Raw genomic sequence first — 54,672 nt, 5'->3', positions numbered from 1 at the left:
GGCACCAGGGAGGCGGTGAGGTCGCCGCTGCCGACGTCCTCCTCGAGGGCGCGGCGCACGTCGGCTTCGACTTGGGCGGGGGAAAGCGTGTCTTGCATGAGGGAAGGAAAAGGTTGTGGATTCAGTCTGCGGCGCCCGGCACCCGCCGCGCGCCCAGGTCGCGACGGATCACCACCGGCTTGCCGCCCAGGCGCTGCTTGCACATCCAGTGTGCCAGCGCGGAGTCCAGGTAGTCGGCGTGGCCGGGGAACCAGTTCGCCAGCTCGCGGGCGAGGCGCCGGCACACCGCGGTGTTGCCCTGCGCCAGGAGGTCCTGCACCTCGCGCACCGACTTCATCACCGCCGCATGCTCGTTGATATGGCACTCGCGGGCGGGAAACTGCGTTTCCTCCATCCAGCGGTCCTCGTCGCCGAAGTGGCGCTCCAGGTGCCCGGCCAGCTGCCCCAGCAGGGCGGGCAGGCCGGCATCGGGCGCCGCCTGCAGCGCCTGCACGCAATGCACGAACTCCTCGTGCACCGCGTCCATGGGCGCATAGCCCAGGAGCAGGCCGTCGTGCCAGCGGATCGGGTCCTCGGGCGGCGAGGCGGGAATGGGAGCGAAATCGGTCGTCATGGTGTCGCGAAGGCGCTATTTGACCAGCAACAGGAGCGCCAGCAGCGTGAGGAAGGCGAACAGCGCCCGCCGGAACAGCGTTTCACTCAGGCGGCTGCGGATCGCCCCGCCCACGCGCAGGCCCAGGTACATCGGCACCAGCGCCAGGCAGGACCAGGCCACCGGTTCCCAGCCGAAGCGGCCCCAGGCCAGCATGGCGGCGTACATCGGGATCGCCCCGAGCAGGTAGATGATGCTGATGCTGCCGATGAACTCGTCGCGCGGCAGGCGCAGCGCCATCAGGTAGGTGATCAGGATCGGGCCGGTCAGCGAGGAGGCGCCCCCCAAGGCGCCGGCGATCGCTCCCACCAGCGGGCCGGCCCAGCGCTCCTGGCGCGGCGTGACCTCGCCCTTGGGCTGCAGCACCATGACCGCCACCGCGCTGATCACGGTGAAGGCGATCACCGCATTCATGCCCCGGGCCGAGAGCTGCGCGCTCCAGTGGTTCGCCAGCAGCGTGGCAACCAGCTGCGCCAGCATCAGCGGCGCGAAGCGGCGCAGGGCGTAGCGCAGGCGGCCGCCCTCGACGGCCTGCAGCAGGTTCGACAGCAGCACCGGCATGACCAGCAGGCCCATGGCCTGCGAGGCCGGGAACAGCAGGGTCAGCAGCGGGACGACCACCAGCGGCAGGCCCACGCCCAGCGTGCCCTTGACCACGCCGCCGGCGACGAACATGCACGCGGCGGCGGCCAGCAGCGCCGCCAGCGTGGCGGGCGCGTCAGCCGCGAAGCCGGCCGGCACTCACTCGGCCTTCAGGTCGGCCTGGCGGCCCGCCTTGGCCATGGCCTGGTTCTCGCGCTCGATCTCCTTGCGGTAGCCGTCGGGGCCCAGGCCCACCGGCTCGATGCCGGCGCCCTGGAGCTTCTCGACCACGTCGGGCTGCTTGACCGCCCAGGCGATGTCGTCGGCCAGGCGCTTGATCGCCTCCGCGGAGGTGCCGGCGCGGGCGATGGCACCGATGGTCACCGAGAAGTCGAAGCCGGGCACGACCTCCGCGATGGCGGGCACGTCGGGCGCCTGCGGCGAGCGCTTGCTGTCGTTGCTGCCGATCAGGGTGACCTGCTGGTTCTTCACGAAGCCCGCCATGGACGGCAGCGCGGAGAACAGGAAATCGACCTGGCCGCCCAGGAGGGCCGGCACGGACTGGCCGGATCCGCGGAACGGCACATGGCGCAGGTCCAGCTTCAGTTCGGCCTTCAGGGCCTCCATGGTCAGGTGGTGGGTGCTGCCGATGCCGGAGGAGCCGTAGGTGTAGACGCCGGGGTTCGCCCGCGTCTTGTCGATGAACTCGCGCAGCGACTTCACGCCGGTCTTGGGGTGGCCCACCAGGAACAGGGGCGAGCGCGCGATCAGCGACACGGCGGCCAGGTCCTTGCCCACCGCGTAGGTGGCCGTCTTGTTCAACTGGGGCGTGATCGACAGCATCGAGCCGTCGGAGACGATGAAGTTGTGGCTGTCGTTCGGGCCGGCCATCAGGGTCTGGTAGGCGACCACGCCGTTGCCGCCCGGCTTGTTGTCCACCACCACCGACTGGCCCATGCGCTCGGTCAGCTTCTGGGCGACGATGCGGGCCACCGTGTCGGGCAGGCCGCCGGCGGCATAAGGAACGATGAATTTGACGGGCTTGCTGGGAAAGGCCTGCGCCAGTGCGGCCAGGGGCGCGGCGGCGAGGGCCAGGCCCAGCAGGGCGATCGAGCGTCGCTTCATGGTGTGTCTCCGGGTAAGTGGGGATGAAGTTTTCTTAGCGATCTAAGATAATACATTCTTTCCAGACGGTTGACCCATGTCAATCGCGTAAACCCGCCAACCTGATATCCGCATGTCCGACACCCTTCCCCTGCGCCCCTTGCGCGTGAGCCGCAAGCAAGCGATCGCCCGCGACATCCACCTGTTCGAGCTGCGCGACCCGGGCGGCGCCCCCCTGCCCCCCTTCACCGCCGGCGCCCACCTGCCGATGCGCGTGCCCAGCGGGGCGATGCGCCAGTACTCCCTGTGCAGCGACCCGCAGGAGACGGCGTACTACCAGGTGGCCGTCAAGCGCGAGGCCAACGGCCGCGGCGGCTCGATGAGCCTGGTCGACGGCGTGGCCGAGGGCGACACGATCGAGGCCGGCGCGCCCGAAAACCTCTTCGCGCTCCATGACAAGGCCCGCAGCTTCATCCTGGTGGCCGGCGGCATCGGCATCACGCCGATGATGGCGATGGTCCGCCAGCTCCAGGCCGAGGGCCTGCGGCCGTTCAAGCTGTATTACTTCTCCCGCGACCCCGAGGGCACGGCCTTCCTGGAGGAATTGCAGTCGCCGGAGCTCGCCGGGCGGGTGGTGGTCCACCATGACCACGGCGACCCGTCGAAGTCGTTCGACCTGTGGAAGATCTTCGAGAAGGTGGCCAGCGGCACCCATGTCTACTGCTGCGGCCCCAAGGGGCTGATGGACAGCGTTCGGGACATGACCGGCCACTGGCCCGACAGCGCGATCCACTTCGAGAGCTTCGGCGGCGACACCAAGCCGCATGCCGACGACGCGCCCTTCGAGGTGGTGCTGCAGCGAAGCGGCCGGCGGGTGCCGGTGGGCGCGCGCCAGAGCATCCTCGAGGCGCTGCGCGTGGAAGGCGTGCACGTGCCCAGCTCCTGCGAGAGCGGCACCTGCGGCTCGTGCAAGGTGGGCCTGCTCGGGGGCGAGGCCGACCACCGCGACCTCGTGCTGATGCCCGAAGAAAAGGCCGACCACGTGATGGTGTGCGTCTCGCGCTGCAAGGGCGGCGGCTGCCTGGTGCTGGACCTGTGAACGCGCCCGCCAACCCCATCCGCCTGGGCGTCCTCGGCCTGGGCCGCGCCTTCACGCTGATGCTGCCCACGCTCTCGCGCGATCCGCGGGTGCGGATGGTGGCCGCCTTCGACCCGCGCGCCCAGGCCACCGCGGCCTTCGCCCGCGACTTCGGCGGCACGCCGCACGCCTCGCCCGAGGCGCTGTGCGCCGACCCGCAGGTGGAGTGGGTCTACGTGGCCACGCCCCACCAGCTGCACGCGCAGCACGTGGCGCTGGCCGCCGCGCACGGCAAGCACGTGCTGGTGGAAAAGCCCATGGCCCTGGGCCTGGACGACTGCACCCGGATGATCGACGCCTGCGCGCGCGCCGGCACCCGCCTGGTGATCGGCCACAGCCACAGCTTCAACGCGCCGGTGCTGCTGGCGCGGCGCCTGATCGACAGCGGACGCCATGGCGCGGTGCGCATGGTGCACGCGATGAACTTCACCGACTTCCTGTACCGCCCGCGCCGGCCCGAGGAGCTCGACACCGCCCAGGGCGGCGGCGTGGTGTTCAGCCAGGCGGCGCACCAGGTGGACATCGTGCGGCTGCTCGCCGGCGGCCTGGCCACCGCGGTGCATGCGCGCACCGGACGCTGGGACCCGCGGCGGCCCACCGAGGGCGCCTACACCGCGCTGGTGGACTTCGAGGGGGGCGCCGTGGCGAACCTGACCTACAACGGCTACGGCTACTACGACAGCGACGCGCTCATGGACGGAATCGGCGAGCTGGGCCGCCCGAAGGCGCGCGGCGCGCACCAGGCCACCCGGCAGAAGCTGGCCGCCGCCGCCGACGAGGCGGCCGAGGCGCGCCAGAAGGCCGAGCGCAACTACGGCGGCAGCGCCTACGTGCCCGACACCGGCGAGCCGCCTGCCGCCTTCCAGCACTTCGGGCCGGTGATCGTCAGCTGCGACGGCGCCGACCTGCGCCTGACACCGCATGGCGTCGAGGTGCATGACGCCCAGGGCGTCCGCCTGGAGCGCGTGCCGGTGCCCGCGGTGCCACGCAGCGAGGTGATCGACGAGCTGTGGTCGGTGGCGCGCGAAGGCGCCGCGCCGGTCCATGGAGGCGAGTGGTCCCGCGCGACGATGGAAATTTGCCTGGCCCTCCTCGCCTCGGCGCGGGATCGCCGCACAATCGAGCTGAGACAACAGGTCGCGATCGGCGCATGACACACGACTCCAAGGACACCCGGCAACTGCTGCAACACTGGCGCGAATCGGTCCCCGACGACCGCCTCGCCCACCTGATCCGCGACGTGGCGCGCGCCCAGATGCGCGCGCTGCAGCAGCGACTGACCCCGTTCGGCGTGTCCTTCGGCCACTGGACCTTCCTTCGCATCCTGTGGATCCGCGACGGGCTCACCCAGAAGGAGCTGAGCGACCTGGCCGGCGTGATGGAGCCCACCACCTTCAGCGCGGTCAAGGCGATGGAGCAGATGGGGCTGATCGAGCGGCGCCAGCTGGCGGGCAACCGCAAGAACATGCACGTGTTCCTCACCGCCGCCGGACGCGCGCTGGAAAAGCGGCTGGTGCCGCTGGCCGAGGAGGTCAACCACATCAGCGTGCGCGGGATCCCGGACAAGACCGTGGCCACGCTGCGCAAGTCGCTGCTGGCGATGATCGAGAACCTCGCCGCCGAGGAGACCGGCAACGAGGCCGGGGACGACCAGGCCGCGGCCTGAGCGCCCCGGCGCCTCAGATGCTGTAGGACTCGTAGGTCGACGGGTCGAACAGCTCGTCGACCTCCACCTTGCGCGCCGACAGGCCCTGCGCGAAGTGGTGGCGGGTGAAGGCCTCCAGCGTGCGCCGGCTCGGGCCCACGCCGTAGGCCCAGAAATCCTCGCCCAGCGTCTCGCGCGCCGCCTTGAGCTGCTCCTCGACGAAGGGCAGCGTGACCTTGGTGGCCGAGGTGTCCGCCAGCAGCTCCAGGGCCCGGGCCTTGGACTCGCTGAAGGCCTTGAACACCGCCCCGGGCAGCCAGCGATGCTGCTGCGCCAGCTCCTTGCGGATGCCCACGACATGCATGATGGGGAAGATACCGGTGCGGCGGTAGTAGTCCTTGGCCACCGCGGTCGGGTCGTCGAACAGCCAGCCCACGTCCGGGTTGCGGGCGGCTGCGCCGCTGGGCGGACGCGGCGCGATGAAGCCGTCGATCGCGCCTTCATTCAGCAGGTCGGAGATGGTCTTGTCCTCGGGCGCGCTCTCGATCTTCACGCCCGGGGGCAGCTCGAGCTTGATCTTCTCGGGGCGGCCGGGGGTGTCGATGCCGCCGCGCACCCAGGTCACGTCCTCCGGCGCGATGCCGTAGTCGTCCTGCAGGATGGAGCGGGCCCAGACGATGGCGGTGAGCTGGTACTCGGGGATGCCGATGCGCTTGCCCTTGAGGTCCTGCGGGGACTTGATGCGGTCCTTGCGCACGTAGATCGAGGTGTGGCGGAAGGCCCGCGACAGGAACACCGGCACCGCGATGTAGGGGCAGTCGCCGCGCGAGTGCTTCACCAGGTAGCTGGAGAACGACAGCTCGGTGATGTCGAAGTCCCGGCTGCGCATGGCGCGGAAGAACATCTCCTCCGGGTTCAGCAGCATGTAGGTCGGGTCGCAGCCGTCGATCTGCACGCGGCCGTCGAACAGGGCGCGGTTGCGGTCGTAGTCGCCCATGGCGACGGAGAGTTGGAGCTTGCCCACGGTGTCAGGCCTTCACGGCGTAGTTGTTGTCGGTGCCGGCCTGGGCCTCGGTGCCCTGCCAGACGTAGGAGACGCCGTGCTGGCGCCAGTCGGTGGTCTTGGGGATCACGCTCTGGAAGGCGCAGACCGACAGCGGGATCGACTGGTCGCCGGTGCCGATGGCGGGGGCGCCCTGGTCGAAGGCGCGCACGGCCTCCACCATCTGCTTGCGGAATTCCACCACCGCCAGGTCGCTGGCGCCCAGGCGGTCCTTGGTGCGGTCGGCGATCGGGCCCATGGTGACCCACATCGCCACATCCTGGTTCGGGAAGCCGGTGATGCCGGTGAAGTTGCCGGCCTTCATGGCCTGGCGGTTCTGCCAGAAGCGGTTCTCGTGGTTGCGGAGCGGGCGATAGCGCTCGTCCAGGTCCACGCCCACGGTCTGGCGCAGGTACTTGCGCCAGGTCTCGGTCTCGGGCGTCTGCGCGGCGTGGCCCCAGGCGATGAAGTAGAAGTTCGTCGTGGTGTCGTCGGCCGGCACGTTGACGTTGGCCACGTTGTACAGGTTGTTCGGCGGGATCAGCACGGTCCAGGGGGCGACGAAGACCGTGGTGCGCACGTACTCGTGGGTCTGGGCGTTGAAGATCGGGCGGCGGATCGCGGCGTAGCGGAAGCCGTAGCCGCCGCGCTCCACCTGCAGGCGCGGCGCCTTGTCGGTGGAGGGACGCAGCCAGGCGCTGCCGGTGGCCTCGGCGCCCTGCACCCGGGCCGGCACCATGTCGGAGCTGTGCAGGCTGGAGCTGTGGGCGGAGTCGATCGCGCCCTCCAGCACCTGGGCCCAGTTCACCGGCAGCACCACCTTCGCGATGGAGACGCGGGTGTCGGCCGTGGGCGCCCAGCGCGGCGGCACGAACTCGGGCATCGCCTCCTTGGCCCCCATCCAGGCCCAGACCAGGCCGCCCCATTCCTTGACCGGGTAGGCCTTGTGCTTGACCTTGTCCATGAAGCCGCTGGCGGCGGGCTCGGAGACCATCTCGGTGACGTTGCCGTGCACGTCCATCTTCCAGCCGTGGTACAGGCAGCGCAGGCCGCCTTCCTCGTTGCGGCCGTAGACCAGGGAGGGGCCGCGGTGGGGGCAGGCCTCGTCCATCACGCCGACGTTGCCGTCGGTGTCGCGGAACACGACCAGGTTTTCGCCCAGGATGCGGGCGGCCACCGGGTCGCAATCAGGCTCGGCCACCTCCTCACTCAGGCAGATGGGGACCCAGTGCTGGCGCATCAGCCGGCCCATGGGGGCGTCGTTCTCGACGCGGCACAGGAGTTCGTTTTCTTCGCGGGTGATCATGGGGAAACCTCGGGGATGACAGGGCAGCAGGCTGCCGACGGGCGAAATATACTTTGATGCCTAAGTATCTTCGATCCGGGATATCCCTGATGAACGCACGCCCTTCCTGGAAACTGCCCGCGCGCATGGCGCCCGTGGCCTTCGCCTTCTTCATGTCGGGGATGGTGTCCGCGATGATGAGCCTCGCCATCACCGCGATGAACACCGGCCTGCCGCCGGACTACCTGGCGCGCGTGGTGCGCGCCTACCTGGCCTCGTGGCCGGTCGCCTTCTTCGGTGTGCTGGCGGTGCGTCCGCTGGTGGTTCGCCTCGTCACCTGGACGGTGCAGCCGCCGCCCGGGCGGTGACGGCACAGGCGCTCCTCGGCCCGGCCCTTCACGCCTCTTCACCCCCGGCGAATCATTCGCGCGGCGGATGATGCGCATACGCTTCATCGATTGTGCTCACGCGCCCTGCGCACCTACAGTCCGCCACCAAAAGAAGGAGACGACATGAGCGACATCCGCTTCGTGGACACCACGGTCCGCGATGGATCCCAGAGCCTGTGGGCCATCGGCATGCGCACCGACATGATCCTGCCGATCGTGCAGCGGCTGGACGATGCCGGCTTCGACGCGGTCGAGATCATGGCCACGAGCTTCGAGAAGAAGATGATCCGGGACCTCCAGGAAGACCCCTGGGAGCGGCTCGTCGAGGTCCGCAAGCGCATGCGCCGGACGCCGCTTCGCATGATCCGCGGCCGCCAGCTCGCCGCGTTCCAGATCACGCCCGACGCCGTGGAAGACCTCTGGTACGAGCGCATGGCCGCCATGGGCATCGGGCAGATCCGGCTCTCGGACTCGTCCAACACGCCGGCGGGCTGGCGCAAGAACATGGTGCGCGCCCGCAAGGTCGGCATCGACGTGGTCATCAACCTGATCTTCTCCCTCTCCGAGAAGCACTCCGACAACTACTACGCCCTGCGTGCCCGGGAAGCGGCGAAGCTCAAGCCCCACCGCATCTGCCTCAAGGACCCGGGCGCGCTCCTCACCCCGGAGCGGGTGCGCACGCTGGCGCCCGTGGTGCTCGCCAACGCGGGCGGCATCCCCGTGGAGTTCCACACCCACTGCAACACCGGCCTGGGCCTGCTGTGCACGCTGGAGGCGATCCGCGCCGGCATCCACATCGTGAACACCGCGATCCCGCCGATGGCCGAGTCGTCGTCCAACCCGTCGCTGTTCGACGTGGCGCACAACGCGCGCGTGATGGGCCATGCGCCGCAGATCGACGAGGCGCTGCTGCGCCCGGTCGAGGCGCATTTCCGCGAGATCGCGCTGCGCGAGGGCTTCCCGGTCGGGGCGCCGGTCGCCTACGACGCCAGCCACTACACGCACCAGGTCCCGGGCGGGATGATCTCCAACCTGCGCTTCCAGCTCGGCGCCGCCGGCCTGGCCGACCGGCTGCCCGCCGTGCTCGAGGAGATCGCCCGCGTGCGCACCGACTTCGGCTTCCCCATCATGGTCACGCCCTACTCGCAATTCGTGGGCGCGCAGGCCGTCCTGAACGTGGTCGCGGGAGAGCGCTACAAGCAGGTGTCGGACGAGATCATCCAGTACGCCGCCGGCGGCTGGGGCGAGGAGGAGAGCGAATCCATCGACCCCAACGTCCGGGACAAGATCCTCAGCCGGCCGCGCGCCAAGGTGCTCGCGCAGCGCAAGTTCGAGCAACCCACCCTCCAGGAAGTGCGCGCGCAATACGGCGGCCCCGGGGTGTCCGACGACGACCTGCTGCTGAACTTCTTCACGGACGCCGAGCAGGTCGCCCAGATGCGGCGTGCCCGCCAGGCCCGCCTGGACGGCCAGGGCAGCCGGGGCCTGCAGGCGCTGGTCGAGAAACTCGGCCGCAGCCGCGGCGTCAAGTCCATCCAGATCCAGCGCGGCGACAAGACCGTGCGCATGCAGGCCTGAGGCCTGCTTCCAAGAACACCAGGAGACACCATGAGCCAGCCACTCGACTTCCTCACCGACAACGAGGTCCGCCAGATCAGCAGCCTCGTCGACACCCTCGACCGCTCGAACTTCGACTACCTGCAGGTCGATGTGGGCGCCCTGAAGGTGACCATCGGCAAGGGCAGCCTGCCCGCGCCTGGCGCGCCGGCCACCGCGCCGGTGGCGGCCCTCACCCCCGCCCCCGCCCCCGCTGCCGCTGCCGCGCCGCAGGCGCTCTCGACCGCCGCGCCTGCGCCGGTGCAGGCAGCCGCTGCGCCCGCCCCTGCGGCGGCCGCCGTGCCGGCGAGCTGGCAACCGGTGACGGCGACCACGATGGGCCGCTTCTACAGCCGCCCCGACCCCAGCGCAGCGCCGTTCGTGAAGGTGGGCGACCCGGTCGCGGCCGACGACACGGTCTGCCTGATCGAGGTGATGAAGCTGTTCAACGCCATCCCCGCCGGCGTCTCGGGCACGGTGACGCAGGTCTGCGTCGAGGATGCGGCGGTGGTCGAGTTCGGCCAGGTGTTGTTCTACGTGCAGCCCTGAGAAAGCATCGCCGATGCCCGTCACCCGCGTACTGGTCGCCAACCGCGGCGAGATCGCCGTCCGCATCATCCGCGCCTGCCAGGGCCTGGGCATCGACACGGTGCTCGCAGCCTCGCAGGCCGACCTCGACAGCCTGGGCGCGCGCCTGGCCGGCCGCACCGTCTGCATCGGGCCGCCCAGCGCCAGCCAGAGCTACCTCGACGCCCGCCTGCTGGTGAACGCCGCCCTGGCCACGGGCTGCGACGCCCTGCACCCCGGCTACGGCTTCCTCGCCGAGTCGGCGGAACTGTCCCGGCTGTGCGCCGACCACGGCGTCACCTTCATCGGCCCCAAGCCGGAGCAGATCGCGCAAATGGGCAACAAGATCCGCGCGCGGGTGCTCGCCGCCGAACTCGGCCTGCCGACCCTCTCGGGCTCGACCCAGGTCGCAACGCCCGAGGAGGCGGTGGCGATCGCCCGGCGCGTGGGGCTGCCGATGATGATCAAGGCGGCAGCCGGGGGCGGCGGCCGCGGCATGAAGATCGTGCAGCACGAGGCCGACCTGGCGCCGATGTTCACCGCCGCCGCGAACGAGGCCCGCGCCGCCTTCGGCGACGGCACCCTCTACCTGGAGCGCTACATCGCCAACGCCCGCCACATCGAGGTCCAGGTGCTGGGGGACCGGCACGGGAACGTGATCCACCTGGGCGAGCGCGATTGCTCGCTGCAGCGCCGCCACCAGAAGCTGGTCGAGGAGGCCCCGGCACCGAACATCACCGAGTCGCTGCGCCAGCGGATCCGCGAGGCCGGCGTGGCCCTGGCCCGCGGCTTCGGCTACGAGAACGCGGGCACGGTGGAATTCATCGTGGACCAGGACGCGCAGGCGTTCTACTTCCTCGAGATGAACACCCGCATCCAGGTGGAGCACCCGGTCACGGAGATGGTGACCGGCATCGACCTGGTGCAGGAGCAGCTGCGCGTGGCCCGCGGCGAGGTGCTGCGATTCAGCCAGGACGACGTCCAGTTCCGGGGCCATGCGATCGAGTGCCGCATCAACGCCGAGCAGGTCGACCAGGGCTTCCGGCCCAGCCCCGGACTGATCACCGAGTGGGACCCGCCCGCGGGCCCCAACATCCGCCTCGACAGCCACTGCCACGCCGGCTACAAGGTGCCGATCTTCTACGACTCGATGATCGGCAAGCTGATCGTCTACGGCACGGACCGCGAGGAGGCCCGCTCACGGATGTCCCGAGCGCTCGAGCTGTTCAAGGTCTCGGGAGTGGCCACCACGATCCGGCTGCAGCACTTCCTCGTCAACCAGCCGCGCTTCGCCAGCGGCGAGGTCAACACGAAGCTCGTCGAGGAGGTCCTGCCGCAGCTGGCCGCGTCCTGAACCCGGCGAGAAGCGGAAAGCCCGGGCGGTGCCCGGGCTTTCGTTCGTGCGCGAGCACGCGGATCACTGCATCGAGACGTTCACGTTCTTGATCTGCGTGAACTCGTACAGCTCCTCCTTCGACTCCTCGCGGCCCAGGCCCGACTGCTTGTAGCCGCCGAAGGGCGCGCCGATGAAGTGCGAGGAGCAGTCGTTCACCCACACATAGCCGGCCTCCACCCGCGCGGCGGCGCGGTGGGCGGTGACCAGGTCGCGCGTCCAGATCGACGCCGTGAGACCCAGCGCCAGGCCGTTGACGGCCTCCAGCATCGCCGCCTCGTCACCCCAGCGCAGGACGGACAGCACCGGCCCGAAGACCTCCTCGCACGCCACCTTCATCTGCGGCGTGACGCCCGTGAACACCGTGGGCTCGATGAAGAAGCCGTCCTTCAGCGCCGGGTCGGCCGGATGCCCGCCGCCGGCGACGAGCGTGGCCCCCTCGGCCTTCGCCGAGGCGATGTAGGCCAGGCTGCGCTCGTACTGGGCGCGGTTGATCAGGGCGCCCATGGTGGTGTCCATGTGCGTGGCCAGGCCCGGGCGGTGGCGCTCGCGCAGCAGCGCCACCAGCCGGTCGACGAAGCGGTCATGCACGCTCTCGTGGATGAACAGCCGGCTGGTGGAGCCGCAGGACTGGCCGCACCAGGTGAAGTTCATGCCTCGGACCGCGCCGTCGACCGCGCGGTCGAGGTCCGCGTCGGGGTAGATCACCATGGCGTTCTTGCCGCCCAGCTCGAGCAGGGTGCGCTTGAGGCTGTCGGCGGCGGCATGCAGCACCGCCTTGCCCGCCGGCACGCTGCCGATCAGGCCGACGGCGGCCACCGCCGGGTGGCTCACGAGGGCGGCGCCGATGTCCCGCCCGCCCACCACGCAATTGAGCACCCCGGGCGGGAACAGGTCCGCCAGCAGCTCCATCAGGCGCAGCGTGGACAGCGGCGCCTGCTCGGGCGGCTTGATCACGACGGTGTTGCCTGCCGCCAGCGGCGCGGCGATCTTGCCCGCCGCAAACATGAAGGGGTGGTTGAACGGGAAGATGCGCGCCACCACGCCCAGGGGCTCACGGCGCGTGTAGTTCAGGGAGCCGTTGCCGGTGGGGAGGGTCTCGCCCTTGATCTCCAGCACCAGGCCGGCGAAATACTCCAGCTGGGTGGCCGCGATCTCGGCGTCGAACAGCATGGCCTTGACCGGGTTGCCGCAGTCGGCCGCATCCAGCAGGGCGAGGTCGGCGGCGTTCGCGCGGATGCGGGAAGCGGCCTCGCGAAGACGGCGGGCGCGCTCCAGTGGCGGGGTCGCGGCCCAGGCGGGGAAGGCCTGGCGGGCGCTCGCCACGGCGGCGTCGACATCGGCGGGCGTGGCCAGCTGCACCCGCGCCAGCACCTGGCCGGTCGACGGGTTGATGCTCGCGAGGCGCTCGGCTGCGGGGTCGTCGTGCCAGGCGCCGCCCCAGAACTGGCCCTGGCGGGAAGGGAGGATGGCGGCGACCCGGGAGGACAGGTCGGCAGGGGAAGCGGAGGCGGCGGGATTCATGCGGGAGGAAGTTGTTCGAGGTAGCGGCAGGCCTCGTCGAGCCCCACCACGTCGGCGTACTTGGCGTGCAGGTCGAACAGGCTCTGTTCATGGGCGGCGCGGGAACGGTCGCCCACGCACTCGCGCACGACCATGGGCCGCAGGCCGGACTGCAGCGCGTCGACGGCGGAGGCGCGCACGCAGCCGCTGGTGGTGCAGCCCGCCAGCAGCAGGGTGTCGACGCCGCGAGACATCAGGCGCGAGGCCAGGTCGGTGCCGAAGAAGCAGGAGGCGTACTTCTTCACCAGCCAGCCCTCACCGGGCAGGCGCTGCAGCCGGGGATCGAGCTCCACGGCCGGCGTGCCGGCGCGCAGCGTCATCACGCCCCGCTGCTTCAGCGCCCAGATGCCGGCATCGGCGAAGTCCGCATCGTCGTAGCTGACGGTGGAAAAGAAGACCGGCACGCCCTGGACCCGGGCCGCCGCCAGCAGTGCCTGCGTGGCCTCGACCTGCGGCGACAGCTCCGCCCCCAGCATGGCCTGCGGGTCGGTGAAGGCCTGGATCATGTCGATCACCAGCACGGCGGGCCGCCGGCCGAACCCGATGGTGAGGCCGAAGCCCCGCTGCGCGAAGAAGGCCTGCTCGGTGGATGTCGTCATCACGGCGCCCTCAGCCCATGAGAGCCGGCAGCCAGGTGGCGATCGGACGGAAGAAGAACACCGCCACCAGCATCAACAGGCTGATCACCACGAACGGGTAGGCGGCGGAAAACACTTCGCGCATGACGATGTGGCCGGGGACCACGCTCTTCATCGTGAACAGCAGCAGGCCGAACGGCGGGGTCATCAGCCCCAGCTGCATGGCGATCAGGAACAGCACGCCGAACCAGATCGGGTCGATCCCGGCGGAGGTCACCAGGGGCATGAAGAAGGGCAGCGTCAGCAGCATCATGCTGACCTGGTCCACGAAGCAGCCCAGGACCAGCAGGATGGCGACCATCGCGACGATCAGCAGGTCGGGGCTCAGGTTCAGCTTGCCCACGGCGCCAAGGAAGCCGTTGGTGGCCCCGGAGAAGCCCAGGATCTGCGAGAACGCGGTGGCGCCGACGATGATGAACAGCACGATGCAGGAGACGTGCACGGTGCCCTTGAGGGACTGCACGAGGTTCTGCCAGGTCAGCGCCCGGTAGCAGGCCGCCAGCAGCAGGGTCGCCGCCGCGCCCAGCGCCGCGGCCTCGGTGGGGGTGGAGACCCCGGTGGACATCGCCCCGATCACCACGCCGAAGATCGACAGCAGCGGCACCACGTACAGCACCAGTGGCCGCCACTTCTGCCAGCCCCGGTAGATCGTTCCCTCGTCGTTGGCGGGCGCGCTCCCGGGCACCAGGACCGCCTTGCCGACGATGTAGGCCACGAAGGTCACGGCCAGGAGCACGCCCGGCACGATGCCGGCGAACAGGAGCTTCGTGATCGAGATGTTGGACAGGCTCCCGAACAGCACGATCAGCGCGGAAGGCGGAATCAGCATGTCCACGCCGCCGATGGCGATGATGGGCCCCATTGCCAGGGTCGGGTGGTACTTCTTCTCCAGCATCACCGGCGTCATCGACCGGCCCAGCATCGCGGTGGTGGCGATGGTGGAGCCGGAGATCGCCGAGAAGGCCGTGCCCGCCACCACCGAGACCACCGGCAGCCGCGCCGGCACCCGGTGGATCAGGCGGTCGAACCCGTCGATCACCTTGATCGCCAGCCCGGTCTGGAACAGGATCTCCCCCATCAGGATGAACAGCGGGATCGGGGTCAGCGAGAACGTGATCACCGAGGCGATCGAGTTGCGCGCGAGCTGGTCGACCCCGGCCAGGCCGCCCATGTAGAAAAAGGCGGCGACGACGTTGGTCACCAGGAAGGACAGGGCAACGGGCAGGCCGAGCATCATCAGCAGCACCACGCCCCCCAGCAGGAAAGTCAGGCTCAGGATCCAGTCCACAGTAGGTCTCCGTCGAACTTCTCTAGGCGGGATCAGGCCACCGAGGTGGCTTCTTCCCGGACGGTCTTCGGGCCGGTCCATTGGCGGCGCATCCGCCACAGGCACTCGATGGTCAGCACCCCGAACAACACGCTGGCCGGCGTGATCAGCCACCACTCGGGGTAGACGAAGATCTTGAACACCAGCGAACCCTGGGCCGCGCTAGCCAGCGCGGCGTTGGCGCTGGCCAGGGTCAGCGCGGCGCAGGTGGCCACCGCGATGGCGTCGGTCACCAGCTCCAGGGCCCAGGCGGTCGCCGGCGGCAGCGCCTTGAGGACCATGTCCATGCGGACATGGGCCCCCTGGCGCAGCAGCCACGGCGTGGCCAGGAAGGTCGACAGGTACAGCGTGTACTCGGCGACCTCGGTGGCCCAGGGCAGGTTGCCCAGGCGGGCATTGCGCACGAGCACGTCGGCGCAGATCACCGCCACCATCAGGGCCACAAGGGCGCAGGCGAGCAGGGCGAGGGCCGTGAGCAGGCGGGCCCAGGCCGCATCGGCACGATCGAGGAAGGTCATGCGCGGGGACTGCGACATGGGCGCTCCCGGTCAGCGAGTGACCAGCTGGCGCAGCTTGGGGCCGTGCTCCGGGCTGCGCTTGTTGATGCTCTCCCAGATGGTGTCGGTGGCCCGCTTGGCGTAGGCGGCGCTCTCGGCGGCCGGGAAGGTGATAGGCTGGATGCCGGCAGCAGCCTGGCGCTTCTTCTCCTCCTCCCACTTCTTGCCGTTCTCCAGGTTGAGGTTCTCCATCCAGATCGCGGCGTTCGTCAGCACGGCACGCTGGCGGTCATTGAGCTTCTTCCACGCGTTGAGGTTCACCAGCACCCCCACCTCGGTGTTGTAGAAGCCGGGCTCGACGCGGTACTTGGTGTGCTCCTGCAGGCTCAGGTCGAAGATGCCGGAGACGGGCCAGCCATAGCCGTCGATCACGCCGCGCTCCAGCGCGGTGTAGGTCTCGCCCGGGGCGATGGTCAGCACGTTGGCCCCCATGCTCTGGAAGAACTCCCGGTAGATCGGGATGCCGCGCAGGCGCATGCCGGCGAGGTCCGGCTTGGTGACCGGCTTCTTCAGGAACAGGTGGTAGGGCATGTTGTCGATCGCGCGGCCCAGGTAGTGGGCATTGAGCTTCTCGCCCCACAGCTTGTTGATGTAGTCGTAGGCGCCGTTCTTGCGCCATTCCTGCACGGGCACCGTGCTGACCGACAGCGCGTCGGATTCGGGCAGCAGGTTGGTGTAGAAGTTGCCCGTCACGTTGACCATGTCCACCACGCCGGTCTTGACCGCGTTGCCGACCTCGAAGGGGGGCATCACCTTGGCGCCGCCGCCGAGGTAGTTGATCTGGATGACGCCCTTGCCCTCGGCGTTGACCTTCTGGATGAACTTCTCGAAGTTGATGGAGAAGAAGTTGCCCTCCGGCCACGCGCTCACGGCCTTGATGGTGACCTCCTGGGCGCTCGCCTGGGCGAGGCCCAGGGCGAGGGCGCAGGCCGCGGTGGCACGTGCGATCTTGTTGAACAGTTTCATCGGTTGTCTCCTGAAATGGTGAGGGAACATGTCGCCGTCCCTTGCGCTTGCGGTGAAGTTCAGAGGAAGCTGTAGCCGCCGTCCACCACCAGCGACTGGCCGGTGACGAAGGCGCTGTCGTCCGAGGCGAGGAAGCTGACCACGCCCTCGAGGTCGCGCGGCCCCTCCTCACGGTGGATGCACCGCAGGGCGATCTGCTGGCGCTTCTGCTCGGGCGTCACGGTCTCGCGCGGCACCTCGGTGTCGGTGGCGCCGGGCAGCAGCGCGTTGACGGTGATGCCGTCGGGCCCGAGCTCGCGCGCCAGCGACCGCGTCATCCCCACCACGGCGGCCTTGGAGGTCGTGTAGTGCAGGTAGTTGGGGCGCCCCATCACGTAGGCGGCGGAGGACACGTTGACGATCCGGCCCCAGCGGTGGCGGCGCATCAGGGGCACCATCGCGCGCGCCATCAGGAAGCTGCCGGTGATGTTCACGTGGAGCACCCGCATCCACTCCTCCACCGGGATCTGCTCGAAGGGACGCATCTTGATCGTCGAGAAGATGGCCGCGTTGTTCACGAGCACGTCGCAGCGCCCGTAGCGCTCGTCGATGGCCGCGGCGACGAGGTCGACGCTGGCGACATCGCCGACGTCCGCCGTCAGCGGCAGGCACTCCCCACCCGCCGCCTCGATCTCGGCGGCCACGCGCGCCACCGCCTGCGCCTGTATGTCCAGCGCCACCACCCGGTGGCCTTCGCGCGCGAAGCGCATCGCATAGGCGCGGCCCAGGCCCTGCGCGGCCCCCGTGATGGCGACGACACGACGACTCGGTCCCTGGATGTCCTTTTCGCTCACTGCGGTGTCTCCTCGGTCTGGCATTCGCGGAGGGCTCCGCGTTTTCTTAGTTGACGAACCATATTTGCTGGGGCTAGTCTAAAAACCGGTCGACACCCGATCAATCTCGATTCGACAGTCGATCAAAGAAAACCCCTACCGATGCACACCATTCACACGGCGAATGCGGCGCCCTTGTGCGACCCCGGCGACTTGCTCACCGCGCAGGAGGCCAGCCACCTGCTGGGCATCAAGCTGGCCACTCTCTACACGTATGTCAGCCGCGGGCTGCTGCGGCCGGTGCGCCACCCGAACCGCAAGGAGAACCGCTACCAGCGCAGCGATATCGAGGGGCTGAAGATCCGCAGCAGCGCCCGCCAGGGGCACGGCGCGGTGGCGGCCACTGCGATGCGCTGGGGCCAGCCCGTGATGGACACCGGCATCAGCGAGATCGGCGACGAGGGCCCCCGTTACCGCGGGCACCTGGCCAGCGACCTGGTGCGGCACCCAGGCGTGTTCGAGAACGTCGCGGAGCTGCTGTGGTCCGGCGTGCTGACGGACAGCCCGCACGCCTGGCCCGTGGAGCCGCCGCACGTGGACCTTCAGCTGGCGCTGGATGGCATGCTGCAGCAGGGGCGAGAGCGGCCGCGGATGCTGCGCGTGTTCTCGATCGTCGCCACGGCGCTGGGGGGCGGCACGCTGGCCGAGGAGTTGCGCAGCGGCTCCATCGAGCGCTACTCCCGCCAGATGCTGTTCGGCTTTGCCGGCGCCTGCGGCGTGCTCGGCCCGCAGGGCCGCTTCGTGATGCCCGAGGGTGAGCGTCCCCTGGCGCAACACATCCTGCGGGCGCTGGGGGGGCCCGCAACACCTCAGGCGGAGCATGCGGTCAATGCGGCCCTGATCCTCGGCGCAGACCATGAGCTTTCTTCCGGGACCTTCTCGGCCCGCATCGCGGCTTCCACCGGCTCCACCCTGCACGCCAGCATCGTCGCGGCGCAGGCGACCCAGCAGGGCATCGTGCTGGCGGGCGGCGCCGACGCCGCGGAGGACTTCATCGGGCGCATCGGCTCGCTCGCTGCGCTGGACGTCCGCCTCGCGGAGGCCGAGCGGCGGCGCGAGCGGCTCGCCGGCTTCGGCCTGCCGATTTACCCGGACGGCGATCCCCGCGCGGCATTCCTCATCGACATCGCCCAGCGGACCGCCCCCGGCAGCGACCGGGCCGACCTGGCCTACCGCTTCGTCGAGCGGGTTCGCGAGCGGCTGGGGATGCACCCGAACATCGAGATGGGCCTGGTCGTCCTGGGCCTCGCCTGGGGACTGCCTGCGCGGACGCCATGCGCGCTGTGGGGCATCAGCCGCACCGCGGGCTGGATCGCGCACGTGATGGAGCAGCGCCTGGCCGGCTTCACCATCCGCCCGCGCGGCCTCTACCAGAGCCGGCGCTGATCGGCCGCCGGGCGCTCACGCGTCCGGCACCAGCCGGTTCAGCCCCGAGCGGCCGGCCAGCAGGTCGCTGGCGATGATGATGCGCTGCATCTCCGACGACCCCTCCGTGATCAGCCGGCTGCGCGCGTCGCGGAACATCAGCTCCAGCGGCAGCTCCCGCGACAGGCCCAGGCCGCCGTGGACCTGGATCGCGCGGTCCACGACGCGCATGTACATCTCGTCGGCATGCAGCTTCACCTGCGAGGCCTCGACATGGAAGTCCAGGCCCTGGTCGGCCTTCCAGGCCGCGTGGTAGGTCATGAGGCGGGCCGCATGCAGCTCCGTCGCCGAGTCCGCCAGCATCCACTGGATCGCCTGGCGCTTGGCCAGGGGCTGGCCGAAGGTGCTGCGCTGGTTGGCATGGTCCACCGCCATCTGGAGGGCGCGCTCGGCGCGGCCGATCGACTTGGGACCGTGGATCAGGCGGCCCACGTCCAGGAACTCGCGGGCCAGCGCCCAGCCCTGCCCCGGCTCGCCGACCCGCTGCGAGGCGGGGACCACGACATCCTCGAACACCAGCTCCCAGGGACGGTCGGGGCTCATGAGGTCGAAGGCCTGCCCCAGGCGCAGGCCGGGCGTTCCCTTGTCGACGAGGAAGCAGGAGACGCCCAGGTCCTGGCCGTCCTCGATCGTGCGGGCGAACAGCTGCACGAAGTCGGCCTTGTCGGCGCTGGTGATGTAGATCTTGGTGCCGTTGATGCGATAGGTGCCGCCCTCGCGCACGGCGCGCGTGCGCATGCCGGAGGGGTCGGAGCCGCCGTTCGGCTCGGTGAGCGCGAAGCAGGTGCGCTTCTCGCCGCGCACCACGGGGTACAGGTACTTCTCCTTCTGCTCGGGGCCGCAGTGGAAAAGCACGGGCCCCAGGTAGGGCGTGAGCACGGTCTGGGCGCGGAACGAGGGCACGTTGCACTTGCCCAGCTCCTCGAAGACCAGGCACATGCCGACGTAGCCGATGCCGCCGCCGCCGTGCGCCTCGGGCAGGTCGAAGGCCCAGAAGCCCAGCTCCCGCGCGCGGTCCTCGAGCCGGCGGCGGACGTCGTCCGGGATGTCCGGGTCATTGGCGTACCGGGCCTCCAGCGGCATCAGCTCCTCCTGCACGAAGCGGCGCACCGAGTCGCGCAGCATCAGCAGTTCCGGGGGAAAGGCGAAGTTCATGCGATCGCTCCTTCCCGCGCCAGCCTGTCGATCGAGGCCTCGGACAGGCCCGCCTCCCGCAGCACCTGCCGCGTGTGCTCGCCCAGGGTGGGCGGCGGCAGGAAGTCGCTGCGGTGGTCGCCGTCGAAGCGCACCGGACGGTGCGCGGCGCGCACGGCGCCCTGGGTCGGGTGGTCCAGGGTGTAGAACACCTCCTGGTGGCGGACCTGGGGGTCATCGGCGAGGTCCTGCAGCCGGTGCTCGGGCGCGAACGGCACGTCGTTCGCCTCCAGCAGGGGCAGCCAGTGCGAGCGGGGGTGCGCCGCGAAGACGGCCGCCAGGTCCTGCGCCAGCTCGTCGTAGCGCGCCACCCGCGCCCCGCGGTCGGCGTACTTCTGCAGCAGCTGCGGGGCCCCGATGGCGGCCACCAGGCCCTCCCAGAACTTGGGCGGCGAGGACAGGTGCAGGCCGATGCGCAGGCCGTCCGCGCAGGTGACGATGAAGGACTGCGAGGCGGCGGCGCGGGCGTAGAACCCCAGCGGCTGCCCCGTCGAGAACAGCTTGCCCAGGGGCTCGGTGGCGAAGGCGATCATCGACTCGAGCATGCTCACCTCCACCTTGCGCCCGCGCCCGGTGCGGCCACGTTCGGCCAGCGCGGCGAGGATGCCCATGGCGGCATACATGCCCGTGAGCGCATCGGACACCGCGGGGCCCGGCACGCGGGCGTCGGTCCCCTGGTGGAACATGGACAGCCAGCCCGAGAGGGACTGGCCGACGTTGTCATACGCCGCGCGCTCGGCATAGGGCCCGCTCGAGCCGTAGCCGGTGATGCTGCAGTACACGAGGCGCGGGTTGAGGGCCTGCAGCCGCTCGCAGCCCAGGCCGATCTTCTCCTCCACGCCGGGGCGCACATTGAGCAGCAGCACGTCGGCCTGCCGCACCAGCGCCTCCAGCGCCTCGCCGGCCCCGGGCGCGGTGTGCTCCAGGGCGACGCTGCGCTTGTTGCGGTTGTGGGCCTGGAAATGGGAGCTGTAGAGGCCGCCGTTGAAGGCACGGAACGGATCGCCCGAGCCGGGGCGCTCGACCTTGATCACGTCGGCCCCGAGCTCGCCCAGCAGCATGGCGGCATAGGGGGCGGTGATGAAGCTGCCGAAGTCCAGCACGCGGATGCCGGCAAGGACCTGGTTGTCTCTGGATGTCATGGGTCGTGTCGGCGGATCAATCGGGCTTCACGCCGGTCTGGCGCACCAGGCGGGCCAGCGAGGCCGCTTCCTTGCGCATGAAGGCGGCAAACTCCTCGGGCATCGAGGGAGCCCCCACCACGCCCAGCGCGGCCAGGCGCTCCTTCACGTCCGGCTGGCCCAGGGCGGCGGCGATCTCGCGCTGCAGGCGCAGCACGATGTCGCGTGGCGTGCCCGCCGGCGCGACGACGCCGTACCAGGTCATGAAGTCGAATTCGCCCAGCCCGGGCGTCTCGGCGACGGCGGGCGTGTCCGGGAACGCGGGCTGGCGCTTGGCGCTGGAGACGGCCAGCGGCACCAGCCGCCCCTGGCGGGCGTAGGGCGCGGCCGACGAGGTCCCGGTGAACATGACATCCACCTGCCCGGCGACCAGGTCGGCCAGCGCCGGCGCCACGCCCTTGTAGGGGATGTGGGTCATGAAGGTGCCGGAGAGCGACTTGAACCACTCCATCGACAGCTGGTGCGGCGTGCCGTTTCCGATCGAGGCGTAGTTGATCTTGCCGGGACGCTGCTTGGCCAGCGCGATCAGCTCGGGCACGGTCTTCACGCCCAGCGAGGGGTGGGCCACCATCACCAGGGGCACGAAGACGAGCTGCGAGACCGGGGCGAAGTCGTTCACCGAGTCGTACGGCAGCTTGGGGAAGAAGGTGGGGTTGATCGTGTGGGAGTCGGTGACCAGGCCGATGGTGTGGCCGTCGGGCGGCGCCTTGGCCATCAGGTCGGTGCCGATGACGGTGCTCGCGCCAGGCTTGTTGTCCACCACCACCTGCTGGCCCATCGAGGCGGCCATCTTCTGGGCCACCAGCCGGGCCACGATGTCGGTGCCGCCCCCGGGCGGGTACGGCACGATGAAGCGGATCGGCTTGCTCGGGTAGGCGGCCTGCGCGCCGGCCACGGCGGGCGCCAGGGCGGCGGCCAGCGCGAGGCCGAGTGCCTGGAAGAGACGGCGCCGGCACGGCGGCCGGGTCTGGGTGTCGTTCATGGATGTCTCCTTGGGTTTCTGTGTGTCTTCAACATGCCAGGGACTGCGCGGGCGCGACGGACAGCCGTCCCACCCGCTCCCAGTCGACCCGGCCGGCCACGCTGGCGGCGGCCGGCAGTTCGATGCATCCGTCCCGCACGGCCGGCACCTCGTGCAGGACCTGCTCGCGCATCGAGAGGAACCAGGTGACTTCGGCCGGCAGGGCCCGCGCGTCGAGGCTGGCCGCCTGCATCAGCGCCTGCCAGGTGCCCACCGCGCTCTCACCGAACATGCCCACCACGGTCGTGGCGCCGGCGGCTTCGGCGAGCGCCTGCATGGCGCGCGTCACGGTCAGGCCGAAGCGCCCGGGTTTCAGGCTGAACGCGCGCGCGCCGGCCTCGATGAACAGGGCCGTGTCCTGCGCCGACCAGCAGCCGAAGTCCACCAGCAGCGGCCCGGGCAGGCCCGCCTGCAGCGCGGTGAAGCCGCGCCCGGGCGCCAGCGGGCAGGGGTCTTCCACCACGCAGGCGCCGGCGTCGAACAGGGCCTGCGCGTAGTCGCGCGCCTCACCGGGCGCATAGGCGCCATTGGCGTCGACGTAGAAGCCGACGCCGTCGCCCACCGCGGACCGCAGCGCGCGCAGCGCCTCGGCGTCGACCGCGACGCCCTGGCCGCCCTTGACCTTCAGCATGCGCAGGCCCAGGCGCTCCACCAGGGCGGCGGCCTCGCGCGCCATGAGGCCGGGGGCCTGCCGGGTCACGGTGAACGAGACCGGCACGCGGGCGCGTCCCTGCCACTGCTGCCACAGGGGCGCGCCGGCCGCCGCGGCCCGCAGGTCCCACACCGCGTTGTCGACGAGCGCCTTGGGTGCATGCAGCCCGGGAATGCCCTCGAGGCAACGGGCGACCGCGCCGGCATCGGACAGGTCGACCTGCGCCAGCCGCGGCAGCAGCACCTCGGCCAGGCTGGCGCGAAGCCCCTCCAGGCCGAAGCCGGTCCACGTCGGCTTCACCGTCATCTCGGCGACGCCCTCGTGGCCCTCGTCCGACTGCAGGCGCAGCATCAGGAAGGTGCCGCCCTCCTCGACGATGTCGCTCCAGCGGACCGGCCGCTCATAGGGCAGCCGGTAGGCGTGGAGGGTGCTGTGGGCCAGTCGCATCGCGGGCGCGCTCAATTGGGCTGGATGCCGGCCTCGCGGATCACGCGGCCCCAGCGGGCGGAGTCGCGCACCATGAAGTCGACGAAGGCCGCGCCGGCCAGGAACGTGGGGTCGGCGCCCCAGCCCTGGAACCGCTCGGCCGAGGCCGGCTCCTTCATGATCCGCTCCAGCGCCTGCGCCAGGCGGGCCGCGGCCTCGGCAGGCACGCCCTTGGGGCCGGTCAGGCCGTACCAGGCCAGCACCTCGAAATCCGGGTAGCCCGATTCCGCCACGGTGGGAATGTCGGGCGCGAGCGGGCTGCGGCCCCGGCTGGTGATGGCGATGGCCTTGAGCCGCCCCGCCCTCACCTGCTGCAGCGTGCCCGCCACGGTGACGAAGGCGAAGCCCACGTCACCGCGGATCACGCCGGTGATGGCGTCGGCCTGGCCCTTGTACGGCACATGCTGGATGTCCACGCCGGCCTGCTTGCGGAACAACTCCCCCGCCAGGTGGCCGCTGGTGCCATTGCCCGCGGACGAGAAACTCAGCTTGCCCGGCTGGCTGCGCGCGAGCGCCACCAGGTCGGCCACCGAGTTCACCGGCAGGGCCGGGTTGACGACCAGCAGGTTCGGCGCCGTGCCCAGGAGGGCGATGGCGCTCATGTCCGCGATCGGGTCATAGGCCAGCTTCAGCAGGTGCGGGTTGACCGCGTGGGTGGGGCTGCCGCCGACCACGAAGGTGTAGCCGTCCGCGGGCGCGCGCAGCACCAGCTCGGTGGCGAGGTTGCCGCCCGCCCCGGGCCGGTTCTCCACCACCACGGGCTGGCCCAGGAGCGGGGTCAATCGGTCCGCGAGGAAGCGGGTCAGCAGGTCCACGGTGCCGCCGGGCGCGAAGGCCACGACGAGCCGCACCGGCCTGGAGGGCCAGCCCGCGGGCTGCGCGCGGGCGCCCGGGGCGCAGGCGGCGAGCACGGCGGCGAGGGCCGTGCGCCGGGTCGGGAGTCGGTCCATGGGGGCGGCCTCCTCAGTCGAGCTTCACGCCCAGGTCCCTGATGTAGTTCGCGTAGGTCGCCCGGTCCCGGTTCAGGAACTCGGCGAACTGGTCGGGCCCCTGGTTCAGGAGCTCGAGGCCGACGCCGGTGATGTAGCGGGCCTGGAAATCCGGCCGGACGATGATCCGCGAGACGTCACCCGCCACCTTGTCGATCACCGCGCGCGGCGTGCCGGCCGGCGCCACCAGGCCGAACCAGGCGCTGGACTGGAAGCCCGGCAGGCCGACCTCGGCGAAGGTGGGTACCTCCGGCAGGACGGCGGAGCGCTTGGGCGCAGCCACCGCGATCGCCCGCAGCTGCCCGCCCTTGACCACCTGCACCACCGGCGGCACACCGGTGAAGGCGATCTGCACCTGGCTGCCGATCAGCGCCGGCACGACATCCGCCACGCCCTTGTACGGCACGTGCATCAGCTTGACACCCGTCGCCTTGGCGAAGGCCTCGGCGTCGATGTGGGCCTTGCTGCCCAGGCCATAGGTGCCATAGCTCACCTCGCCCGGGCGGGCCTTGGCCTCGTTGACCAGGTCGGCCAGCGTGCGCCCCTTGAAGGCCGGCCCGACGACCAGGACCTCCAGCGTCTCGGCCACGTTGATCACCGGCACCAGGTCCTTGACCGGGTCGTAGGGCAGGCGCGTGTACAGGTACTGGTTGGAGGACATCGTGGGATCGTTCGCCATCATCAGCGTGTAGCCGTCGGCGGGCGATTTCGCCGTCGCCTGCGCCGCGATGATGGTGTTGGCACCCGGCCGGTTCTCGACCACGACCGGCTGGCCCCAGTCACGCGCCAGGTCCTGGGCGATGCCGCGCGCCAGGTTGTCGGCCAGGCCGCCGGCCGGAAACGGCACGATGATCTTCACCGCCCTGTTCGGCCAGCCGGCCGCCGCGCCCTGCGCCTGCGCCGGGCCCCAGCCCAGGGCCATCACGCCCGCCAGCGCCCCGGCCCATGCCGCCCTCAAGAGGGCCTTCCTGGAATGCTTCATGTCCTTGTCTCCTGGTTCTTTTGTGGGCCGGATCGGGCCGGCCCGGCCCTCTTGCCTCATGACACCTGGCGGTCCTGCCCCTGCCAGTACGGCGCGCGCAGCGCGCGCTTGTCGACCTTGTTGGTGCTCGCCACTCGCGGCAGCGCGGGCAGGAACCGGTAGGCGCGCGGGCGCTTGTAACCGGCGATGCGCTCGCGGCAATGCGCGTCCAGCGCCGCGTCGTCGGCCGAGGCCCCCGGCCGCAGCACCACGGCAGCCAGCACCGACTCGCCCCATTTCGCGTCGGGGATGCCGATCACCGCGGCCTCGGCGACCGCGGGGTGCATCAGCAGCGCCTCCTCCACCTCGCGCGAGTAGATGTTCTCGCCGCCGGAGATGATCATGTCCTTCTTGCGGTCGACGATGAACAGGAAGCCGTCCTCGTCGAGATAGCCCATGTCGCCGGTATGCAGCAGGCCGTCACGCAGGGCCTGGGCGGTGGCCTCGGGCTTGCGCCAGTACCCCTGCATCACGGAGACGGACCGCAGGCAGACCTCGCCCACGACGCCCTGCGGGCACTCGCGCCCCGCGTCGTCGAGGATGCGCAAGTCCGTCCCCAGGTAGGGCTGGCCCGCGGAGGCGAGCCGCGCGCGCTGGCGGTCGTCGCCCTCCAGCACATGCTGGTGCTTCAGCAGGGTCGTGCCCAGGCCCGCCTCGGTCATGCCGTAGATCTGCATGAAGATCGGGCCGAACACCCGCCGCGCCCGCAGCGACAGGGCCACCGACATCGGCGCCGAGGCGTAGCACACCGTGTGCAGGCTGGAGACGTCGTAGGGGTTCGCTTCCTGCACGTCCAGCATCATCGTGATCATGGTCGGCGCGAGGTGCGCCGAGGTCACGCGCTGCTGCGCGATGCTTCGCAGGAGGGCGTGGGCCTCGAACACCCGGTGCAGCACGATGGTGGCGCCCGCCACCAGGTACGTGAGCAGCTCGGTGGGACCGCCGATGTGATAGAACGGCATCACGATCAGCATCCGGTCGACCTGCGACGCGCCATGCGTCAGCGCCTGGGCCCGGGCCTGCTCCAGCTGGGCCTCGTTCCCGAGCATCACGCCCTTGGGCACGCCGGTGGTTCCGCTGGTGTAGATCAACAGGAAGGTGTCGTCCTGGCGGGCCCGCATCGCCAGCGGCTGCGGCGCGGCCTCTGCCAGCAGCGCCTCGTAGCCGATGAACCCGTCCCCGGCCCCGGGGGCGCGGTCGAAGCAGACGAACAGCGTGTCGCCGGGCAGGCTCGCGCGCAGCGCCTGCACCCGGTCCAGGTATTCCCCCTCGAAGACGACGACCGCCGGCTCGGCGTCCTTCAGGATCGCGGCCTGCTCGTCGACGGAGAGCCGGTAGTTCAGCCCCAGGCCGATGTAGCCGCCCAGGCCCGCGGCGCCGTACACCTCGAGGTACTCGGGGCAGTTGCGCGAGAGGACCGCGATGCGCTCCTGCCGCGGGTAGCCGCGCGCCACGAGGGCATTGACCAGGCGGGCGCAGCGCTCGGCGAAGGTTCGGTGCGTGAGCGTGCGGCCCTCGAACCAGACCGCGGGGTGGTCGCCGAAGCAGCGCGCGTTGTGCTCGATCAGGTCGCCGATGATCATGCGGACTCCTGGGGTGCGCGCACGCGCACCATCATCTGGGCCATGCCCTGCTGGACCAGCTCGCCGTCGTGGCGCAGCAGGCGGATCTGGCGCTCGATGACGCCGCGTCGCCCGTCGGAGGTCCGGCGCTTGCCGGTGATGCGCACCTCGACATGCACCGTGTCGCCCACGAACAGCGGCGCGAGGTAGCGCCAGTCGGAAAACCCGAGGGCGCCGACCACGTCGTCGCCGAAGGCGGGGAAGCGGGTGGCCATGCCAGTGGCGATGTGCAGGCCGTACGAGCCGTGGAAGATGCGCCGGCCCAGCGGCGTGCCGCGGGCATAGGCCTCGTCGGCATGGATCGGGTGCCAGTCCCCGCTGGACATGCAGGCCTGGAGCAGGTCGCCCTCGGTCAGGGTGCGTCCGGTGCTGGTCCAGGTGGCGCCCACCGCGAGCGCGTCGAAGGTGTCGTGCCGTTCCATGGCGGGCTCAGGCCTGCAGCGCGCGCTGCAGGAAGGCATTGGTGCGCTCGCGGGCCAGGGCGATGTCGGCCTCGGCGCCGCGGGTGTAGAAGCCGTGGTCGGCGCCGGGGTACAGGTGCATCTCGACCGCCCGCCCCCGCACCGCCTCGGCGATCTGCTGGCGGGCGGCCTCGGGCGCGTAGCGGTCCTGGTCGCCGAAATGCAGCATCAGGGGGCAGCGCAGCGCGCCCGCGGCGTCCAGGCGCTTCTCGATGCCCACGCCGTAGAAGCCGACCGCCGCGTCCACGGCCGGCAGGGTCGCCGCGAGGTAGGCCAGCTTGCCGCCCAGGCACAGGCCGGCGACGGCCACCCGGCCGCTGAAGCCGGGGCGCTGGCGGATGCGGGCGGCGGTGTCCGCGATGTCGGCCAGGCCGTCCTCGTCCTTGTAGCGCCCCAGGAAGCCGAAGGCCTTCTCCATGTCCTCCTTCGAGTGGGACAGCTCGACGCCGGGCTGCATCCGCCAGAACAGGTCCGGGGCGTAGGCCAGGTAGCCGTCCTCGGCGAAGCGGTCGGCGACGCGGCGCACATGGGCGGTCAGGCCGAAGATCTCCTGCAGCAGGATCACGGCATGGCCGTTCGGCCGGGCGGGCTCGCTGACATAGGCGGAAAAGCTGCCGCCGCCGGCGCTGGAAATCGTGTCTCGGTGGGAGTTCGTCATTCAGGGGCCCTCAGACCGTGTAGCGACCGGCCAGCACTTCGCGGGCGATCGAGCTCTTGTGGATTTCCACCGTGCCGTAGCCGATGGACATGCCGCGCACGTCGCGGAAATGGCGCTCGTACGGGTACTCCTGCGACAGGCCGTAGGCGCCCGCCAGCTGCATGGCCTCGTTGGTCACGCGCACCGCCATCTGGTTGACGTAGGCCTTGGTGATCGAGGTATCCGCGATGCTGGGCTGGCCCGCATCGACGCGGGCCGCCGCCCGGTACAGGAGGGCGCGGGCGGCCTCGATGTCCATCGCCATGTCGGCCAGCTTCCACTGCAGCCCCTGCTGGTCCGCCAGCGGCCGGCCGAACTGCACGCGCTCCTTCACGTGGGCCACGACGGCCTCGAAGGCGGCCTGGGCGACGCCCAGGCAGATGGTCGGGTTGCCGGAGATGCGGTCGGCGTCGAGCACCGCCAGCAGCTCGCGCATCCGGCCGGCCTCCAGGAGCACCTGGTCGGCCGGGATGCGGCAGTCCTGGAACACCAGTTCGGCCATGCCGGTGCCACGCAGGCCCAGCAGGTCCAGGTGGTTGCCGATGGAGAACCCCGGGGTCCCCCGCTCCACGAGGATGGCGCCGACGCCCTTCATGCCGGGCTCCGGGCTCATTCGCACCAGCACCAGGAACAGGTCGGCGACCTGGGCGCCCGTGCACCACAGCTTGCTGCCGTTGATCACGACCTGGTCGCCCTCGCGGGTGGCGCGGCACTGCACATTGCCGACGTCGGAGCCGGCATTGGGCTCGGACATGCTCCAGGCCGTCAGCACCTCGCCCTTGACGATGCGGGGCAGGTACTTGCGCTTGTGTTCCTCGCTGCCCAGGCCCAGGAGGGCGCGCGGCGTCGCGCCGTCGGTGCACGAGAACAGGATCGCGGTGTTGGCGCAGGCGCGCGCGATCGCCTCGGCGACCAGCACGTTCTCCATCAGCCCCAGGCCGGCGCCGCCGTAGGCCTCGGGGATGAACAGGCCGGTGTAGCCATGCTCGGCGAGCACCCGCACGTTCTCCACCGGCGGCCGGTACTCCCGGTCGGCGCGGGCGGCGCCGGGCGCGAAGCGCTCCCGCGCCAGGGCCCGCACGTTGTCGCGGATCAGGCGCTGTTCCTCGGTCAGACCCAGGTCTTGCATCGCGGCTCCTTCACCACTGCACGTGCGAGGACGACTCCGCCTCGGTGCGTTCCCAGACCTCGCGCGCGATCGGGTTGCGCAGCTCCTCGGCGATGTGGCCGACGATGCCGATCGAGCGGCCGATCACGGCCAGGCCGCGGCACAGGCGCCACGGGATCCCCATCTCCGACGACAGCGCGCCGAGCGCGCCGGTGGCGTTGACCGGCAGCTGCCCGGGCTTGCCCAGGGCCCGCTCGGCGGCCGCCGCGATCTCCTGCATGAGGCGGACGTAGCGGCCGCTGAGCCCGTGCTGGGCGGCCAGTTCGAACAGGCGCGTCGCCCGTGGGTCCACCGGCTTGTGGAGGTTGTGCCCGATCCCGGGAATCGGCTGGCGCGACTCGCGCAGCCGGCGCACGATCGATTCGGCCAGGCCGGGCAGCTCGGCGTCCGGGACCTCGGCGCCGTCGGCGGGCAGGGCCTCCTGCAGCAGGCGGGCCGAGCCCTCGGCCGTTCCCGCGAAGGTGGTTCCCATCCCGAGCAGGCCCGAGGCCACGGCCCCCTGCAGCGACTCCGGCGCGCCGAGGTAGGTCAGGCGGGCGGCGATCACCATCGGCGTCATCCCGTGCTCCACCAGCGTGGCCAGCATCGCGTTGAACACCACCGACTCCGACGGCGTCGGCAGGCGGCGCTGGATCTCGAGGAAGGCGAAATCGCCCAGGTTCAGCTTGCCCATGATGTCCTGCATCAGGTCCATCCCCTGCACGCGGATGCGTGTGGCGTCGCTGCAGCCCATGTCCGAACGCAGCGGCTTGCGCCCCTCTTTCATGCCTTGTCTCCTTGATCGTGGTCGCGGCTCAACGGGCCGCTCTGGCACGCCAATCTACGGGCGGGCGATGTTCCAACCAATCGATGCAGGTCATCTAGACTATTCGTCCCATGGATGAAGACAAATTCGACCTGAACCTGATGCGCGTGTTCGACGCGCTCATGGAGGACGGCAACCTGACGCGCGCCGGCTTCCGGCTCGGGCTGTCCCAGCCCGCCATGAGCCATGCGCTCGCGCGCCTGCGCAAGCTCGCCGGCGACACGCTGTTCGTGCGGGTGCCCACCGGGATGGAGCCCACCGAGATGGCCCTTCGCATGGCGCCGGCCGTGCGTGAGGGCCTGCGGCTGCTGGAGGGGGCGCTGGAGGGGGACATGCGGTTCGACCCGCTGACCTGCGAGCGCACCTTCCAGGTCCTCATGAGCGACATCGGGGAGCTGGTCTACCTGCCGCGCCTGATGCGGCGGCTCGAGGAGGTGGCCCCCCGCATGAACGTGCGGGCGCTGCAGCTGCCCCGGGAGGCCTACAACGATGCCTTCATCAGCGGCGAAGCGGACCTGGCCATCGGCTTCCTGCCGGGCCTGCGGGCCGGCTTCTACCAGCAGCGGTTGTTCTCGGACTCTTACGTGTGCGTGGTCCGCAAGGACCACCCCCGCATCAAGAGCCGGCTGACCCTGGCGCAGTTCGTCGCGGAATCCCACGTCCTGATCGAGCCCGGCGGGTCACGCTACCGCACGATGACGCACCAGACCTCGACCACCACCCTGATCGAGCAGTTCCTCGTCGAACAGGGTCTGACGCGCCGCGTCGCGCTGCGGGTGCCGCATTTCATGGTGGTCCCCGAGATCGTGCAGTCGACCGACCTGATCGCCACGATCCCGAGTTACGTGATCCACCACACTGCGCCCCGGCCCGGGTTGAAGATGCTGCAGCTGCCGTTCGAGGTGCCGCGCTTCGAGATCAAGCAGTTCTGGCACCAGCGGGGCCACGACGACCCGGGGAACCGCTGGCTTCGGGGCGTGATCGGCGAGCTGTTCACGCAAGCCTGACGCGGCCTCAGGCGTGCAGCCGCGAGGTCTTGGGCAGGTGCGCCATCAGGAACTCCATCTGGTCCGCCAGGATGCGGCGGTTGCGGAGGATGAAGTCCTCCCAGAGGCTGGGAACGTAGGGCGCGTACAGCAGGGGCATGCGTGCCTGCTCCGGGGTGCGGCTGCCCTTGCGGTGGTTGCAGGCGCGGCAGGCGGTGACCACGTTCATCCAGTGGTCCTTGCCGTTCTGGGCGAAGGGAATGATGTGTTCTCGGGTGAGTTCGCCCTCGAGGCAGTGCTCGCCGCAGTAGGCGCAGACATTGCGGTCACGGGCGAACAGCTTGCTGTTGGTCAGGCCCGGTTTGAGGTCGAAGGGATTGATGTTCGGCACGCCCTTGGTGCCGATGATGCTGCAGACCGCGATGGACGACTGCTCCCCGGTGAGGGCGTTGTGCCCGCCCCGGAACAGGGCCACCTGCGCGCCGACCTCCCAGCGCACCTGGTCGGCCGCGTAATGCAGCACCGCCTGTTCCAGCGAAATCCAGGACTGCGGAAGGCCCTGGGCCGACAGCTTCAACACCTTCAAGAAACGCCTCCATCCAAGATCGAGACCATCGAAAGCAATCGCGATGACAATATAACCCTTTTCAAAGGCATTTCACCGACCGGGGGCACAGAGGGCGGGCACCGGTTGCTATCAAAACCATATCAAGCGCGCGATGCAGATCTTCCGCGGATTCCACCATCCGGGCGTGGCCCGGGCCTGCGCACTGACCATCGGGAATTTCGATGGCGTCCACCGGGGCCACCAGGCCATGCTGGCGCTGTTGAACAGCGAAGCGCGCCATCGCGGGATTCCCAGCTGCGTGCTCACGTTCGAGCCGCATCCCCGAGACTACTTCGCCGGCGTGCAGCGCAGGCCCGAACTGGCACCCGCGCGCATCGCCACCCTGCGTGACAAGCTCGGCGAGCTGGCCGCCTGCGGCGTGGACCAGTGCGTGGTCCTGCCGTTCGACGCCACCCTGTCCAGCCTGCCGCCCGAGGCCTTCATCGACCAGGTGCTGGTCGACGGCCTCGGCGCGAAGTACGTGCTGGTGGGCGACGACTTCCGCTTCGGCGCCCGCCGCGCCGGCGACTACGCCATGCTCGACGCGGCCGGCGCCATCCGCGGCTTCGATGTCGCCCGCATGAACAGCTACCAGGTGCACGGCCTGCGGGTGTCCAGCTCCGAGGTGCGGCTGGCCCTGGGCCGCGGCGACATGGCGGGCGTGCAGGCCCTGCTGGGGCGCCCCTACAGCATCAGCGGCCACGTGGTGCACGGGCGCAAGCTGGGCCGCGAACTCGGGCGCAGCCACGTCAACCCGACGGGCTTCCGCACCCTGAACCTGCGCTTCTCGCACTGGAAGCCGGCCGCCAGCGGCATCTTCGCGGTCCATGTGCACGGGCTGGCGGGCGGGCCCCTGGAGGGCGTGGCCAACCTGGGCATCCGCCCCTCGCTGGACCCGGACGACGTCAACGGCGGCCGCGTCCTGCTGGAGACCCACTGCCTGGACTGGCCGGCCCACCTCGGCGGGGAGGGGGGGTACGGTAAAATCATCCAGGTGGACCTCCTGCACAAACTGCACGACGAGCTGAAGTACGACAGCCTCGACGCCCTCACCGCCGGCATCGCGCGGGATTGCGCCGACGCCCGCGCGTTCTTCGCGTCCACCCGCCGCCAGACCACGCGCGACCGAATTTAACGACGGGGCCCGCCCGGACCGCCGCCTTCGACAGGCTCAGGGCGGTCCGCATGTCCCCGCCAACCGCCGCCACCCGCCGCCTGCGGGCTGAGCTTGTCGACGCCTATCCCGCACTGCCATGTCCGACGACAACAAGACCGACTACCGCGCCACGCTGAACCTGCCCGACACGCCCTTCCCCATGCGGGGCGACCTGCCCAAACGCGAGCCGGGCTGGGTCAAGGAGTGGGAGGACCAGGGCCTGTACAAGCGCCTGCGCGAGGCCCGCTGCGGCCACGAGAAGTTCGTGCTGCACGACGGCCCGCCCTACGCCAACGGCCAGATCCACATGGGCCACGCGGTCAACAAGATCCTCAAGGACATGATCGTCAAGTCGCGCCAGCTCAAGGGCCTGGACGCGGCCTACATCCCCGGCTGGGACTGCCACGGCCTGCCGATCGAGAACGCCATCGAGAAGAAGCATGGCCGCAACCTGGCGCGTGACGAGATGCAGGCCAGGAGCCGCGCCTTCGCCACCGAGCAGATCGCCCTGCAGATGGCCGACTTCAAGCGCCTGGGCGTGCTGGGCGACTGGGACCACCCCTACAAGACCATGGAGCCGCGCAACGAGGCCGACGAGATCCGCGCCTTCAAGCGCGTGATGGAGCGCGGCTTCGTCTACCGCGGCCTGAAGCCGGTGTACTGGTGCTTCGACTGCGCCTCGTCGCTGGCCGAGTTCGAGATCGAGTACGCCGACAAGAAGTCGCAGACCCTGGACGTGGGCTTCGAGGCCGACGAGCCGGCGAAGCTGGCCGCCGCCTTCGGCCTGGCCGGCCTGGACAAGCCGGCCTACGCGGTGATCTGGACCACCACCGCCTGGACCATCCCCGCCAACCAGGCGCTGAACCTGAACCCCGAGATCGTCTACGCGCTGGTGGACACGCCGCGCGGCTACGTGATCGTGGCCGAGTCGCTGGTGGAGAAGTGCCTGGCGCGCTTCCATCTCGAAGGCCAGGTGGTCGCCACCACCCCCGGCGAGAAGCTGGGCGGCCTGAACTTCCGCCACCCCTTCCACCATGTGGACCCGGCCTACGCGCGCCTGTCGCCCATCTACCTGGCCGACTACGCCACCGCCGAGGACGGCACCGGCATCGTGCACTCCGCCCCGGCCTATGGCGTGGACGACTTCAACAGCTGCGTCTCGCACGGCATGAAGTACGACCAGATCCTCAACCCGGTGCAGGGCCACGGCAGCTACGCGCCGGAGCTGGCCCTGTTCGGCGGCCAGAACATCTGGAAGGCCGCGCCGGTGATCATCGAGGCGCTGCGCGACGCCGGCCGCCTGTTCGCCACCGAAAACATCGCCCACAGCTACCCGCACTGCTGGCGCCACAAGTCCCCGGTGATCTACCGCGCCGCGGCGCAGTGGTTCATCCGCATGGACGAGGGCGAGGGCGTGTTCACCACCGACAAGGCACCCGCCACCCTGCGCCAGCTCGCGCTGGCCGCGATCGAGGAGACCCAGTTCTATCCCGAGAACGGCAAGGCCCGCCTGCGCGACATGATCGCCGGCCGCCCGGACTGGTGCATCTCTCGCCAGCGCTCCTGGGGCGTGCCCCTGCCCTTCTTCCTGGACGTCGACTCGGGCGAGCTGCACCCCAAGACCCCCGAGATCCTGGACATCGCCGCGGCGATGGTCGAGGCCGGCGGCATCGAGGCCTGGTCCAAGGCCAGCACCGAGGAGATCCTGGCGAAGGTGGGCTGCGCCGCCGACGCGCCGCGCTACACCAAGAGCCAGGACATCCTGGAGGTGTGGTTCGACTCCGGCACCACCCACACCACGGTGCTCAAAGGCTCGCACGCCGGCGCCGGCCATGACAGCGGCCCCGAGGCCGACCTGTACCTGGAAGGCCACGACCAGCACCGCGGCTGGTTCCACAGCTCGCTGCTCACCGCCTGCGCCATGTACGGGCGCGCGCCTTACCGCGGCCTGCTGACGCACGGGTTCACCGTGGACAGCCAGGGCCGCAAGATGTCCAAGTCCCTGGGCAACGGCGTGGACCCGCAGAAGACCAGCGAGAAGCTGGGCGCGGAAATCATCCGCCTGTGGGTGGCGGCCTCCGACTACTCCGGCGACATCGCCGGCGACGACAAGATCCTGGCCCGCGTGGTCGACGCCTACCGCCGCATCCGCAACACCCTGCGCTTCCTGCTGGCGAACGTGAGTGACTTCGACCCGGCCAAGGACGCCGTGCCCCTGGCCGAGATGCTGGAGATCGACCGCTACGCCATGAGCCGCGCGGCGCAGTTCCAGGCCGAGATCCTGGCGCACTACGAGGTCTACGAATTCCACCCGGTGGTGGCCAAGCTGCAGGTGTACTGCTCCGAGGACCTGGGCGCGTTCTACCTGGACATCCTCAAGGACCGCCTCTACACCACCAGCCCGAAGTCCCATGCCCGCCGCAGCGCGCAGACCGCGCTGTGGAACATCACGCACGCGATGCTGCGCTGGATGGCCCCCTTCCTCAGCTTCACCGCCGAGGAGGCCTGGAAGGTCTTCGGCGGCACCGACTCGATCTTCTTCGAGACCTATGCGGAGATCGGCGGCCCCGACGAGGCCCTCCTGGCGAAGTGGAGCCGCATCCGCGCGATCCGCGACGTGGCGAACAAGGAAGTCGAAGCCCTGCGCGAAAAGGGCGGCGTGGGCTCCTCGCTGCAGGCCGACCTGGCGATCACCGCCCCGGCCGCCGACCACGCCCTGCTCGCCAGCCTGGGCGACGACCTGAAGTTCGTCTTCATGACGTCGTCCCTCGGCCTGGCCGAAGGCGCCGAGCTGGCGGTGAAGGCCTCGCCCTCCGCCGCGCAGAAGTGCGAGCGCTGCTGGCACTGGCGTGACGACGTCGGCCACGACGCCGCCCATCCCACGCTGTGCGGCCGCTGCACCAGCAACCTGTTCGGCGCCGGCGAGAGCCGCGCCTGCGCCTGATGGCCAAAGGCGCCAAGGCGGGCGGGATGATGCCCTGGCTGGGCCTGGCGCTGGTCGTCTTCATCGCCGACCAGTTCACCAAGACCCTGATCCTGGGCTACTACCGTCTGGGTGACGCGACCTACGTCACCTCGTTCCTGGAGATCGTGCGCGCGCACAACACCGGCGCGGCCTTCTCCTTCCTGGCCTCGGCCTCGGGCTGGCAGCGGTGGTTCTTCATCGCGCTGGGCACCGGCGCGGCGGTGTTCATCGTGTGGATGCTGCGCCAGCACGCCGGGCAGAAGCTGTTCGCGTTCTCGATGGCCTGCCTGCTCGGCGGCGCCGTGGGCAACGTGGTGGACCGCGCGCTGCACGGCTACGTGGTGGACTTCATCCACCTGCACTACGCCGGCTGGTCCTTCCCCGCCTTCAACATCGCCGACATGGGCATCACCGCGGGCGCGGTGGGCATGATCCTCGACGAGCTCCTGCGCGTGCGCCGCGGCCGCTGACGCGGCGCGCGGCCTGCCCGGCGCTCAGGGCAGCAGGATGGTGCAGCCCGTGGTCTTGCGAGCCTCCAGGTCGCGGTGCGCCTGGGCCACCTCGGACATCGGGTAGCGCTGGTCGATGCGGATCTTCACCTTGCCGCTGGCCACCACCTCGAACAGGTCGTCGGCCATCGCCTGGGTCGACTCGCGCGTGGCGATGTGCGTGAACAGCGTCTGGCGGGTGACGTACAGCGAGCCCTTGCCGGCCAGCACCGCGGGCGCGAACGCCGGCACCGGGCCGGAGGAGGCGCCGAAGCTGGCCATCAGGCCGAAGGGCGCCAGGCAGTCGAGCGACTTGTCCCAGGTGTCCTTGCCCACCGAGTCGTAGACCACCTTCACGCCCTTGCCGCCGGTGATCTCCTTGACGCGGGCCGCGAAGTCCTCGGTGGCGTAGTTGATGGCGTGGGCCGCGCCGTGCTCGCGGGCCAGGGCGCACTTGGCCTCGGAGCCGGCGGTGCCAATCAGCTGCAGGCCCAGCGCGCGGGCCCACTGGCAGGCGATCAGGCCGACGCCGCCGGCCGCCGCGTGGAACAGGACGAAGTCGCCCGCCTGCAGGCCGCCGACCGGCAGCGTCTTCTTCAGGAGGTACTGCGCGGTCAGGCCCTTGAGCATCATCGCGGCGCCGGTCTCGAAGCTGATCGCGTCGGGCAGCCTGCACACGCACTTGGCGGGCATGACGCGGACTTCGCAGTACGCGCCGGGCGGCTGGCTGGCGTAGGCGGCGCGGTCGCCCACCTTCAGGTGGGTGACGCCCTCGCCCACGGCCTCGACGATGCCCGCGCCCTCCATGCCCAGGGCGGCCGGGTACTGCAGGGGGTAGGCGCCGGTGCGGTAATAGACGTCGATGTAGTTCAGGCCGATGGCGTGGTGGCGGATGCGGATCTCGCCGGGGCCGGGCTGGCCGACCTCGACCTCCTCGAGGCGGAGCTGTTCGGGGCCGCCGGCGGCGTGGATGCGGATGGCTCGGGTCATGGTGCGGGGTCTCCTCTTGTCGTGGCGCGCATCGTGCCATGAATCCCCGGCCCCCCGTCCGCGGTCGGATACAGTCTCGGCCTCCCATGACCCCGCGATTCGACCTGCGCGCCCTCCTGCTGCTCACCCTGCCGCCCCTGCTGTGGGCCGGCAATGCGGTGGTGGGCCGGCTGGTCAGCGGCCTGGTGCCGCCGATGACGCTGAACCTGCTGCGGTGGGTCTTCGCGGCCCTCGCGCTGCTTCCCCTGGCCGGCTGGGTGCTGCGCCCCGGCAGCGGCTTCGCGGCCCACTGGCGCCGCTTCGCCTGGCTCGGCCTGCTCGGCATGGGCTGCTTCAACTCGCTGCAGTACCTGGCCCTGCACACCTCCACCCCCATGAACGTCACCCTGGTGGGCGCGAGCATGCCGGTGTTCATGATGGTCGTGGGCGTGGCCTTCCATGGCCAGCGGGTCTCGGCGCGGCAGGTCGGCGGCTCGCTGCTCTCGGCCACCGGCGTGCTGCTGGTGCTCACGCGCGGCGACCTGGCCGCCCTGTCCCGCCTGCAGCTGGTGCCGGGCGACCTGTACATGCTGTCGGCGGTGGTGGTGTGGGCCTTCTACAGCTGGGGCCTGGCGAAGACCACCGAGCCGGAGAACATCCGCAACGACTGGGCCGCGTACCTGCTGGCGCAGGTCGCCCCTGGCGTGCTCTGGTCGGCGCTGTTCACGGCCGGCGAGTGGGCGCTGGCGCCGCAGTCGATCACCTGGGGCTGGCCGGTGGCGGCCGCCCTCGCCTACGTGTCCCTGGGCGCCTCGGTGGTGGCCTACCGCTGCTGGGGCCTGGGCATCCAGCGCATGGGGCCCAACATGGCCGCCGTGTTCAACAACCTCACGCCGCTGTTCGCGGCACTGCTGTCCGGCGCGCTCCTGGGCGAGCTGCCGCATGCGTACCACGCGCTGGCGTTCGCGCTGATCGCCGGGGGCATCGTGGTGGCGGCGCGGCGCTGAAGCCGCCGGGGGCCGCCCGCGGCGGTCCCCTCGTGCAGGCCCCGTGCGGCAGGCCGCTGCGGCCACAGGGGCCTGCCGGGCGGGACCCGGCTCAGAAGGTGCCGGGGTACGCGCCGCCGTCGATCAGCAGGTTCTGGCCGGTGATGTAGCCCGCCTGCGCGCTGCACAAGAAGGCGCAGGTGGCGCCGAACTCCTCGGGCTCGCCGAAGCGCTGCGCCGGGATGGTCTTGCGGCGGCCGTCAGCGATCTCGTCGAGGCTCTTGCCCGTCTTGCTGGCGGCGCCGGCGAAGTTGGACTTGAGGCGGTCGGTGTAGAACGCACCGGGCAGCAGGTTGTTGATGGTGACGTTGCGGGCCGCCAGCTGCGGGTTGCGCGCCAGGCCGGCGATGAAGCCGGTGAGGCCGCTGCGCGCGCCGTTGGACAGGCCCAGCACATCGATCGGCGCCTTCACCGCGCCCGAGGTGATGTTGACGATGCGGCCGAAGCCGCGCTCGGCCATGCCGTCGGCCACCGCCTTGATCAATTCGATGGGGGTGAGCATGTTGGCGTCCAGCGCCTTGATCCATTCGTCCCGGCCCCAGTCGCGGAAGTCGCCGGGGGGCGGGCCGCCGGCGTTGGTGACCACGATGTCGTAGCCGGCGTGGGCGGCGAGGGCCGCGGCGCGGCCCTCGGGCGTGGTGATGTCGGCGGCCACCGCCACCACCTGGGTGCCGGCCGGCAGCTGCGGGTCGGCCCGCAGTTCGGCGGCCGCGGCCTCCAGCGCCGGGGCGCCGCGCGCCACCATCACCACGTGCGCACCGTTCTGCGCCAGCGCCCGGGCGCAGCCCAGGCCCAGGCCCTTGCTCGCGCCGCACACCAGGGCCCAGCGGCCCTTGATTCCGTAATCCATGTCTGCTCCTCGGAGTATGTTTTTCAGCCGCGCGATTGTGGCGCAGGCGCGCCCGGCGCGCGGGTGAACAGGTAGATGCCCGCAATCACCAGCACCGTGCCGGCCGCGACCCAGGCGGTGAAGGGCTCGCCGAGCAGCGCCACCCCCATGAAGATCGTGGACAGCGGGCCGACCATGCCGGTCTGCGCCGTCACGCCCGGGCCCACGCGCTCGATGGCCATCATGACCAGCAGCACCGGGATCGCGGTGCAGACGGTGGCATTGAGCAGTGACAGCCACACCACCGGCATCGGCGTGTCCAGCGCCGCGGCGATCGGGCGCGTGGCCGCAAAGTGGGCCAGCACGCACAGGCAGGCCACCGAGGTCGCCAGGCCCACCAGGCGCAGCGAGCCCACGCGCTTCACCATCTGGCCGCTGTAGACCATGTAGAGCGCATACATCACCGCGCTGGCCAGCACCAGGGCCGAGCCCTTGGCGGCCTCGGCGCCCTGCAGGCCCACCTCGTGGCCGAAGACCAGCAGCACGCCGCCATAGCTGGTGGCCATGCCCAGGAGCTGCGTGCGCCGCAGCGGCTTGCGGGTCATGAACCAGCCCATGGCCACGACCAGGGTCGGGTTGAGGTACAGGATCAGGCGTTCGAGCGAGGCAGTGACGTACTGGAGCCCGAGGAAATCGAGGTAGCTGGACAGGTAGTAGCCCGTGATCCCCAGGTAGGCCACGCCCGCCCAGTCCCGCAGGGAGAGCGCCTGCTTGCCGCGGCTCGCCCACCAGGCCATGGCAGCGAACAGGGGCAGCGCGAACAGCATGCGCAGCATGATCAGCGTGGTCGGGTCGGTGCCATGCCGGTAGGCCAGCTTGATGATGATGGCCTTGCCGCTGAAGGCCACGGCGCCGAGCGCCGCGAGGGCCAGGCCGACGCCCGGCCGGGAGGGGGCTTGCGTCACCGGCTCACTCCCCATGCAGCCGCGCGTGCAGGCGCCGCAGCGAGGCCCACACCGACAGCGCCACGACCGGGATGGCCACCGCCGCCGTGGTCTCGGCCGACCAGGGCCAGCCCAGGCCCTTGCCGCCCTTGGCCAGGTAGCTCACGAGGCCGACGATGTAGTAGGTGATGGCGGCGACCGACAGGCCCTCCACCGTCGACTGAAGCTTCAGCTGCAGCGCCTGGCGCCGGTTCATCGCGACCAGCAGGGCCTGGCTGCTTTCCTGCTGCTCGATCTCCACGCGGGTGCGCAGCAGGTTGCTGATGCGGGAGACGCGCTGCGACAGCGCGTCCTGCCGGCGCGCGGCCCACTCGCAGGTGCTGCGCGCGGGCGACAGGCGCCGCTGCACGAACTCGCCCAGGGTCTGCAGGCCCGGCAGGCGGGACTCGCCCAGGTCGGCGATGCGCCGGTCCACCAGCTCGAAGTAGGCGGTGCTGGCGGAAAAGCGCGAGTGGGTGGCGGCGTACTGGCCCTCCACCTCGCCGGCCAGCGTGGTCAGGCGATCGAGCAGCTGCGGCTCCTCGTTGCGGCGGGCGACGCGGATGGCGCCGGCCAGGTCGGCCAGCTCGGTCTCCGCGCGGCCCAGCGCGGCGAAGGCCTGGCGCGCCACCGGCAGCGCCAGCAGGGCCATCATGCGGTAGCTGTCGATCTCCACCAGCTGCTGCACCAGGCGGCCCAGGCGGCGCGGCGAGAGGCCGCCGGCCAGCAGCACCATGCGCGAGAAGCCGTCGGCATGCAGGGCGAAGTCGGTGTAGACCTCGCCGTGGCCATCGGCGACGGTGGAGCCCACCAGGGTCTCCTCGTTCAGCACATGGCGGGTCAGGGGCCGGTGGTCGAGGGCATCGGCCGGCAGCACCCACAGGTGCAGGCCGGCCAGCCAGCGCCCGGGCAGCTGCGAGAGCCAGGCCTGGGGCACGGCGCCGATGGCGGCCTCGGGCTCGCGGTCGCCGAAGTCCTGCGCATCGAAGCCGGCGCGCGAGAAGGTCCAGGTCACGAACTCGGTGTGCATCTCCCAGCGCAGGCGCAGGCCGGCCACGTCCACCCGCAGGTGGCTGCAGCCCTCGTCGGGCGGCGGCAGGTGGTGGTCACGCAGCAGGGCCGCGACATGGGCCCGGCTCGCCTCGCGCTGCGCGGCGTCGCAGTGCATGACCACGTGGCTCATGGCCAGCGGCGCCGCCATCGCCTCGGGCGGGCGGGCATGGATCTCGTTGTGGAGGGCGACCCGCTGGGGATGCGGCGCGGGCAGCCGGGGCGAGGCAGTCGTCGTAGTCACTGCGGCGATTGTGACAGCCACAAAGCGAAACGGCACCCGAGGGTGCCGTTTCACGCACGGGCCGCGAGGGCCCGGGGGAGCGATCAGTCTTCTTCGACGAAGACGTTCTCGCGCTTGCTCTTCACGGAGGGCAGCAGCACGATGATGATCAGGATGGCAGCCACCGCCAGCAGCGAGGCCGACAGGGGACGGGTCACGAACACGCTCCAGTCACCGCGGGACAGCAGCATGGCGCGGCGCAGGTTCTCCTCCATCATCGGGCCCAGGATGAAGCCCAGGAGCAGCGGCGCGGGTTCGCAACCGAGCTTGAGGAAGGTGTAGCCGATCACGCCGAACGCAGCCACCATCCAGATGTCGAAGGTGTTGTTGTTCGTGGAGTACACGCCGATCGCGCAGAACAGCACGATGGCGGGGAACAGCCAGCGATACGGGATCGTCAGCAGCTTGATCCACATGCCGATCAGGGGCAGGTTCAGGATGATCAGCATCAGGTTGCCGATCCACATGGAGGCGATCAGGCCCCAGAACAGCTGCGGGTTGCTGGTCATCACCTGCGGGCCCGGCTGGATGTTGTGGATGGTCATCGCGCCCACCATCAGCGCCATCACGGCGTTGGGCGGGATGCCCAGCGTCAGCAGCGGGATGAAGGAGGTCTGGGCGCCCGCGTTGTTGGCGGACTCGGGGCCGGCCACGCCGCGGATGTTGCCCTTGCCCAGGACGACTTCGCCTTCCTTGAGCTTGATCTTCTTCTCGATCGTGTAGGCCGCGAAGGCCGCCAGCAGCGCGCCGCCGCCCGGCAGGATGCCCAGGACGGAGCCCAGGGTGGTGCCGCGCAGCACGGCGGGCAGCATCATCTTGAAGTCATGGCCGGTGGGGAACAGGCCCTGCACCTTGGCGGTGAAGACTTCGCGGTCTTCCTCCGACTTGGACAGGTTCATGATGATCTCGCCGTAGCCGAACACGCCCATGGCGATGGTGATGAAGCCGATGCCGTCGGTGAGTTCGGGGACGTCGAACGAGAAGCGGGCGACGCCGGAGTTCACGTCGGTGCCGACCAGGCCCATCAGCAGGCCCAGCACGATCATGGCGATGGCCTTGATCAGGGAGCCGGAAGCCAGCACCACGGCGCCGATCAGGCCCAGGATCATCAGCGAGAAGTACTCGGCGGGGCCGAACTTGAAGGCGACCTCGGTCAGGGGCGCGGCGAACGCGGCCAGGATCAGGGTGCCGACGCAGCCGGCGAAGAAGGAGCCCAGGCCGGCGGCAGCCAGCGCGGGACCCGCGCGGCCCTGCCGGGCCATCTGGTAGCCGTCCAGTGTGGTCACCACCGAGGACGACTCACCGGGCAGGTTCACCAGGATGGCGGTGGTGGAGCCGCCGTACTGGGCGCCGTAGTAGATGCCGGCCAGCATGATCAGCGCGGCCAGCGGGGGCAGCGCGTAGGTGGCGGGCAGCAGCATGGCGATGGTGGCCACGGGGCCGACGCCGGGCAGCACGCCGATCAGGGTGCCCAGCAGGCAGCCCACGAAGGCATAGGCCAGGTTCTGCAGCGTGAACGCCGCGCCGAACCCGATCGCGAGGTTGGTAAACAGTTCCATGTCAGTGATGCTTTCAGCCGGCGATGAAGGAAGGCCACACCTGGAATTGCAGCTTCAGCAGCTTGATGAAGGCCAGGTAGCTCAGGATCGCCAGGATGGTGGCGAGGATGGTGATTTCCTTCGGGCGGAAGTGGTCACCGGCCAGGCTGGCGATGAACACCAGCGCAAAGATCGCGACGATCAGGCCCATGGCCGGCACGCCCAGCGAGGGCAGGCCGCCGAGCAGCACGCCGAACGCCAGGTTCGCGCCGATGATGAAGCCCAGGGGCTTCCAGGCGATCGAACCGATCTTCTCGCCGTCCTCGGTGTCGACCACCAGGGACTCGAACAGGATGAACGCACCCAGCAGGCCCAGCACGATCCCCAGCAGCAGGGGGAAGTAGCCGGGGCCCATGCGGGCGCCTTCGCCGATGGTGTACTTGGTGGCGCCCCAAGCGAACGCCCCTCCGACCACCATGAACATGAGGCCGGAGAAGAAATCCTTCTGGCTCTTGATTTTCACGAAACAACTCCTCGATGCGGAATGCAACCGGGGGATTCTGGTGGCAATCCCATCCGCTACCGTTGTGGGTTCCACCTACCGCCCCACCCGGGGAAACCCGCAGGAGCCTGCCGGGGTCAGCGCACCAGGGGCTTGAAGACCCGCAGCCACTTGGGCGCGGGCAGTCCCCAACGTGACTGGATCGCATCGGCGCGCTCGACGATCTGCGCGCGCGTGGGGCGGGCAGGGGTGCGCTGCGCCAGCACCACGGTGTTGCCCTCGCGGGTGGGCTTGAAGGCCCAGACCGCCTCCTCGCCGAACGCCGCGCAGATGCGCGCCAGGCTGCGCTCGTAGCTCGAGGCGCGCCCGAACAGGTTCACGGTCATGCAGCCGTCCTCGGTCAGGAGGTGGCGGCAGTCGGCATAGAAACTTTCGTCGTCGAGCACCGGTGCGGCGGCCTCGTGGTCGTACAGGTCCACCTGGAGGGCGTCGACCCGGCCGGCCCAGTGGTCCGAGGCCGCGACCTCGGCGGCGTCGCCCAGGACCACCGAGAGCCGGGCATCGTCGGCCGGCAGCTTGAACCACAGCCGGCAGGCCGCGACCACCTGCGGATTGAGCTCGATGGCGGTGGTGGCCATGCGCACCTTCTTGCGGCAGAACTTGGTCAGCGAGGCGGCGCCCAGCCCGAGCTGCATGGCATGGCGCTTCGCGGCCGAGGCCGGCTCGACGAACAGCAGCCAGGCCATCATGCGCTGCACGTACTCGAGGTCGATGTCGAACGGCGCGTCCAGCCGCATCGAGCCCTGCACCCAGTCGGTGGCGCCCAGGTGCAGGTAGCGGATGTCGCCGATGTCGGAGAAGCTCACCTCGGGCAGCGAGGCGGCGGGCTTGCGTTTGGCGGGTTTCAAGGTGCCGGGATTATCGCGGCGCCGCCGGCCGGCCCCAGGAGGGCCTGCAGGCGCGGCAAGGCCTGCAGCGCGTTGGCCGTGGTGGCGGCGGCCAGTTCGTCGACCGCCATCCCGCGCAGGCCCGCCAGCACCGCGCCGATAGCGGGCAGCTCGCCCGGCTCGTTGCGGCCCTGGGGCTGGCCGGCGGCGCGCTCCTGCGCGGTGCGGTAAAGCCAGTGCGGCGGGATGTCGGGCGCGTCGGTCTCCAGCACCAGGGCCGACAGCGGCAGCGCGGTCGCCAGCCGCCGCACCTGCAGCGCGCGCTCGTAGGTCAGCGTGCCGCCGAATCCCAGGCGGAACCCCAGGTCCACGAAGGCGCGGGCCTGCTGCCCGCTGCCGTTGAAGGCATGGGCGATGCCCGTCACGCCCTCGCGCCGCAACTCGCGCAGCAGGGCGTCGGCCGACCGGCGCACGTGCAGGATCACCGGCAGCCCGTGGCGGCGCGCCAGCCGCAGCTGCTCGCGGTAGAAGAACTGCTGGCGCGCCGGGTCCAGGCCAGGGACGAAATGGTCCAGGCCGATCTCGCCCACGGCCACCAGGCGCGGGTCGTCCCGGTGCTCGGCGAGGGCGCGGTCCAGGGCCTCGAGGTCGGCCTCGCCGGCCTGGGGCGTGAACAGGGGGTGGATCCCCAGCGCGTAGCTGTCGCCGGTGCGACTGGCCAGCGCGCGCACCGCATCGAAATGCGCCGCCGCCACCGCCGGCAGCACGCAGTGCACCACGCCGGCGCGGGCGGCGCGGGCCCGCACGAGCGCGGCGTCCGGCGCGAACTCCGGCGCGTCGAGGTGGCAGTGGGTGTCGATCCAGGCCGGCATCGGCGGATGATGCCGCAAACGGGTGCAGGCCCTGGCGTTCCGTGATACCGTGCCACCCGGTTCCCCCCGCTTCGCAGGTTGTCGACGAGGTGAAGGATGCGAAGGCCAGCCCTCTACAGCTCCAGCCGCCCAGGCCGTCCGGCACGGGCCGAGGCCGCACCGCCCGCCGACCCCACGGCGGCCGCCGCGGCAGCCGCCGCCATGACGCCCGAGGCCGGGGCGCCCGTCGCCCCGCCGCCGCCCCGCTGGCGCGTGCGCCTGAGGCGCCCCACCTCCCTCGAATGGCTCTGGCTGCTGGTGCTGGTCCTCACCACCCTGCTGGTGTGGGCCTTCACGCTCGGGCCCGCCGTGCCGCAGCGGCGCCTCACGCAGCAGGACATCGACGCCGCCGTCCTCAAGACCCTCTCCAGCCAGCCCCTGCCCTCCGAGTACGCCAAGGCGTACGAGGCGATCCGGCCCTCGGTGGTCCGGGTGGTGGGCTACATCCGCCGCGACCGGCTCAAGCCGGACCACCCCGCGGTCAAGTCGGGCAAGCTCAAGCCGCCCCAGGCCGTGGCCAGCGCGGCGTCGGCCGCCGCCGGCGACGAGGTCGAGTTCGGCGTCGGCACCGGCGTGGTCATCGTCGACAAGGGCCTGATCCTCACCAACCTGCATGTGGTCTCCGGCGCCGACCGCATCGAGGTCACCTTCGCCGACGGCCTGCAGGCCAGCGCCTACGTTCGCAATGTGCAGCCCGAGAACGATCTCGCCGTGCTGCAGGCCAACAAGCTGCCCGACGACCTCTTCGCCGCCACCCTGCGCTCCACCGCCGACCTGCAGCCCGGCGACAAGGTGATGGCGGTGGGCTTTCCCTTCGGCATCGGCCCCTCCGCGTCGGCCGGCGTCGTCTCGGGCCTGCAGCGCGTGTTCCGCTCGCCCGAGGGGCAGCACGACATGCGCAACCTGATCCAGTTCGACGCCGCGGCCAATCCGGGCAATTCGGGCGGCCCCCTGGTCACCATGGACGGCGAGGTCGTGGGCATCGTCACCGCCATCCTCAACCCCACCCCGGCGCGCACCTTCATCGGCATCGGCTTCGCGGTGCCGATCGAGAACGCCGCCAGCGCCGTCGGCCTGCCGCCCTTCTAGATCCCGTCCCCCGCCCCTCCAGGAGACCCCATGCACCACGCCCCCGCCAACGAGGCCACCGCCAAGCTGATGGAACAGATCCTCTATGAGGTCAAGCGCGTCGTCGTCGGCCAGGACCGCTTCCTCGAGCGGGTGATGGTCGCCATCCTGGCGCAGGGGCACCTGCTGGTCGAGGGCGTGCCGGGCCTGGCCAAGACGCTGACGGTGAAGACCCTGGCCAGCACCATCCGCGGCCATTTCCGGCGCATCCAGTTCACGCCCGACCTGGTGCCTTCGGACCTGGTGGGCACGCGCATCTACAACCAGCGAACCGGCGAGTTCAGCACCGCACTGGGCCCGGTCTTCACCAACCTGCTGCTGGCCGACGAGATCAACCGCGCCCCGGCCAAGGTGCAGAGCGCGCTGCTGGAAGTCATGCAGGAGCGGCAGGTCACCATCGCCGGCGACACCCACCGCGTGCCCTCGCCCTTCCTGGTGATGGCCACGCAGAACCCCATCGAGACCGAGGGCACCTACCCGCTGCCCGAGGCGCAGGTGGACCGCTTCATGATGAAGGTGCTGGTGGACTACCCGAGCGACGAGGAGGAGTACGTGATCGTCGAGCGCGTCACCGGGCCGGCGGTGCATGTCTCGCCGGTGGCCACCACCGAGCAGCTCGCCGCGCTGCAGGCCGAGTGCCGCAAGGTCTATGTCGATCCCTCCCTGATCCAGTACGCGGTGAAGCTGGTCTCGGCCACCCGCGACCCAGGCCGGCACGGGCTCAAGGACCTGGCCCGCTTCATCACCTTCGGCGCCAGCCCGCGCGCCACCATCAACCTCACCGAGGGCGCGCGCGCCCTGGCCCTGCTGCGGGGCCGCTCGTACGCCCTGCCCGAGGACATGGTGGACCTGGTGCCCGACACCCTGCGCCACCGCATCGTGCTGTCGTACGAGGCGCTGTCCGAGGGCATGGACTCCGACGCGCTGATCGCCCAGGTCATGGCCAAGATCCCGGTGCCCGCGCGCCCGCTCGAACATGACGACAAGCTCGCCGCCTGAACCGCCGGCCGCGCCGCGCGCCGCCGCCCGCGCCGAGCAGCTGCTGCGCCGGCTCGAGTGGACGGTGATCCGCCGGCTCGACGGCCTGCTCCAGGGCGACTACCGCACCCTGATGCGAGGCACCGGCCTGGACCTGGCCGACCTGCGCGAGTACCAGCACGCCGACGACGTGCGCCACATCGACTGGAACGTGACCGCCCGCACCCAGGTGCCGCATGTGCGCGTGTTCACCGAGGACCGCGAGATGGCCGCCTGGTTCCTGCTGGACCTGAGCCCCTCGGTCGACTTCGGCTCCGGCACGCAGCGCAAGCGCGACGTGGCGCGCGACTTCACCGCCGTCCTGGCCCGCCTGCTCACGCGCCACGGCAACCGCGTCGGCGCCCTGCTCTATGGCCGCGGCGTCGACACCATGATCCCCACCGGCAGCGGCCGCCGCCACGTGCTGCACCTGCTCCACAGCCTCGACGCGCGCCCGCCCGCGCACGATGAAGCCGGCCCCACCCACCTGCGCGAGCTGCTGGAGGCGGGTGCCGCCCTGCTGCGCCGGCGTTCCACGGTGTTCGTCGTCTCCGACTTCATCAGCGAGCCGGGCTGGGAGCGCGCGCTGGGCCTGCTGGCGCGCCGCCACGAGGTGGTGGCCGTGCGCGTGCTCGACCCGCTGGAGCTGGAGATCCCCGACCTGGGCCTGCTCACGCTGCGCGACGCCGAGACTGGCGAGCAGCTGCTGGTGGACACCCACGACCCCGCCTTCCGCAAGCGCTTCGCCCGCATCGCGGCGCAGCGCGAGGCCGAACTGCGCGCGGGCCTGGCCGCCGCCGGGGTGGACACCCTGGAGCTGTCCACCGACGACGACCTGGCCGACGCCCTGGTGCGCTTCGTCGAGCTGCGCCGGCAGCGCGCGCGCCTGTCCGGCGGCTCGCTGCCCACCCACCTGCGGCGCGCCGCCTAGACCCGACAGAACGCCCCGAGAGAGCCGCCATGAACTTCCTCTGGCCCCACCACCTCTGGCTCCTGCTGCTGCTGCCGCTGCTGGTGCTGCTGTACGCCTGGCTCCTGCGGCGGCGCCGCAAGATGGCCGTGCGCTTCGCCTCGCTGGCCATCGTGAAGGAAGCCCTGGGCGCCGGCCCGGGCTGGCGCCGGCACGTGCCGCCGGCGCTGTTCCTGCTGGCGCTGGCCGCCATGCTGCTGGCCGCGGCGCGTCCGGTGGCCGTGGTGACCCTGCCCTCGACGCAGCAGACCATCATCCTGGCCATGGACGTCTCCGGCAGCATGCGCGCCACCGACGTACAGCCCAATCGCCTGGTGGCGGCGCAGAACGCCGCCAAGGCCTTCCTCACCGAGCTGCCGCGGGACGTGAAGGTGGGCATCGTCGCCTTCGCCGGCTCGGCCCAGGTGGCGCAGCTGCCCACCGTGAACCGGGAGGACCTGGTCACCGCGATCGACCGCTTCCAGATGCAGCGCGCCACCGCCACCGGCAACGCGATCGTGGTCTCGCTGGCGACGATCTTCCCCGACGACGGCGCGCTCGACATCCAGGCGATGCAGGGCGGCCGCGACCGCTGGCGCGCGCAGTCGCTCGATACCGAGAAGAAGGAGAAGAAGGAATTCACCCCGGTGCCGCCCGGCTCCTACGGCTCGGCCGCGGTGATCATGCTCACCGACGGCCAGCGCACTACCGGTGTCGACCCGCTGGACGCGGCCAAGCTCGCCGCCGAGCGCGGCGTGCGGGTCTACACCGTCGGCATCGGCACGGTGGACGGCGAGACCATCGGCTTCGAGGGCTGGTCCATGCGGGTGCGGCTCGACGAGGAGACGCTCAAGGCCATCGCCAACAAGACCGCCGCCGAGTACTACTACGCCGGCACCGCGCAGGACCTGAAGAAGGTCTACGAGACCCTCAGCACCCGCCTCACGGTGGAAAAGAAGGAGACCGAGGTCTCGGCGCTGCTGGCGCTGGCCGCGGCCCTGCTCGCCGTGCTGTCGGCGGGCCTGTCGGTGCTGTGGTTCAACCGGATCCTCTGAGCGGCGGGCCCTGCTGACGCGCCGGGACCTGAAGGCGCAGTCCTGCCGCCGCCTTCGCCGCAGCGGCCCTTCCAGCGGGCCGCCCCGAGCCGCCGCCCCTACGCCAGCCGCCCCGCCGCGAGCCGCAGCTGGCGGCCGCAGCGCGCGGCCAGCGCCTCGTCATGCGAGACCAGCACGAAGGCGGTACCGTGCTCGTGGGCGAGCTGCAGCATCAGGTCGAACACCGCGTCGGCGGTGGCGCGGTCGAGGTTGCCGGTGGGCTCGTCGGCCAGCACGCAGTCCGGGCGCGTGACCAGCGCGCGGGCGATGGCCACGCGCTGGCGCTCGCCGCCGGAGAGTTCGGCCGGCCGGTGCCGCACGCGCTGCCCCAGGCCCACCGCCTCCAGCGCCTCGCGGGCGCGGGCGTGGCACACCGCCACCGGCTCGCGGCGGATGCGAAGCGGCATGGCCACGTTGTCCAGCGCGCTGAATTCCGGCAGCAGGTGGTGGAACTGGTAGACGAAACCCAGGTGCCGGTTGCGAAGCCGCCCCTGCTGCGCGGGGCCCAGCCCCCGCAGCGGCCGGCCCAGGAGGTGCACCTCGCCCGCGGTGGGCGCATCCAGCCCCCCGAGCAGGTGCAGCAGCGTGCTCTTGCCCGAGCCGGAGGCGCCGACGATGGCCACCGTCTCGCCGGCCTGCACCGACAGGTCGACCCCGCGCAGGACCTCGACATCGAGCCCGCCCTCGGTGAAACGCTTGGACAGGCCGCGCGCCTGCAGCACCGCGCCGTCGGGGATGAAGTCACTCATAGCGCAGCGCCTCCGCGGGGTTGACGCGGCTGGCGCGCCAGCTCGGGTACAGCGTGGCCGCGAAGGCCAGGACCAAGGAGATCACCGCGATCGGGACGATGTCGGCGGACTGCGGGTCGCTGGGCATGCGGGAGATCAGGTACACGTCACGCGGCAGGAAGCTGGCGCCCAGGGCGCGCTCCAGCGCGGGCACCAGCACGTCGATGTTCAGCGCCACGCCCAGCCCCAGGAGCAGGCCGGCGAGCGTGCCCACCACGCCCACCGTGGCGCCCTGCACCACGAAGATGCCCATGATGCTGGCCGGGCTCGCGCCCAGCGTGCGCAGGATGGCGATGTCGGCGCGCTTGTCGGTGACGGTCATCACCAGCGTGCTCACGAGGTTGAAGGCGGCCACCGCGACGATCAGCGTGAGGATGATGAACATCATGCGTTTCTCCAGCTGCACCGCGGCGAACCAGGTGCGGTTCTGGCGGGTCCAGTCCCGCACCACCACCGGGTCGGTGAAGCCCGCGGCCAGCTGCGCGGCGACCTCGCGGGCCTGGTGCAGGTCCCGCAGGCGCAGGCGCAGGCCGGTCGGGCCCTCCAGGCGGAACAGGCGCTGGGCGTCGTCGAGGTGCATCAGCACCAGGCCGCTGTCGTACTCGTAGTGGCCGGAGTCGAAGGTACCCACCACCGTCATCTGCTTGAGGCGCGGCACCACGCCGGCCGGCGTGACCTGGCCGCCCGGGGCGATCACGGTGACCGCGTCGCCCTCGCGCAGCCCGAGCTGGCGCGCCAGCTCGCTGCCCACCACCACGCCGAACTCGCCCGGCACCAGCCGGCGCAGGGCGGTATCCTGCAGCGTGCGGGCCAGCTCGGTGATCTGCGGCTCCAGCGCCGGGTCGACGCCGCGCACCAGCGTGCCGCGCATGTCCTCGCCGCGCGCCAGCAGCGCCTGGGCCGCCACGAAGGGCGCGGCGGCCACCACCTCGGGATGGCGCCGGGCCTCGGCCTGCGTGCGCGCGAGGTCGGGGATCACGCCGCCGCCGGGGCCGTAGACCTCGATGTGCGAGACCACGCCCAGCATGCGGTCACGCACCTCCTTCTGGAAGCCGTTCATGACCGACAGCACGATGATCAGGGCCGCCACGCCCAGCGCGATGCCGAGCATGGAGACGCCGGAGATGAAGGAGATGAAGCCGTTGCGCCGGGTGGCCCGGCCCGCGCGGGTGTAGCGCCAGCCGAGGAGGAGTTCGTAAGGGGTTCGCATGCGGCGGTGGGGCGGCGTGGGGCGTGTGGCGCGTGGTGGGATGCGGCGGGAGTCCGGCGCAGGTTCTTTTCGCTGGGCCGGATTGTGGCATCCGGGACAATAGGGCCATGTCGGACGCCATCCACCTGCTGATTCCCTTCGCCGTGACCGCCTCGCCGGGCTGCGCGCAGGCCCTGGAGGGCCTGGCCTTGCCCGCGTTGCGGCGGCTGCTGGGGCGCCTGGCGGTGGACCGCGAGGACCTCGGCACCCTGGGCGACCTGTCCATGCCGCACGAGCGCGCCCTGGCCCGGGCCATCGGCCTGCCCGCCACCGACGGCCGCATCCCCTGGGCCGCCTGGCAGCTTCGCAGCGAGGGCCGGGACCCCGGCACCGCGCCCTGGGCCTGGCTGACCCCCTGCCACTGGGAGGTGGGCGCCGACCGCATCACCATGCGCGCGCCGCAGCACCTGCAACTGGGCGAGGCGGAGTCGCGCACGCTGATGGAGGCGATGCAGCCCTACTTCGAGGAGGACGGCATGGCCCTCACCTGGGATGCGCCGGACCGCTGGCTCGCCCAGGGCGAGATGCTCCACGAGCTGGCCTGCGCCAGCCTGGAGCGCGTGGTGGGCGCTGTGGTGGACGACTGGCTGCCGCGCCAGCGCGAGGCGCGCCCGCTGCGCCGGCTGCAGCAGGAGATGCAGATGTTCCTGTACACGCACCCGGCCAACGAGGCGCGCGAGGCGGCGCGCCTGCCCACCGTGAACTCGTTCTGGGTCAGCGGCGCGGGCTCGCTGCCCGAGGACGCGCCGGCGCACATGCCGGCCGGCCTGAAGATGGAAACGCGCCTGCGCGACGCCGCGCTGGACGGCGACTGGACGGCCTGGACCGCGGTCTGGCGCGAGATCGACACGCACGAACTGCCCCGTCTGGCGGCCGCCCTCGACCACGGCCGCCCGGTCACCCTCACGCTGTGCGGCGAACGCGGCTCGCGCACCTGGATCCAACGACACGGCCAGCGCCTGTGGCACCGCGCCACCGCCGGCCTGCGCGCCCCGTCCCTGGCGGCGGCGCTCGACAAGCTATGAAGATCATCGAGAGAGACATTCCCCCGCGCGCCGCCTGGGCGCTGGAGCAGGCCGGCGTGCACCCGCTGCTGGCCCGCCTGTTCGCCGCCCGCGGCGTGACCCACAAGGACGAACTGGACGACGGGCTGGCCCGTCTGCTGCCGCCCGCGGGCCTCAAGGGCGCGCAGGAGGCCGCCCGCCTGCTGGCCGACGCGATCGCCGCCGGCAAGCGCCTGTGCGTGGTGGCCGACTACGACTGCGACGGCGCCACCGCCTGCGCCACGGCCGTGCGCGGGCTGCGCCTGCTCGGCGCGAAGCAGGTCGAGTACCTGGTCCCCGACCGCGTGGTCGACGGCTACGGCCTGACGCCCCCCATCGCCAGGCGGGTGGCCGAGCGCGGCGCCGACCTCCTGATCACCGTGGACAACGGCATCGCCAGCGTCGAGGGCGTGGCCACGGCCAACGCGCTGGGCCTGCAGGTGCTGGTGACCGACCACCACCTGCCCGGCCCGACCCTGCCCGACGCGGCCGTGATCGTGAACCCCAACCAGCCGGGCGACGACTTCGAGAGCAAGTCCATGGCCGGCGTGGGCGTGATGTTCTACGTGCTGCTGGCGCTGCGCGCGGAGCTGCGCGCGCGCGGCGTGTTCGACGCGGCCAGCCAGCCGAAGCTGGACGCGCTGCTGCCGATCGTGGCGCTGGGCACGGTCGCCGACGTGGTCAGGCTGGACGCCAACAACCGCCGCCTCGTCGCCCAGGGGCTGCGCCGCATCCGCGCCGGGCAGATGCCCGCCGGCATCGCCGCCCTGTTCAATGCGGCGGGCCGCAAGGCGCCGGTGGCCACCACCTTCGATTTCGGCTTCGCCCTGGGCCCGCGCATCAATGCCGCGGGCCGCCTGGCCGACATGACCCTGGGCATCGAGTGCCTGCTCACGGACGATGCCACCCGCGCCGACGAACTCGCGCGCACGCTGGACGGCATCAACCGCGAGCGCCGCGAGATCGAGGGCGGCATGCGCGAGCAGGCGATGGAGGTGGCGATGTCCCTGTTCGACGAGGGCGAGGAGCCGCCGCCGGCGATCTGCGTCTTCGACCCCGACTTCCACGAGGGCGTGGTGGGCATCGTGGCCTCGCGCCTGAAGGACCGCATGCACCGGCCGACCTTCGTCTTCGCCGCCAGCGCGGCGCCGGGCAAGGAGCACGAGCTCAAGGGCTCGGGCCGCTCCATCCCCGGCTTCCACCTGCGCGACGCACTGGACCTGGTGGCCAAGCGCCACCCCGGCGTGCTGGTGAAGTTCGGCGGCCATGCGATGGCAGCCGGCTGCACCGTGGCCGAGGAACATTTCGACACCTTCGAGCAGGCCCTGAACCAGGTGGCCGCCGAGTGGCTGGATGCCGCCACGCTGCAGCGCCGGCTGGAGACCGACGGCCCGCTCGCGCCCGAGTACCGCCGCACCGACCTGGTGGACACGCTGCACCAGGAGGTGTGGGGCCAGGGCTTCGCGCCGCCGGTGTTCAGCGAGGAAGTGGAGGTGCTGTCGCAGCGGCTGGTGGGCGAAAAGCACCTGGCGCTGAAGCTGCGGCACCAGGGCCAGCCGGTGGACGGCATCTGGTTCAGCCACACCGAGCCGCTGCCGCCGCGCGTGAAGCTGGCCTTCCGGCTCGACGCGGACGAATGGCAGGGGCAGCGGAAGGTGCGCTTCCTCGTCGAGGGCGCGGAGTTCTAGGGCCGGGCCGACACCTGCCGCCGGCAGGAGGCGATGGTCGACTTGGGGACGTAGGCCAGGCAGTCGTTGAAGGCGACCTGCGTCACCTGCAGCTCGAGCCGCCGCGCCGCGGCGCGGTCCACCTGGTGGCTGCACAGGACCCAGAAGGCCAGGCCCTCGGCGACGATGAGGGTGGTGGCGGTGGTCCAGAACAGGGGGCGCAGGCCCCGGGCGGCGCGGGTCGACATGGTGATTCTTCAGGGAGCCCGTGGATCCTAGGCAGCGCGACCGGACGCGGCTGTAGGACAGAATCGGGAGCATGTTCCCGCCCACCGATCCCACCGTGAAACGCCTGCCCTGGCCGGCCCTGGTGCGCGCCGTGCGCGAGGTGCTGGCCGACGATGCCGTGCACGTGCCGCAGCGCCTGGTGCAGCCCCTGCCGGGCGGCGCCAGCCTCTTCGTCATGCCGGCGCATGACGCGCGCCTGGCGATCGCCAAG

The 54,672-nt window shown here is 70.9% G+C and carries 55 protein-coding genes (2 of these 55 cut by a window edge); 20 read left to right on the top strand and 35 right to left on the bottom strand.

What is annotated here, in order from left to right:
• The 4 genes in view from nadC to ACT80S_RS14700 are tightly spaced (at most 23 nt apart) and all read right to left on the bottom strand, a layout consistent with a single transcriptional unit that may run on beyond the window.
• Positions 1–98: the 5' end (the start) of a carboxylating nicotinate-nucleotide diphosphorylase gene (gene nadC / locus ACT80S_RS14715; RefSeq protein WP_377417095.1), read on the bottom strand. Its footprint begins 772 nt before the window's first position; 98 of the gene's 870 nt are visible here — the first part of the coding sequence; its start codon is at positions 96–98; its stop codon lies off the left edge, out of view.
• A 23-nt stretch (positions 99–121) separates the two neighbouring features.
• A complete protein-coding gene (locus ACT80S_RS14710; RefSeq protein WP_377417092.1) occupies positions 122–613 on the bottom strand; it encodes a bacteriohemerythrin in 492 nt (163 codons plus the stop codon).
• Between the two features lie 15 nt (positions 614–628).
• Positions 629–1,393, bottom strand: a complete 765-nt coding sequence (locus tag ACT80S_RS14705) for a sulfite exporter TauE/SafE family protein (RefSeq protein WP_377417090.1) — start codon at positions 1,391–1,393, stop codon at positions 629–631.
• Complete coding sequence (locus tag ACT80S_RS14700) at positions 1,394–2,359, bottom strand: Bug family tripartite tricarboxylate transporter substrate binding protein (RefSeq protein ID WP_377417087.1); 966 nt, start codon at positions 2,357–2,359, stop codon at positions 1,394–1,396.
• A gap of 112 nt (positions 2,360–2,471) precedes the next feature.
• Here ACT80S_RS14700 and ACT80S_RS14695 point away from each other — a divergent pair, with 112 nt between their 5' ends.
• The 3 genes from ACT80S_RS14695 to ACT80S_RS14685 are packed head-to-tail and all read left to right on the top strand — an operon-like array spanning position 2,472 to position 5,142.
• Positions 2,472–3,437: a PDR/VanB family oxidoreductase gene (locus ACT80S_RS14695; RefSeq protein ID WP_377417085.1), complete on the top strand. Its 966-nt coding sequence runs from the start codon at positions 2,472–2,474 to the stop codon at positions 3,435–3,437.
• Positions 3,434–4,630 (top strand): Gfo/Idh/MocA family protein, encoded by a 1,197-nt coding sequence (locus ACT80S_RS14690; RefSeq protein WP_377417083.1) that lies wholly within the window; start codon positions 3,434–3,436, stop codon positions 4,628–4,630. The genes ACT80S_RS14695 and ACT80S_RS14690 overlap by 4 nt, the downstream gene beginning before the upstream one ends.
• Positions 4,627–5,142 carry a MarR family winged helix-turn-helix transcriptional regulator gene (locus ACT80S_RS14685; protein ID WP_377417081.1) on the top strand — a complete coding sequence of 172 codons (516 nt, stop codon included), beginning with the start codon at positions 4,627–4,629 and terminating at the stop codon, positions 5,140–5,142. Before ACT80S_RS14690 ends, ACT80S_RS14685 begins: the two co-directional genes overlap by 4 nt.
• A 13-nt stretch (positions 5,143–5,155) precedes the next feature.
• Here the strand turns inward: ACT80S_RS14685 and ACT80S_RS14680 are convergent, their stop codons facing one another.
• Both ACT80S_RS14680 and ACT80S_RS14675 read right to left on the bottom strand, forming a co-directional pair.
• The gene (locus ACT80S_RS14680) at positions 5,156–6,145 is read right to left on the bottom strand and encodes an ABC transporter substrate-binding protein (RefSeq protein WP_377417079.1); all 990 of its coding nucleotides are present in this window, start codon (positions 6,143–6,145) and stop codon (positions 5,156–5,158) included.
• A gap of 4 nt (positions 6,146–6,149) precedes the next feature.
• Positions 6,150–7,469: a Rieske 2Fe-2S domain-containing protein gene (locus tag ACT80S_RS14675; protein WP_377417077.1), complete on the bottom strand. Its 1,320-nt coding sequence runs from the start codon at positions 7,467–7,469 to the stop codon at positions 6,150–6,152.
• 89 nt (positions 7,470–7,558) lie between these two features.
• Between ACT80S_RS14675 and ACT80S_RS14670 the strand changes: the two genes are divergently transcribed.
• From ACT80S_RS14670 to ACT80S_RS14655, 4 genes are all read left to right on the top strand, one after another.
• Positions 7,559–7,816, top strand: a complete 258-nt coding sequence (locus ACT80S_RS14670; RefSeq protein ID WP_377417074.1) for a DUF2798 domain-containing protein — start codon at positions 7,559–7,561, stop codon at positions 7,814–7,816.
• A 144-nt stretch (positions 7,817–7,960) separates the two neighbouring features.
• Positions 7,961–9,415: a hypothetical protein gene (locus ACT80S_RS14665; protein ID WP_377417072.1), complete on the top strand. Its 1,455-nt coding sequence runs from the start codon at positions 7,961–7,963 to the stop codon at positions 9,413–9,415.
• Positions 9,416–9,445: 30 nt separating this feature from the next.
• Positions 9,446–9,982, top strand: a complete 537-nt coding sequence (locus ACT80S_RS14660) for an acetyl-CoA carboxylase biotin carboxyl carrier protein (protein WP_377417069.1) — start codon at positions 9,446–9,448, stop codon at positions 9,980–9,982.
• A gap of 13 nt (positions 9,983–9,995) precedes the next feature.
• The gene (locus ACT80S_RS14655; RefSeq protein ID WP_377417066.1) at positions 9,996–11,354 is read left to right on the top strand and encodes an acetyl-CoA carboxylase biotin carboxylase subunit; all 1,359 of its coding nucleotides are present in this window, start codon (positions 9,996–9,998) and stop codon (positions 11,352–11,354) included.
• A 63-nt stretch (positions 11,355–11,417) separates the two neighbouring features.
• On the opposite strand, the gene ACT80S_RS14650 is transcribed toward ACT80S_RS14655, so the two are convergent.
• From ACT80S_RS14650 to ACT80S_RS14625, 6 genes are read right to left on the bottom strand one after another with little or no spacing between them, the layout of a single operon-like run.
• Entirely contained in the window at positions 11,418–12,917 is a 1,500-nt protein-coding gene (locus tag ACT80S_RS14650; RefSeq protein WP_377417064.1) for an aldehyde dehydrogenase family protein, read from the bottom strand.
• Positions 12,914–13,555, bottom strand: coding sequence for an isochorismatase family protein (locus tag ACT80S_RS14645; RefSeq protein ID WP_377417061.1), 642 nt, complete (start codon positions 13,553–13,555; stop codon positions 12,914–12,916). The genes ACT80S_RS14650 and ACT80S_RS14645 overlap by 4 nt, the downstream gene beginning before the upstream one ends.
• 10 nt (positions 13,556–13,565) lie before the next feature.
• Complete coding sequence (locus ACT80S_RS14640) at positions 13,566–14,882, bottom strand: TRAP transporter large permease (RefSeq protein ID WP_377417058.1); 1,317 nt, start codon at positions 14,880–14,882, stop codon at positions 13,566–13,568.
• Between the two features lie 32 nt (positions 14,883–14,914).
• Complete coding sequence (locus ACT80S_RS14635; RefSeq protein WP_377417055.1) at positions 14,915–15,457, bottom strand: TRAP transporter small permease; 543 nt, start codon at positions 15,455–15,457, stop codon at positions 14,915–14,917.
• Positions 15,458–15,469: 12 nt separating this feature from the next.
• Positions 15,470–16,444, bottom strand: coding sequence for a TRAP transporter substrate-binding protein DctP (gene dctP / locus ACT80S_RS14630; protein WP_377417053.1), 975 nt, complete (start codon positions 16,442–16,444; stop codon positions 15,470–15,472).
• A 59-nt stretch (positions 16,445–16,503) separates the two neighbouring features.
• Positions 16,504–17,277 (bottom strand): SDR family NAD(P)-dependent oxidoreductase, encoded by a 774-nt coding sequence (locus tag ACT80S_RS14625; protein ID WP_377417050.1) that lies wholly within the window; start codon positions 17,275–17,277, stop codon positions 16,504–16,506.
• Between the two features lie 141 nt (positions 17,278–17,418).
• Between ACT80S_RS14625 and ACT80S_RS14620 the strand changes: the two genes are divergently transcribed.
• Entirely contained in the window at positions 17,419–18,702 is a 1,284-nt protein-coding gene (locus tag ACT80S_RS14620) for a citrate synthase (protein WP_377417048.1), read from the top strand.
• 15 nt (positions 18,703–18,717) lie between these two features.
• Here the strand turns inward: ACT80S_RS14620 and ACT80S_RS14615 are convergent, their stop codons facing one another.
• From ACT80S_RS14615 to ACT80S_RS14565, 11 genes are read right to left on the bottom strand one after another with little or no spacing between them, the layout of a single operon-like run.
• Positions 18,718–19,896 carry an acyl-CoA dehydrogenase family protein gene (locus ACT80S_RS14615; protein WP_377417045.1) on the bottom strand — a complete coding sequence of 393 codons (1,179 nt, stop codon included), beginning with the start codon at positions 19,894–19,896 and terminating at the stop codon, positions 18,718–18,720.
• Positions 19,893–21,077, bottom strand: a complete 1,185-nt coding sequence (locus ACT80S_RS14610) for a CaiB/BaiF CoA transferase family protein (protein WP_377417043.1) — start codon at positions 21,075–21,077, stop codon at positions 19,893–19,895. The genes ACT80S_RS14615 and ACT80S_RS14610 overlap by 4 nt, the downstream gene beginning before the upstream one ends.
• A gap of 16 nt (positions 21,078–21,093) precedes the next feature.
• Positions 21,094–22,098 carry a tripartite tricarboxylate transporter substrate binding protein gene (locus ACT80S_RS14605; RefSeq protein ID WP_377417041.1) on the bottom strand — a complete coding sequence of 335 codons (1,005 nt, stop codon included), beginning with the start codon at positions 22,096–22,098 and terminating at the stop codon, positions 21,094–21,096.
• 28 nt (positions 22,099–22,126) lie between these two features.
• Complete coding sequence (locus ACT80S_RS14600; RefSeq protein WP_377417039.1) at positions 22,127–23,236, bottom strand: mandelate racemase/muconate lactonizing enzyme family protein; 1,110 nt, start codon at positions 23,234–23,236, stop codon at positions 22,127–22,129.
• 11 nt (positions 23,237–23,247) lie between these two features.
• Positions 23,248–24,225 (bottom strand): Bug family tripartite tricarboxylate transporter substrate binding protein, encoded by a 978-nt coding sequence (locus ACT80S_RS14595; RefSeq protein WP_377417036.1) that lies wholly within the window; start codon positions 24,223–24,225, stop codon positions 23,248–23,250.
• Positions 24,226–24,238: 13 nt separating this feature from the next.
• The gene (locus ACT80S_RS14590; protein WP_377417033.1) at positions 24,239–25,246 is read right to left on the bottom strand and encodes a Bug family tripartite tricarboxylate transporter substrate binding protein; all 1,008 of its coding nucleotides are present in this window, start codon (positions 25,244–25,246) and stop codon (positions 24,239–24,241) included.
• 56 nt (positions 25,247–25,302) lie between these two features.
• Positions 25,303–26,868 (bottom strand): long-chain-fatty-acid--CoA ligase, encoded by a 1,566-nt coding sequence (locus ACT80S_RS14585; protein ID WP_377417030.1) that lies wholly within the window; start codon positions 26,866–26,868, stop codon positions 25,303–25,305.
• Positions 26,865–27,329 carry a MaoC/PaaZ C-terminal domain-containing protein gene (locus tag ACT80S_RS14580; RefSeq protein ID WP_377417028.1) on the bottom strand — a complete coding sequence of 155 codons (465 nt, stop codon included), beginning with the start codon at positions 27,327–27,329 and terminating at the stop codon, positions 26,865–26,867. The genes ACT80S_RS14585 and ACT80S_RS14580 overlap by 4 nt, the downstream gene beginning before the upstream one ends.
• Before the next feature lie 7 nt (positions 27,330–27,336).
• Positions 27,337–28,026 (bottom strand): dienelactone hydrolase family protein, encoded by a 690-nt coding sequence (locus ACT80S_RS14575; protein WP_377417026.1) that lies wholly within the window; start codon positions 28,024–28,026, stop codon positions 27,337–27,339.
• A gap of 10 nt (positions 28,027–28,036) precedes the next feature.
• Positions 28,037–29,194: an acyl-CoA dehydrogenase family protein gene (locus ACT80S_RS14570; protein ID WP_377417023.1), complete on the bottom strand. Its 1,158-nt coding sequence runs from the start codon at positions 29,192–29,194 to the stop codon at positions 28,037–28,039.
• Between the two features lie 10 nt (positions 29,195–29,204).
• Positions 29,205–29,999, bottom strand: coding sequence for a citryl-CoA lyase (locus ACT80S_RS14565; protein ID WP_377417021.1), 795 nt, complete (start codon positions 29,997–29,999; stop codon positions 29,205–29,207).
• Positions 30,000–30,109: 110 nt separating this feature from the next.
• Here ACT80S_RS14565 and ACT80S_RS14560 point away from each other — a divergent pair, with 110 nt between their 5' ends.
• Positions 30,110–31,045: a LysR family transcriptional regulator gene (locus ACT80S_RS14560; protein WP_377417019.1), complete on the top strand. Its 936-nt coding sequence runs from the start codon at positions 30,110–30,112 to the stop codon at positions 31,043–31,045.
• Between the two features lie 7 nt (positions 31,046–31,052).
• Here the strand turns inward: ACT80S_RS14560 and ACT80S_RS14555 are convergent, their stop codons facing one another.
• Positions 31,053–31,610 (bottom strand): HNH endonuclease, encoded by a 558-nt coding sequence (locus ACT80S_RS14555; RefSeq protein ID WP_377417017.1) that lies wholly within the window; start codon positions 31,608–31,610, stop codon positions 31,053–31,055.
• 133 nt (positions 31,611–31,743) lie between these two features.
• Between ACT80S_RS14555 and ACT80S_RS14550 the strand changes: the two genes are divergently transcribed.
• From ACT80S_RS14550 to lspA, 3 genes are all read left to right on the top strand, one after another.
• Positions 31,744–32,766, top strand: coding sequence for a bifunctional riboflavin kinase/FAD synthetase (locus tag ACT80S_RS14550; RefSeq protein WP_377417014.1), 1,023 nt, complete (start codon positions 31,744–31,746; stop codon positions 32,764–32,766).
• Positions 32,767–32,884: 118 nt separating this feature from the next.
• Entirely contained in the window at positions 32,885–35,731 is a 2,847-nt protein-coding gene (ileS, locus tag ACT80S_RS14545; protein ID WP_377417012.1) for an isoleucine--tRNA ligase, read from the top strand.
• On the top strand, positions 35,731–36,222 hold the full coding sequence (gene lspA, locus ACT80S_RS14540) for a signal peptidase II (RefSeq protein ID WP_377417008.1): 492 nt from the start codon (positions 35,731–35,733) through the stop codon (positions 36,220–36,222). The genes ileS and lspA overlap by 1 nt, the downstream gene beginning before the upstream one ends.
• A 24-nt stretch (positions 36,223–36,246) precedes the next feature.
• Here lspA and ACT80S_RS14535 read toward each other — a convergent pair whose 3' ends face one another.
• Positions 36,247–37,230: a quinone oxidoreductase family protein gene (locus tag ACT80S_RS14535; RefSeq protein ID WP_377417005.1), complete on the bottom strand. Its 984-nt coding sequence runs from the start codon at positions 37,228–37,230 to the stop codon at positions 36,247–36,249.
• 86 nt (positions 37,231–37,316) lie between these two features.
• On the opposite strand from ACT80S_RS14535, the gene ACT80S_RS14530 reads away from it, so the two are divergent.
• The gene (locus tag ACT80S_RS14530; RefSeq protein ID WP_377417002.1) at positions 37,317–38,216 is read left to right on the top strand and encodes a DMT family transporter; all 900 of its coding nucleotides are present in this window, start codon (positions 37,317–37,319) and stop codon (positions 38,214–38,216) included.
• Between the two features lie 91 nt (positions 38,217–38,307).
• Here the strand turns inward: ACT80S_RS14530 and ACT80S_RS14525 are convergent, their stop codons facing one another.
• The 7 genes from ACT80S_RS14525 to ACT80S_RS14495 form a co-directional block, all read right to left on the bottom strand.
• Positions 38,308–39,105 carry an SDR family oxidoreductase gene (locus tag ACT80S_RS14525; RefSeq protein ID WP_377417000.1) on the bottom strand — a complete coding sequence of 266 codons (798 nt, stop codon included), beginning with the start codon at positions 39,103–39,105 and terminating at the stop codon, positions 38,308–38,310.
• A 23-nt stretch (positions 39,106–39,128) separates the two neighbouring features.
• Positions 39,129–40,064 carry a DMT family transporter gene (locus ACT80S_RS14520; protein WP_377416997.1) on the bottom strand — a complete coding sequence of 312 codons (936 nt, stop codon included), beginning with the start codon at positions 40,062–40,064 and terminating at the stop codon, positions 39,129–39,131.
• Positions 40,054–41,361 carry a DUF3422 family protein gene (locus ACT80S_RS14515; protein WP_377416995.1) on the bottom strand — a complete coding sequence of 436 codons (1,308 nt, stop codon included), beginning with the start codon at positions 41,359–41,361 and terminating at the stop codon, positions 40,054–40,056. Before ACT80S_RS14515 ends, ACT80S_RS14520 begins: the two co-directional genes overlap by 11 nt.
• Positions 41,362–41,444: 83 nt before the next feature.
• On the bottom strand, positions 41,445–42,959 hold the full coding sequence (locus tag ACT80S_RS14510) for a tripartite tricarboxylate transporter permease (RefSeq protein WP_377416993.1): 1,515 nt from the start codon (positions 42,957–42,959) through the stop codon (positions 41,445–41,447).
• A gap of 13 nt (positions 42,960–42,972) precedes the next feature.
• Positions 42,973–43,461, bottom strand: coding sequence for a tripartite tricarboxylate transporter TctB family protein (locus ACT80S_RS14505; protein ID WP_377416991.1), 489 nt, complete (start codon positions 43,459–43,461; stop codon positions 42,973–42,975).
• Positions 43,462–43,577: 116 nt separating this feature from the next.
• Positions 43,578–44,348 carry a spermidine synthase gene (locus ACT80S_RS14500; protein WP_377416988.1) on the bottom strand — a complete coding sequence of 257 codons (771 nt, stop codon included), beginning with the start codon at positions 44,346–44,348 and terminating at the stop codon, positions 43,578–43,580.
• A complete protein-coding gene (locus tag ACT80S_RS14495; protein ID WP_377416986.1) occupies positions 44,345–45,199 on the bottom strand; it encodes a TatD family hydrolase in 855 nt (284 codons plus the stop codon). The genes ACT80S_RS14500 and ACT80S_RS14495 overlap by 4 nt, the downstream gene beginning before the upstream one ends.
• Before the next feature lie 96 nt (positions 45,200–45,295).
• On the opposite strand from ACT80S_RS14495, the gene ACT80S_RS14490 reads away from it, so the two are divergent.
• From ACT80S_RS14490 to ACT80S_RS14475, 4 genes are read left to right on the top strand one after another with little or no spacing between them, the layout of a single operon-like run.
• Positions 45,296–46,327, top strand: a complete 1,032-nt coding sequence (locus ACT80S_RS14490; RefSeq protein WP_377416984.1) for a S1C family serine protease — start codon at positions 45,296–45,298, stop codon at positions 46,325–46,327.
• A 30-nt stretch (positions 46,328–46,357) separates the two neighbouring features.
• Positions 46,358–47,365, top strand: a complete 1,008-nt coding sequence (locus ACT80S_RS14485) for an AAA family ATPase (protein WP_377416982.1) — start codon at positions 46,358–46,360, stop codon at positions 47,363–47,365.
• Positions 47,343–48,314, top strand: a complete 972-nt coding sequence (locus ACT80S_RS14480) for a DUF58 domain-containing protein (protein WP_377416980.1) — start codon at positions 47,343–47,345, stop codon at positions 48,312–48,314. The genes ACT80S_RS14485 and ACT80S_RS14480 overlap by 23 nt, the downstream gene beginning before the upstream one ends.
• 29 nt (positions 48,315–48,343) lie before the next feature.
• Positions 48,344–49,387, top strand: coding sequence for a VWA domain-containing protein (locus ACT80S_RS14475; RefSeq protein WP_377416978.1), 1,044 nt, complete (start codon positions 48,344–48,346; stop codon positions 49,385–49,387).
• A gap of 98 nt (positions 49,388–49,485) precedes the next feature.
• On the opposite strand, the gene lolD is transcribed toward ACT80S_RS14475, so the two are convergent.
• A complete protein-coding gene (gene lolD / locus ACT80S_RS14470) occupies positions 49,486–50,175 on the bottom strand; it encodes a lipoprotein-releasing ABC transporter ATP-binding protein LolD (protein WP_377416976.1) in 690 nt (229 codons plus the stop codon).
• On the bottom strand, positions 50,168–51,424 hold the full coding sequence (locus ACT80S_RS14465) for a lipoprotein-releasing ABC transporter permease subunit (RefSeq protein ID WP_377416974.1): 1,257 nt from the start codon (positions 51,422–51,424) through the stop codon (positions 50,168–50,170). The genes lolD and ACT80S_RS14465 overlap by 8 nt, the downstream gene beginning before the upstream one ends.
• Before the next feature lie 107 nt (positions 51,425–51,531).
• Between ACT80S_RS14465 and ACT80S_RS14460 the strand changes: the two genes are divergently transcribed.
• Both ACT80S_RS14460 and recJ read left to right on the top strand, forming a co-directional pair.
• Complete coding sequence (locus ACT80S_RS14460) at positions 51,532–52,488, top strand: phosphoglycerate mutase (RefSeq protein ID WP_377416972.1); 957 nt, start codon at positions 51,532–51,534, stop codon at positions 52,486–52,488.
• Positions 52,485–54,194, top strand: a complete 1,710-nt coding sequence (gene recJ / locus ACT80S_RS14455; protein ID WP_377416970.1) for a single-stranded-DNA-specific exonuclease RecJ — start codon at positions 52,485–52,487, stop codon at positions 54,192–54,194. The genes ACT80S_RS14460 and recJ overlap by 4 nt, the downstream gene beginning before the upstream one ends.
• Here the strand turns inward: recJ and ACT80S_RS14450 are convergent.
• Positions 54,191–54,421, bottom strand: a complete 231-nt coding sequence (locus ACT80S_RS14450) for a hypothetical protein (RefSeq protein WP_377416968.1) — start codon at positions 54,419–54,421, stop codon at positions 54,191–54,193. The two genes, recJ and ACT80S_RS14450, sit on opposite strands and share 4 nt — an antisense overlap.
• A gap of 71 nt (positions 54,422–54,492) precedes the next feature.
• On the opposite strand from ACT80S_RS14450, the gene ACT80S_RS14445 reads away from it, so the two are divergent.
• A protein-coding gene (locus tag ACT80S_RS14445) for a delta(1)-pyrroline-2-carboxylate reductase family protein (protein WP_377416966.1) crosses the window boundary here: on the top strand, positions 54,493–54,672 show its 5' end (the start). The gene runs 759 nt beyond the window's last position; the window shows 180 of its 939 coding nt (coding positions 1–180); the start codon lies at positions 54,493–54,495; the stop codon falls past the right edge of the window.

It is taken from the genome of Ramlibacter sp. MAHUQ-53, assembly GCF_052600055.1.
The sequence above is the reverse complement of the archived record's forward strand: the minus strand, read 5'-3'. Positions and strand labels throughout refer to the sequence as shown.

What these genes read in the sequence shown, in the direction of transcription:
- ACT80S_RS14710 (WP_377417092.1), bottom strand. Translation starts at nt 613, where the DNA reads ATGACGACCGATTTCGCTCCCATTCCCGCCTCGCCGCCCGAGGACCCG.
- ACT80S_RS14700 (WP_377417087.1), bottom strand. Translation starts at nt 2,359, where the DNA reads ATGAAGCGACGCTCGATCGCCCTGCTGGGCCTGGCCCTCGCCGCCGCG.
- ACT80S_RS14695 (WP_377417085.1), top strand. Translation starts at nt 2,472, where the DNA reads ATGTCCGACACCCTTCCCCTGCGCCCCTTGCGCGTGAGCCGCAAGCAA.
- ACT80S_RS14685 (WP_377417081.1), top strand. Translation starts at nt 4,627, where the DNA reads ATGACACACGACTCCAAGGACACCCGGCAACTGCTGCAACACTGGCGC.
- ACT80S_RS14675 (WP_377417077.1), bottom strand. Translation starts at nt 7,469, where the DNA reads ATGATCACCCGCGAAGAAAACGAACTCCTGTGCCGCGTCGAGAACGAC.
- ACT80S_RS14670 (WP_377417074.1), top strand. Translation starts at nt 7,559, where the DNA reads ATGAACGCACGCCCTTCCTGGAAACTGCCCGCGCGCATGGCGCCCGTG.
- ACT80S_RS14665 (WP_377417072.1), top strand. Translation starts at nt 7,961, where the DNA reads ATGAGCGACATCCGCTTCGTGGACACCACGGTCCGCGATGGATCCCAG.
- ACT80S_RS14660 (WP_377417069.1), top strand. Translation starts at nt 9,446, where the DNA reads ATGAGCCAGCCACTCGACTTCCTCACCGACAACGAGGTCCGCCAGATC.
- ACT80S_RS14655 (WP_377417066.1), top strand. Translation starts at nt 9,996, where the DNA reads ATGCCCGTCACCCGCGTACTGGTCGCCAACCGCGGCGAGATCGCCGTC.
- ACT80S_RS14650 (WP_377417064.1), bottom strand. Translation starts at nt 12,917, where the DNA reads ATGAATCCCGCCGCCTCCGCTTCCCCTGCCGACCTGTCCTCCCGGGTC.
- ACT80S_RS14645 (WP_377417061.1), bottom strand. Translation starts at nt 13,555, where the DNA reads ATGACGACATCCACCGAGCAGGCCTTCTTCGCGCAGCGGGGCTTCGGC.
- ACT80S_RS14635 (WP_377417055.1), bottom strand. Translation starts at nt 15,457, where the DNA reads ATGTCGCAGTCCCCGCGCATGACCTTCCTCGATCGTGCCGATGCGGCC.
- dctP (WP_377417053.1), bottom strand. Translation starts at nt 16,444, where the DNA reads ATGAAACTGTTCAACAAGATCGCACGTGCCACCGCGGCCTGCGCCCTC.
- ACT80S_RS14620 (WP_377417048.1), top strand. Translation starts at nt 17,419, where the DNA reads ATGCACACCATTCACACGGCGAATGCGGCGCCCTTGTGCGACCCCGGC.
- ACT80S_RS14615 (WP_377417045.1), bottom strand. Translation starts at nt 19,896, where the DNA reads ATGAACTTCGCCTTTCCCCCGGAACTGCTGATGCTGCGCGACTCGGTG.
- ACT80S_RS14610 (WP_377417043.1), bottom strand. Translation starts at nt 21,077, where the DNA reads ATGACATCCAGAGACAACCAGGTCCTTGCCGGCATCCGCGTGCTGGAC.
- ACT80S_RS14605 (WP_377417041.1), bottom strand. Translation starts at nt 22,098, where the DNA reads ATGAACGACACCCAGACCCGGCCGCCGTGCCGGCGCCGTCTCTTCCAG.
- ACT80S_RS14600 (WP_377417039.1), bottom strand. Translation starts at nt 23,236, where the DNA reads ATGCGACTGGCCCACAGCACCCTCCACGCCTACCGGCTGCCCTATGAG.
- ACT80S_RS14595 (WP_377417036.1), bottom strand. Translation starts at nt 24,225, where the DNA reads ATGGACCGACTCCCGACCCGGCGCACGGCCCTCGCCGCCGTGCTCGCC.
- ACT80S_RS14590 (WP_377417033.1), bottom strand. Translation starts at nt 25,246, where the DNA reads ATGAAGCATTCCAGGAAGGCCCTCTTGAGGGCGGCATGGGCCGGGGCG.
- ACT80S_RS14585 (WP_377417030.1), bottom strand. Translation starts at nt 26,868, where the DNA reads ATGATCATCGGCGACCTGATCGAGCACAACGCGCGCTGCTTCGGCGAC.
- ACT80S_RS14580 (WP_377417028.1), bottom strand. Translation starts at nt 27,329, where the DNA reads ATGGAACGGCACGACACCTTCGACGCGCTCGCGGTGGGCGCCACCTGG.
- ACT80S_RS14575 (WP_377417026.1), bottom strand. Translation starts at nt 28,026, where the DNA reads ATGACGAACTCCCACCGAGACACGATTTCCAGCGCCGGCGGCGGCAGC.
- ACT80S_RS14570 (WP_377417023.1), bottom strand. Translation starts at nt 29,194, where the DNA reads ATGCAAGACCTGGGTCTGACCGAGGAACAGCGCCTGATCCGCGACAAC.
- ACT80S_RS14565 (WP_377417021.1), bottom strand. Translation starts at nt 29,999, where the DNA reads ATGAAAGAGGGGCGCAAGCCGCTGCGTTCGGACATGGGCTGCAGCGAC.
- ACT80S_RS14560 (WP_377417019.1), top strand. Translation starts at nt 30,110, where the DNA reads ATGGATGAAGACAAATTCGACCTGAACCTGATGCGCGTGTTCGACGCG.
- ACT80S_RS14550 (WP_377417014.1), top strand. Translation starts at nt 31,744, where the DNA reads ATGCAGATCTTCCGCGGATTCCACCATCCGGGCGTGGCCCGGGCCTGC.
- ileS (WP_377417012.1), top strand. Translation starts at nt 32,885, where the DNA reads ATGTCCGACGACAACAAGACCGACTACCGCGCCACGCTGAACCTGCCC.
- lspA (WP_377417008.1), top strand. Translation starts at nt 35,731, where the DNA reads ATGGCCAAAGGCGCCAAGGCGGGCGGGATGATGCCCTGGCTGGGCCTG.
- ACT80S_RS14535 (WP_377417005.1), bottom strand. Translation starts at nt 37,230, where the DNA reads ATGACCCGAGCCATCCGCATCCACGCCGCCGGCGGCCCCGAACAGCTC.
- ACT80S_RS14530 (WP_377417002.1), top strand. Translation starts at nt 37,317, where the DNA reads ATGACCCCGCGATTCGACCTGCGCGCCCTCCTGCTGCTCACCCTGCCG.
- ACT80S_RS14525 (WP_377417000.1), bottom strand. Translation starts at nt 39,105, where the DNA reads ATGGATTACGGAATCAAGGGCCGCTGGGCCCTGGTGTGCGGCGCGAGC.
- ACT80S_RS14520 (WP_377416997.1), bottom strand. Translation starts at nt 40,064, where the DNA reads ATGGGGAGTGAGCCGGTGACGCAAGCCCCCTCCCGGCCGGGCGTCGGC.
- ACT80S_RS14510 (WP_377416993.1), bottom strand. Translation starts at nt 42,959, where the DNA reads ATGGAACTGTTTACCAACCTCGCGATCGGGTTCGGCGCGGCGTTCACG.
- ACT80S_RS14495 (WP_377416986.1), bottom strand. Translation starts at nt 45,199, where the DNA reads ATGCCGGCCTGGATCGACACCCACTGCCACCTCGACGCGCCGGAGTTC.
- ACT80S_RS14490 (WP_377416984.1), top strand. Translation starts at nt 45,296, where the DNA reads ATGCGAAGGCCAGCCCTCTACAGCTCCAGCCGCCCAGGCCGTCCGGCA.
- ACT80S_RS14485 (WP_377416982.1), top strand. Translation starts at nt 46,358, where the DNA reads ATGCACCACGCCCCCGCCAACGAGGCCACCGCCAAGCTGATGGAACAG.
- ACT80S_RS14480 (WP_377416980.1), top strand. Translation starts at nt 47,343, where the DNA reads ATGACGACAAGCTCGCCGCCTGAACCGCCGGCCGCGCCGCGCGCCGCC.
- ACT80S_RS14475 (WP_377416978.1), top strand. Translation starts at nt 48,344, where the DNA reads ATGAACTTCCTCTGGCCCCACCACCTCTGGCTCCTGCTGCTGCTGCCG.
- lolD (WP_377416976.1), bottom strand. Translation starts at nt 50,175, where the DNA reads ATGAGTGACTTCATCCCCGACGGCGCGGTGCTGCAGGCGCGCGGCCTG.
- ACT80S_RS14465 (WP_377416974.1), bottom strand. Translation starts at nt 51,424, where the DNA reads ATGCGAACCCCTTACGAACTCCTCCTCGGCTGGCGCTACACCCGCGCG.
- ACT80S_RS14460 (WP_377416972.1), top strand. Translation starts at nt 51,532, where the DNA reads ATGTCGGACGCCATCCACCTGCTGATTCCCTTCGCCGTGACCGCCTCG.
- recJ (WP_377416970.1), top strand. Translation starts at nt 52,485, where the DNA reads ATGAAGATCATCGAGAGAGACATTCCCCCGCGCGCCGCCTGGGCGCTG.
- ACT80S_RS14450 (WP_377416968.1), bottom strand. Translation starts at nt 54,421, where the DNA reads ATGTCGACCCGCGCCGCCCGGGGCCTGCGCCCCCTGTTCTGGACCACC.